Genomic DNA, 57,671 nt, shown 5'->3' with positions numbered 1-57,671 from the left:
CGCCACGCCCATCAGTTCGTCGCCTTGAACTGCGGCGGCCTGCCGGAGAATCTGTTCGAGAGCGAGATCTTCGGCCACGAAGCCAACGCCTTTACCGGCGCCGGCAAGCGACGCATCGGCAAGATCGAACACGCTCACGAAGGCACGTTGTTCCTCGACGAAGTGGAAAGCATGCCGATCAACCTGCAAATCAAATTGCTGCGAGTGCTTCAAGAGCGCACCTTGGAACGCCTCGGTTCAAACCAGAGCGTGGCGGTGGATTGCCGCGTAATCGCCGCCACCAAGTCCGACCTCGACGAGCTGAGCCGCGCCAGCCAGTTTCGCAGCGACCTGTACTACCGCCTCAACGTGGTCACCCTGGAACTGCCGCCCCTGCGCGAACGCCGTGAAGACATCCTGCAACTGTTCGAACACTTCCTGCAGCAATCGTCCCTGCGTTTTGACCGCACGCCGCCGACACTGGATAACCAGACGGTTTCCAGCCTGATGAGCCACGACTGGCCCGGCAACGTGCGTGAACTGCGTAACGTCGCCGAACGTTTCGCCCTCGGCCTGCCCGCCTTCAAAAAAAGCGGCGCCGGCAGCGGCAACCATGGCCTGGCCTTCACCGAAGCGGTGGAAGCCTTTGAACGCAACCTGCTCAGCGATGCCCTGCAACGCAGCGGTGGCAACCTGACCCAGGCCAGCCAGGAACTGGGCATGGCCAAGACCACGCTGTTCGACAAGGTCAAGAAATATGGCCTGAACCACTAAGGAGCACGATGTGGACCTGGTATTGAAGGCCGCCCTCGGGGCGGCGGTGGTACTGATTCTGGCGGCCTTGGCCAAGACCAGAAACTATTACATCGCGGGGCTGGTGCCACTGTTTCCGACCTTTGCCCTGATCGCCCACTACATCGTCGGCAAGGGCCGTTCGGTGGACGACCTGAAGACCACGATCCTGTTCGGGATGTGGTCGATCATTCCGTACTTTGTGTACTTGGCGACGTTGTATGTGCTGGTGGATCGGATGCGCCTGGAAGCGTCACTCGCCGTGGCGGCGGTGGCGTGGCTGATGGCGGCGACGGTGCTTGTCAGCATCTGGGTACGCCTCCACACCTGACACCGCTCGATCAAACCCGTGGGAACTGCGAATCAGCGGACTATCTTGTCGACCTGGATACCCAGCTTCTTCAAGCGATACCAGAAACTGCGCTCAGAGATCCCGATCTTCGCCGCCGCCGTGGCCTGCACCCCATGACTCTCTTGCAGCGCCGCCAGAATGTAGGCTTTCTCCACCTCAGCCAACGCCGCATCCAGGTCCCGGGGAATGCCCGGCCCATCGCTGAGGAGGGCCGCTACACCGCCCTCGCTCGGCTTGGAAGCAAACAGATAACCGGGCAAGTCGATATCCTCGATCACAGGCGTTGCCGCCACGATGGTCGCGCGCTCCACGCAGTTTTGCAGCTCGCGGATATTGCCCGGCCAGTGATACGCCGCCATGGCCTGCAAGGCTTCCGGGCTGAAACCGGTGATGCGTTTGCCGGCGGTGGCGCTGAGGGTCTGGGCAAAATGGCGGGCCAGGGGCGCAATGTCTTCCCTGCGCTCACGCAGGGCCGGCAACGGAATCGGGAACACGTTGAGGCGGTAATACAGGTCTTCGCGAAACTCCTTGTTGGCCACCGCGTCCAGCAGGTTCTTGTTGGTGGCGGCGATCACCCGCACGTCCACTCTGCGCTCACGGGGGTCGCCCACCGGCTCGATCACCCGTTCCTGCAAGGCGCGCAGAATCTTGGCCTGCAGGGCCAGCGGCATATCGCCCACTTCGTCGAGAAACAGCGTGCCCTTGTCGGCCTGCATGAAGCGCCCTACCCGGTCGGCCACGGCGCCGGTAAACGCGCCCTTGCGATGGCCGAACATTTCGCTTTCGAGCAGCCCTTCCGGGATTGCCGCGCAGTTGACCGCCACAAAGGGTTTGTCGGCACGGCTGCCATGCTTGTGGATGGCGCGGGCGACCATTTCCTTGCCGGTACCGCTTTCGCCGGTCAGCAGGATAGTCGCACTGCTGTCACGCACTGAATCGATAGCTTGCAGCACCTTGCGAAAGGCCGGGCTATCGCCCACCAGGCTGTCGAACTGCGCATGCTCATCCAACTCGGCGCGCAGGCGAGCGTTATCACGCAGGATGTCGCGGAACTGCAGGGCCTTGGCCACGGTGATGTCCAGCTCGTCGATATCGAACGGCTTGGCGATATAGTCGTAGGCGCCATTGCGCATCGACTGCACGGCATTCTTCACCGTGCTGTAGGCGGTCATCACGATCACCGGCACGTGCGGGTAACGCAGCTTGATCTCGGCCAACAAGGCTGGCCCGTCCATGCCCGGCATGCGCCAGTCGCTGATCACCAGGTCGATGTCTTCCCCTTCCAACACCTTGAGCGCGTGCAGGCCGTTGCCGGCAATGAACACCTGCACGTTGTTCTGGCCCAAGGCCGACGCCAGCAGGTCACACAGCTTGGGTTCATCGTCGACTACCAGAATGTTATGCGTCATGACTGTCCTCGTCGTCTTCACCCATCGCCGGAATGTACAGGCTGAAGGTGGCGCCGGCATCTTTTTCGCTGGCGCATTCGATGCTGCCGTCATGACTTTCCATGATCGAATAGACTTTGGCCAGGCCCAGCCCGGTGCCTGAGGCCTTGGTGGTGACGAATGGCGTAAAGATACGCTCGATCATTTCTGTCGGGATGCCCTGGCCCGTGTCGGCAATGCTGATGACCGTGTTGCCGTCGAGCATGCGAATCCCCAGGGTCAGGCGCCCGCCTTCCGGCATCGCGTCGATGGCGTTGAGAATCAGGTTGAGGCAGGCCTGCTTGATTTGCTTGGTGTCCGCGTAAATCATCGCCCCCGGCGCCTGGTCATCGATGTGCGCATCGATGCGATGGGTGGCCAGCTCCGGCGCGCAGAAACCGAGGATTTCCTCCACCAGCGCAAGCGCCGGCTGCAGCACGCGCAACGGCGGGTTGGGTTTGGCGAAGTCGAGAAACTCGGTGATCAGGTCGTTGATGCGGCTGACTTCGCTGATCACGTATTCCAAGTGGCGCTTATCGGTATCCGGCAGATCGCTGCGGCGATGCAACAACTGGGTGGCGGTCTTGATGATGCCCAGCGGGTTGCGGATCTCGTGGGCCAGGCCCATGGCGACTTCGCCCAGGGCGTGCAGGCGATCACGCCGACGCAGTTGGGCTTCGAGATGATGCAACTCGCCCAACCGCTCGGTCATATGGTTGAAGGTGCTGCTCAACTGCGCCAGTTCGTCGCCGCCGCTGACCTCCACGCGATGCGCATAGTCGCCCGAAATCACCGCCCCCACGCCCTGGGACAAGTCCCGCAAAGGCTTGGTCAAGCGCCGCGACACCAGCACCCCCGCCGCCAGCGACAAGGCCGAACTGAGCAAAAATATCAGCACGAACAAATTGCTCTGGTTGACCAACCCCACCAGGCTGGTGTGGCGCAGCAGGCCGCTGAAGATCACGCCCTGCAAGTCGCCGGCATCGTTGAAGATCGGCCAGTACAAACCGCTGTAGTTATTGGTGAACTGCTCGCTGGGCTGCTTGGTGCTGCGCATCGCGGTTTCGACATCCTTGGGAATACGCGAGGGGTGATCCTCAAAGCGCTGGGTCGAAAATATCTCGGAAAAGCCGTCGGGGTTGGCCAGGTACAGGCGCAGGTCGAGGGAATGCACATCGGCCACACTGGTGAGGAAACTGCTGTCCAGGTAAGTCCCGACCAGCAGCAGATAATCGACGCCCTCCTGGGTGGTCTCGAAGGTCGAGGCCACGATACCCGTGAATACCCCGCCCACCTTGACCGTCTGCAACGCGGTGGTATTGGCCAGGTTGATCTGTTTGACGATGTCATCGGCGACGGTATTGAACACCACCTTGTGGTCACTGGTTCGGATCAGTGCTACCACGTCGATGTCGGTGGCTTCGGCGATGTCGGCCATCAGCCGATCGTGTTTGGCAGCGCGCTTGTTCTCGGGCGGGCTGGTGTAGCGCAGGAACACCTTGGCCATGCGCGCGTTGTCGTGAAGGATATCGCCGATCTCGTCCTTGACGATCTTGGTCGACTCCTGCAGCCAGATACGCACGTTGCTGTCGAAAATCTGCGACAGGGTGGTAGCGGCCAGCTCCGCCGCGATCATGGTAGGGATGACACTGACCAGCCAGAAAGCCAGCACCAGCTTGCGCTGGACGCTCCAGCGCGAAATGGCAAAGGGGCGGGCTTTCTGGCGGGTCCTGGTGATCATCGGGTTTCGCTTATCGCAGCAGCCATGGCGGGGTCGGAACGATCCGGTCGAATAAACAGTTTTACTAGCTTGAGCAGGCCGTTGACCAGCCGGTTGCGGTGCCGAAAAAATACACTGTTGCCGTGGAACTCGCAGCCCAGGCGTAGCTTACTGGCATATCCGGCCTGCCCGCACTCATATAGCGCGATATTGTGCTGGATACAGTAGTCGACATTGGTCAGCCAACTGCGGAAATACAGGTTGTAGTCGCGGGTGAAGTTCACGTCATGCCCGAAAAACTTGTCTACCAGCCGATGTTCGTCCACCAGCATCAGGTTGAAGGCCACCAGTTGCTCATCCACCCAGTAAAGCGCACACACCGCGCGCCCTTCAAGACGCTCGAGCACGCCCGTGAAATAGCCGGCGGGCAGGCGCTCGAACTGCAACTCGGCCCGCGTGAGCGTGGCTTCATACAGGCGCATGACCTCGGGCAGGACATCATCGATGGTGTACCGCCACTCTACTCGTGGCCCCGGCGCGCGCAATTTGCGACGCAGGTCTTTGCGCGTGGATTTACCCAGCGAGCCCAGGTAAGCGTCCACCGAGCCATAGGGCAACGGCAGCACGCCGGTGGGCAAGCTTGGCATGCTTTGGAAACCCGCGGCGCGACAACTCTCGAGCCAATGCGGGTCCCGGGAGGGCGCATCCTTGACGGCCAGCAGGCCGATGCCGAACTCATCAGCGTCCTGGCGCGCGGCTTTTAACAGCTGCTCAAGCAACAGCGGGCGCCGCGCCTCGGGCACGTTACTGGCAAACCCGGCGTCGCAGCGCTCGGCCACCGGCGAGCCGATGGCATACAACCCCAGTTGCAAAACACCCGGCCACAGTCGCTCCAGGCGTTCGGTCAAACGCTTGCCGGCACCCGACACGGTGGTGTCGAGGCGGTAATGGGTGATGAACGCGGCGGCCACGGCCACCACTGTTCCGTTCTCATAAACGGCCAGGTAACGCCACTGAAAATCCTCGATGGCAGCGCTTTCCACGGCGACGTAATAGTCCCAGCTCTCCAGGGCACCGGGAAAGCAGTCGTTCCAGGCGCTACGTTGGATGGCCCGGATGGTCGGGAAGGCTTGAGTGGTGATCACAGGTTTCCCTTATTTCTGTGGTGAGCGCCGATCAAATGTGGGAGCTGTCGAGCCCCGGCGCGGCTGCGATGGCATCACCTCGGTGCATCTGAAAGACCGAGGCGCCCGCATCGTCCTGCATGGGTTTTAAGCTCGCGTGCTGCTCGACAAACTCCGCACTCAACTCAATCACCCGGCGGTATTGCAGGTCGACGGTGATCATGTGGTAGCAGTTGTCCAACAGGATCTTGGTCACCGGCCCGCCGAGGTGGCGCTCGACATAGTCGGCGTTCCAGCGGCTGGTGATGTCGTCCTCGATGGAGTGCAACACCAGGGCCGGTACCTTGATCGACGGCATGCGTTTCTTGACCACCGCGTTCATCCAGTGCAACTCGCGCACCGTCACGCCCTCCATGGTCAGCAAGCCCGCTTCGCTGCTCTCACCTTCTTTCATCTGTCGTTCAACGATGGCGCGCAGGCGTTCGTTCTTGATGCCGTAGGGCGGTTTTTCGGTAAATCGAAACAGCCGCACGCCAAACGGAATGCGGATGAGCAGCGGCGTGATGAACGCCATTTTGTTGATGCTCCAACCGTCGTACTTGAGCGTGGTGGAGTACATCAGCAGCCCGGCGACCTGGCCCGGATGCTCCGACGCCAGGTACATCGACATCACCGCGCCCATGGACAAGCCGCCGACAAACACCTGCGCATGCCGCTGCCGAACCTGCACGAAGGTCTTGCGCACCCCTTCGTACCAGTCGCGCCAGCCGGTGGCCTGCAGGTCGCTGTTATCGCCACAGTGTCCCGCCAGGGTCGGCACATACACGCTGCAATTGCCGGCCTTGGCCAGGCCCTTGGCGACCTGGCGCAATTCTGTCGGGGTGCCGGTCAGGCCGTGGATCAACAGGATCCCGACCGGACCATCACCGAGAACGAAGCCGGCATCACCTTCACCGAGGTCGATCTCTGCCGGCTTCACCGTTTGGTCGCCCGCACCAGCAGTTGCTCGAGCAATTTCAGGCCCAGTTCGATTTCCGGGTAGCTGATTTCCAGGGACGGTGCCAGGGTGATCACGTTTTTGTAGTAACCGCCCACGTCGAGGATCAGCCCCAGCTTCTGGCCATCCACCACCATGTCACCCTTCATGCCTTCCTCGACCATGTAGTCCAGGGTTGCCTTGTCTGGCGTGAAGCCGTCCGGGCCGCAGATTTCGCAGCGCAGGGCCAGGCCCAGGCCGTCGACATCGCCGATGATCGGGAAACGTTTTTGCAGGTCCTGCAAGCCTTCGAGGAAGAACTTGCCCTTGGCCATCACCATCGCGCCGTAATCGACTTCGTTGGTCATCTTGAACATTTCCAGGCCCACCGCCGTGCCCAACGGGTTGGAGGCGAAGGTGGAGTGGGTCGAACCTGGCGGGAAGATCTTCGGGTTGATCAACTCTTCACGGGCCCAGATGCCGCCCAGCGGGTTGAGGCCGTTGGTCAGCGCCTTGCCGAACACGATCACGTCCGGTTGTACGTCGAAGTGTTCGATCGACCACAGCTTGCCGGTGCGATAGAAGCCCATCTGGATTTCGTCGGACACCATCAGGATGCCGTGCTGGTCGAGCACGTGCTTGAGTTCACGGTAGAAGTTCATCGGCGGGATCACGTAGCCGCCGGTGCCCTGGATCGGCTCGACATAAAACGCGGCGTACTCGCTCTGGCCGACCTTCGGGTCCCACACGCCGTTGTATTCGGTCTCGAACAACCGGGCAAATTGCTGCACGCAGTGGCTGCCGTATTCTTCCTTGGTCATGCCTTTAGGCCCACGGAAGTGATACGGGAACGGAATGAACTGCGCGCGCTCGCCAAAGTGGCCGTAGCGGCGACGATAGCGGTAGCTGGAGGTGATCGACGAGGCACCCAGCGTGCGCCCGTGGTAGCCGCCTTCAAAGGCGAACATCAGGCTCTTGCCGTTGGTGGCGTTGCGCACGACCTTCAGGGAGTCTTCGATGGACTGCGAACCGCCAACGTTGAAGTGCACGCGACCGTCGAGGCCGAATTTCTTCTTGGCGTCCACCGCGATCATTTCCGACAGCTCGATCTTGCCTTTGTGCAGGTACTGGCTGGCGATTTGCGGCAGGGTGTCGATCTGCTGTTTCAGCGCGTTGTTCAAGCGCGGGTTGGCGTAGCCGAAGTTGACCGCCGAGTACCACATTTGCAGGTCGAGGTAGGCCTGGTCTTCGGTGTCCCACACATAGGAGCCTTCGCAACGGCTGAAAATACGCGGCGGTTCGATGTAGTGAACAGTGTCGCCGTAGGAGCAGTACTTGGCTTCTTTATCCAGAAGGATCTGGTCTTCGGCGGTAGCGATGCGGATATCAGACATGGTGGAAGAGTTCCTGATTTTCGGTAGACAGGTCGCCGGCAAAAGCGCTGGCGTTGGCGGCGATGCCCTGAGGTAGCAGCGCCAGCAATGCAGTCACTTCGGCAAAGGTGTCGAAGCGTGCGTGAGGAATGTTGTTGGCCTCGCAGTAGCGGGCGAGGCTGCCTTTGGCGAAGACGAAATCGGCGGTGGAGGCCACGCACATGTCGGACTTGCCGTCGCCGATCACCAGCACGCGCTTGTTGCGCGGCGTGGATTTGCACTTGCAGTTGCCGGACGCAGCGCGGCAGGCGTCGCTTGAGTACGGGAAGTCGATGCGCCAGCTGGTCTGGTCGACCTGGCGCAGGCGGTTGGCGAGGATCGGCAGCAGGCTCACGTAGTTGCGCGACAGGATGCGCGCGATGCCTTGCTCGATGCCGTCGCTGACCACTTCGATGAACGCGCCCAGGCCGATGACGTGATCGACGAAATCCGGAAAGTCCGGGTCGATCTCGACGCTGTCGAAGTACGCCAGCAGTTCGGCGGGGGTGGCCTTGATCAGCGCCAGTTGGCGGCTCAGGCATTCGCGCGAACCGATATGCCCGTCCAGCCATTGCTGTTCGATGGTTTCCCACTCGGGGCCGGCGAAGCGTTGGAGGACGTTGTCGATGACATCGGTGGGGGTAATGGTCCCATCGAAGTCACACACGATATGCCAGTCAATCATCTGCGTTTACCTGGAAGAGGGCGCGCTGCATGCGCTTGCCACAGGGGTAGAGCAGGGACTGTGCCAATTGGCGATAACCCAGCGGGGCCGGGGTTTTCCCGCTATTCGCAGGTGATTTGTGTCAGGGGCAGCTACAATTTTTGTAGCTTGCTACAAACAAGATGAGTGCTTGCACAGGCGCCGCGCTTTGCGCGTTCATGCGCGTGTGTTCAATCAAGGAACCATGACCATGTTGAGGATCACATGCGCCGCACTGGCGGGTTTGCTTGGCCTGTGGAGTGTTTCCGATACGGCATTGGCTGAAGGTATCTCCGGCGACGTCGGTGCAGGCCTCAGCTACCAACCCCATGACCCGACCGGTAGCCGCTACGAAACCCGGCCCGTGCCCTACCTCGACCTGGACTGGGGCGACGTGAGCCTGGACACCGATGACGGCTTGACCTGGAGTGCCCTGAAAACCCAAGGCTTCAGCGCCGGCCCGTACATCAATTACCTGCCGGGGCGCACCGCCAACGGTTCGCTGCAGGGCCTGCGCACGGTGGCGGACATGGCCGAAGTCGGGGGGTTTATCCAGTACGCGCCGGCCGACTTCTGGCGCGTCTACGCTCAGCTGGGCCAGGCCGTCGGCGGCGGCCATGCGCAGAGCGGCGCACTCGGCAAGGTCGGCGGCGAACTGGGCTACCCACTGGGTGGCGGGATCATCGGCAGCAGCGACCTGGTGGCGCACTTCGCCGATGCGCGCCAGACCCAGGCGTATTTCAGCGTGGATGATAACGAGGCCGCAGCCACCGGTTTTCAGGCATACAAGGCCAGCGGCGGTCTCCAGAACGTCACTGTGAGCCAGAGTTTTCAGTTCCCGCTGGCGGCCAACTGGTCACTGCTGACCAGCGCCAGTTGGGTACACCTGGTGGGCTCGGCGGCGGACAGCAGCATCGTCAAGCAGGTCGGCGAGGTGAACCAGCGCCAGGTGCAGACGGCGGTCAGCTATACCTTCAATTGATTTCCCCCGAACCAAATAGGGGAGCGGGCTCGCCGCTCCCGCATGGGGGCCCTGTTTCATCGCGGCATGTTCAGTTCTCTTCGCCCTCGGCCAGCAGGGCGATGCCGGCGATGATCACCGCCACCCCCACCCAGTGCAGCGGGCTGATGTGTTCCCCCAGCCCCAGCCACGAACCGAGCAGCACCGCCACGAACACCAGCGAACTCAACGGGAACGCCAGGGACAGGCTGCTGCGCCGCAGGATCAGCATCCACACGAAGAATGCCCCGATGTAGCAGGCAATCGCCGCCAGGATCGCCGGGTTACGCGCCACATCGGCCAGCCATGACCAGCCGAAATTCATCTGCCCCAACTGGTCACCGGCGACTTTGGTAAACAACTGCCCGGCACTCTCGGTGCAAATCAACAGGGCCCACAACACCACGGTGCCCAGGCGCTCATGCAACCAACCCGCATTGATCGTTTGCGTCTTCATGCCTGACTCCCTGCAATTGCCACCAACATCACGCCAAAGGTAATCACCAACGTGCCCAGCCAGCGACGCCGGCTGACGGTTTCGCCCAGCACCACCTTGCCCACCAGCACCACCCCGCAATACGCCAGCGCCGCCGCCGGAAACAACAGGCTCAGCGGCGCGCGGGACAAGGCTTCGAGCCAGACGAAAAACTCAATGACATAGGCGCCGATCCCGGCCCACAACAACGGCGCATTGAACACCTGGCCCCAGAACGCCTTCAGGCGAAAGCCGCCGGCCAGTTCAGGCAAACGGTCCAGGCCGAGCTTGAAACACAACTGGCCGATCACATCGAGGACGATGGAAAACGCCACCAGCAACACCACGGTCAAAGTCACGGGAACAGCTCCTCAAACAGCTCGATCAAGGCTTCATTGGTCACGGCGTTGCGCTGCAAGTCTTGGGCGCTCCAGCGCGCAGGCGACGGCTGATCGGACTTGGCCTCCCAGCGCTTGAATGCGTTGCTGAATGCTGGCGTGGCGAACTCGCCGCACACGTCGATGCCAATAATGCGTTTACGCGCGGCCAACGCGCGCAGGGCTTGCAACAGATGCGTCAGGCGCATGCCGCCCTGGTCCCAGTTGGTGGCGGCGTCTTCATTGGCAAGCACGTCCTTGTCGATGGTGATCCAGATCGCCTCGGTGGGCAGGCTGGTGATCATCTGCTCAAGAAACGCCGCCCAATCCAACTCCGCCAGGTTGCGCCAGTGCAGGTAGTTTTCCTGCTGCTGGTGACCGGCGCCATCCCCTACCCGGCCCCATACTTTCGAGGGCGGGTGCTGCCAGGGAAACAGCTGCAATTGCCCACGCGTGAGGGCGCCGAGGTTGCCGCCGCGCAGTTGCGGGTTGTGCAGGTCGTCGCTGCACGGGCCGAGGGTGACGATGCGTTGGATCGCCGGCATTTTCAACGCGCGGTTGACCCACGAACCACAGTGGCGCTTGGGCGCAAATCGCACCCAGTCGGGGTGGTTGTCGAAGTGGATCAGGCTGATCGGTTCTTTGAGGTCGGCGAGAAATGCCGGCGTAAGGTGGTGATAATCGCCGGAGCCGACAAACAGGATTTCCGGGCGCGCGTCCGTGGGCCGGGGCCGTTTGGCCAGGCGTTCGACGAAGCACTTCCAGGTTTTTTCGGTGGACCACAGGCGCAGTTTGGGGCCCAGGTCCAGCAGATCGATGCGGGTAGCACGGCCACTGGCCAAACGCCGCGCAATCGGCGCCTGGCCCGTCAGGCTGTGGTCGAGGTCAAGAATATTCAAGGTAATGTTTCACCCCTAATGGCAGTGCCCATGCGCAGACCGGATGGGCTTTAGGGGGACAATGCAAGGGGCGGGCCAGGGGTCAGGCAAGCCACCCGCCACATGAGAACGCTGTCAGGAGCGCGATTCGTTGATGATCTGACGAATCGCGCCGACAAAGGCTTCGGCCGGCTGGCCGCCGCTGACGGCGTACTGGTCGTTGAACACAATGGTCGGCACCGAGCTCACGCCACGGGACACCCACAGTTGTTCTTGCTCACGTACCTCGGCGGCATATTCATCGCTGGCGAGGATCTCGGCGGCGCGCGCAAGGTCCAGGCCGACGCTCTCGGCGATAATCGCCAGGGTGGCGTGATCGGAGGGGTCCTGGCCATCGGTGAAGTAGGCCTTGAACAGCGCTTCCTTGAGGTTGTACTGCAAGCCTTCCAACCCGGCCCAATGCAGCAGGCGATGAGCGTCGAAGGTGTTGTAGATGCGGCTCTGGCCGTCGGTGCGAAAGGCAAAGCCCAACGCGGCGCCCATGTCGCGGATGCGCGCGCGGTTGGCCTGGGACTCTTCGGCGCTCGATCCGTATTTTTCGGTGATGTGCTCGACAATGTTCTGCCCTTCGGCGGGCATGTTCGGGTTCAGCTCGAAGGGTTGGAAGTGGATCTCGGCCTGCACTTCGGCGCCCAGTTGGTCAAGGGCTTCGGTCAGGCCGCGCAGGCCGATGATGCACCAGGGGCAGGACACATCGCTGACGAAATCGATTTTCAGGGGAGTACTCATGGCAGGCAACCTCGTTGGCATTCTTGCGCCGTAAAAGTCGCACCATACACCACCTCACAACAGCTTCGCAGGCGCCACCGGATCAATCTGCGCCCAGTGGGCAGTATCTTCACGATGGGCTTGCAGGTACGGCAATACCGCCGTCAGCAGCGGTGCCTTGAAGGCTTCCTGAAACCGATGGGCCATGCCGGGAATCAGCTTCAATTGGCTGCCCTGGATATGCGCGGCCAAGTGCACGCCGTGCATCACCGGCAACAATGGGTCGGCGGTGCCGTGCACCACCAGGGTCGGTACGCGCAGCTGGTTGAGCAGCGGCACGCGGCTGGGCTCGGCGAGGATCGCCATGATCTGGCGCTTCACGCCGTCCGGGTTGAAGGCACGGTCGTAGGACAGCGCCGCCTGGTGCAGCAATGCCTGGCGATCATCCTTTACATTCGGGCTGCCCAGCGCCGCCAACAGGTCGGCCTGTTGCTCAAGGGCCACTTCACGGTTGGGCGCGCCGCGCCGTGACAGCAACTGCACCAGCGCCGCACTTGGCGCCGGCAGGCCTTCGGCGCCGGAGCTGGTCATGATCAGGGTGAGGCTCTCGACCCGCTGCGGTGCCATGGCCGCCAGGTGCTGGGCGATCATCCCGCCCATGCTCGCGCCGAGTACGTGGAATTGCTGGATCTGCAACGCATCCATCAGCCCCAGGGCGTCGTCGGCCATGTCGGTCAGGGTGTACGGCGCCGCCACCGGCAGGCCGAGTTTGTAGCGCAGCACTTCAAAGGTGAGGTTGGCGCTGGCCGGGGCCTGGCGCCAGGTGGACAGGCCGACGTCGCGGTTGTCGTAGCGGATCACCCGAAAGCCTTGTTGGCACAGGGCGACGACCACTTCGTCCGGCCAGTGGATCAACTGGCCGCCCAGGCCCATCACCAGCAGCAAGGCCGGGTCGGAGGCACGACCGATACTCTGGTAGGCAATGCTGACCTGAGCCAGGTCGACCGTTTGGGTCGGGACATTGACGTCACATCGAGAAGCCGCAAAAGACGGCAGGCCGAATAAGAAAGCGGCCAGTAAAAGCAACACACGCATGAAAAACACCGAAACGCAGAACCCCAGTAGAGCGCGAGTCTGATGAAGTTTGTTCAAGCGCGCTGCCACACTTCCATGACAGTTTGATGAAGAGTGCCCGATGGTCGTGGTCGACAGGCCTCGCAACATGAGACAGACTCACGCAATCCAACTTGATCACAAATTATCTTCATGGAGAGCCCGTGCTCGAGATCCGTCACCTCAAGACCCTGCACGCCCTGCGCGAAGCCGACAGCCTGGTGGAAGCCGCCGAGCGCCTGCACCTGACGCAATCGGCGCTGTCCCATCAGTTCAAGGAGCTGGAAGAGCGCCTGGGCATGCAGCTGTTCGTGCGCAAGACCAAACCGCTGCGCTTCACCAGCGCCGGCCTGCGCCTGCTGCAACTGGCCGACGCCACCCTGCCCCTGCTGCGCGGCGCCGAGCGCGATATTGCGCGCCTGGCCGGTGGTACTGCCGGGCGCTTGCACATGGCGATCGAATGCCACAGCTGCTTCCAATGGCTGATGCCGACCATCGATCAGTTCCGCGATGCCTGGCCGGAAGTCGAACTGGACCTGGCGTCCGGGTTTGCCTTTGCGCCGCTGCCGGCCCTGGCCCGTGGCGACCTGGACCTGGTGGTCACCTCCGACCCGCTGGAGCTGCCGGGCATCACCTACGTGCCACTGTTTACCTACGAAGCGATGCTGGCCGTGGCCAACCAGCATGCGCTGGCGCACAAGTCGTACATCGTGCCCGAGGACCTGCTGAGCGAAACCCTGATTACCTACCCGGTGGAGCGCGACCGCCTGGACATCTTCACTCGCTTCCTGGAACCGGCCGATGTGGAGCCGGCGCAAGTACGCACGTCGGAATTGACGGTGATGATGATGCAACTGGTGGCCAGCGGTCGCGGCGTGTGCGGCATGCCGCATTGGGCGCTGCATGAATACAGCTCGCGCGGCTATGTGAAGGCCAAGCGCCTGGGCGAGAAAGGACTGTTTGCGACGTTGTACGCAGGCATTCGCGCCGACATGCTGGACGCGCCGTATATGCGCGACTTTCTGCTGACGGCCAAGGACACCTCGTTTTCGACGCTGGATGGGGTGAGTGCGGTGCGGTGAGCAGCCCCAATTTGAATTCTCAGTGCCCCGCCCCAGAATAAGCCCCTCTCACAACAGCAAGCCCCCCACATCGACCAAGTTGCAACGTGCACGCTCAGTCAATCTTGAGTTCGCGCCACAGGTGGAGCTTGTCGAAGTATTCCATGCCCACCCGCACCGCCAGCGGCTCCAGGCCGTACTGGATAAAGCCGCAGCGCCGGTAGAGCGCAAGCGCTGCGTCGTTGCTGGCGGTGACGGTCAGTTGAATGACCTTGAGGCGTGCATGTTGGCGCGCTTCGGCAAACGCCGCCTTCATCAGTTTAAGGCCCAGGCCTTGCCGCTGATACGCGGCGTTCACGTACATGCCGAACAATGTCACCTTGTGCCGCGCCTTTTCCCGAGGTTCGAACGCAAGACCCACAATGCCCACCAGCCGATCCGCGTCAAACCCGCCGAGCAGCCGATCCAGCGGGTTGTCCAGGCGCTTTTCCCACCAACTCAATGGCATCAACGCGCGCTCGGCCACGCTGGAGGTAAACGCTTGGGGGTACTCGCCGTACGCCTCCAGCATCAATGCCCGGTAGGCCTCGGCATCCTTGGCCCCCAGCCCCCGGATCATCATGCGCGTCAGGCCGGCGTGTTCAGTGACGCGCGATAGAACGGCAGGATCTGGTCACGGGTCAAGGGCGCCAACACCAGGCCGCCGTCACCGGCGGGGTCGATCCAGCGCACCTCTTCGATTTCGGCGGCCGGGGTGACCGCCACGTCGATCCGCACCTGGAACAGCTCGGCTTGCACGGTGAACCCCGGCTCATTGGCGGCAGGCGCCGAAAACGTCCCGAGGTAGACCGCGTCGCTTGGAGCAATACGCAGGTTCAGCTCTTCGTGCAGCTCACGGGCCAGGGCTTGGGCGGCGTGTTCGCCGGCGTCGATCTTGCCGCCGGGTTGCATGAAGGCCTGGGTGCCGCGCTTGCGCACCAGCAGGGTTTGACCGTTGCCACCGATCAGCAGGGCAGCGGCGATACGAATAGTCATGGGCATAACAGTGAAAGCCTTGAATTCAAAAGATGGACAGTGATGGAGCCCGGTTCAAGCCTCGTCCGGTTCCTTGATAAATACGCTGTACTTGGCGCCTTCCATGGCCTCGAACGCAATCAGCTTGTCCACCAGCGGCAGGTTCAGCACCTTGCCGGCGTTGAGCAGCAACATGCCGTTATCGGCGTTGAGGTTGCGCGCCAGGACCATGCCGTCTTCCAGTTCACGGGTGGTCAACACCTTGACGTTCGGGTCGCCCAGGGTCACATCGCTGAGAAACGCGGCACAGGCCAGCACAAAGTCCTCGATCAACTCGGGATCGTAAAGGCGCCCGGCGTATTTGCGGATGTACAACAACGCCTCATCGCTGTTCATCTGCCGCTCAAGGATCAGGCCTTTCTGCAACTCGATGAAATCCACCGCCAGTTTCAGCAGGCGCGATCCGAATGGAATGGCCTCGCCCTTGAGGTGGTCGGGAAAACCGCTGCCATCCCAGCGCTCCTGGTGGTGCCGAATCAGACGCGCCGCATCCTTCATCGGCTCCAGGGTCATCAGCAGCGATTCGCTCTGGGTCGGATAGCTGCGGTAGCGTTCGCGGTCGGTGCTGTGCAGCCGGTCGGCCGGCTCGATCAGCATGCTGTCGCTCCAGCTCAGCTTACCGATGTTGTACAGCGCGGCGGCCATCGCCAGGTCGCGCGAGCTGGCTTCATCGATGCACTGGGCGGCGCAATACACGCGTACCAGTTCGATCAGCGCGCGGTTGGTCTGTTTGTTCTTGGGCAGGCGCAGGTTGGCCAACAGCGAAAACACCTCGGTGCCGGTCACGTAGCTGCGCTTGAGCTCTTCGTAGGCCAGGTCGAGCATGTCGGCGGTCTGCTGCAATTCGCTGGTGCGCGCCTCGACGCGCTTTTCCAGGGTGGCGTTCAACTGTTTGAGCTGGTCGTTCTGCTCATGGGTCAGGCGCTCCAGGCGCTGATGCGCCAGGGCCTGCTGCAGGATCAGCTTGAGTTCGTCGTCGTTCCAGGGTTTGCCGATATACCGGTGGATCTGGCCTTCGTTGATCGCCTTGATGATCGTCGGCAGGTCGGCGTACCCGGTCAGCAGGATGCGGCTGGTACCGGGGTAGAGCCGATGGACTTCGGCCAGCAACTGCGCACCGTCCATACCGGGCATGCGCGCATCGCTCATGACCAGGTCGATGGGCTGCGCCGCCATGATCTCCAGGGCCTGGGCACCGCCGCCGGCCAGCACGACCTCAAAAGGCTGGCCGCGCAACAGGCGACGCAGGCTGTTGAGGATCGACTCTTCGTCGTCGACCAGCAAAATAGTGGGTTTCGTAGCGAGTTGTTCATCCATGCCTACTGCGCCTTCAAATTAAACTGAATTGAGCTAAATTGAGCCTGCGTGCCAAGTCGTCTTCCGTCGCGTAAGGCGCGGAGTTGATTTGACGCCAACTGGCCGTCGAATTCAAGGGAGCTGGACTATGCTGTGATAGCCCGTCAGCGTTCCGCTCAAAGGTAAACCCAGGGAAGGAACAACCGCTATGCCCTCGAACCTTTCACCGTTGCGCCGTGCGCCATGACCCCGGACTCCGTGCGGGCCAACCGGCGTATTCTGATCGTCGACGACACCGCGTCGATCCATGAGGACTTTCGCAAGATCCTGTGTGCCGACGCCAGCAGCGAACAGTCGCTGGACAGCCTTGAAGAAACCCTGTTCGGCGCCACGACCACCGTGCGCCAGGCCTTCGTGCTGGACTCCGCCTACCAGGGCCAGGAAGCCTTGGCGCTGGTAAACCGCGCCCTGGCGGACGACGCCCCGTATGCCATGGTGTTTATCGACATGCGCATGCCGCCTGGCTGGGATGGGCTGCAAACCATCGAACAGCTATGGAACGTCGATCCCAACCTGCAGATCGCCCTGTGCACCGCGTATTCCGACTATTCCTTCGAAGCGATCGAAGCGCGGTTGAAATACAACGACCAACTGCTGATCCTGAAAAAGCCCTTCGACCACCTGGAAATCCGCCAGATGGCCAGCGCCCTGACCTGGAAATGGCAACTTGCCCAGGACATCGCGCTCAAGGTGACGGGGCTGGAACGCACCATCGAAGAGCGCGTACAGGAACTGTTGAAGGTCTCGCACCTGTTGCACTACGACGTGCTCACGGAGTTGCCCAACAGCACGCTGCTGGGCGACCGCCTGACACAGGCCATTGCCCTGGGCCGGCGACATGACACGCAGCTGGCGGTGATGTTCATCGGTCTCGACCGCTTCAAGCGCATCAACAACGCCTTGGGCTACCCGGTGGGTGATGAGGTGCTCCAGCAGGTCAGCCACGACCTGGTAGCGGCAGTACGCGAGTCGGACTCGGTGTTTCGCTATGGCTCCGACGAATTCGTGATCCTGCTCAACGACGTGCTACACCCCCAGCAAACCCGGCACATCGCGCAAAAAGTACTTAAGGCCATCAGCGCGACCCGGCATGTCGCGGGGCATGACCTGAGCGTTACCGCCAGCCTGGGCATCGGTATTTACCCCAATGACAGCGGCAATGCCGTGGAACTGCTCAAGCACGCCGAAACCGCCATGCACACCAGCAAGGAGCGCGGCGCGGACGACTTCAGCTTTTACACCGAAGACATGAACCTGCGCGCCCAGCGCCAACAGCTCCTGGAAAGCGCGATTCGCCATGCGCTGGAGCACGACGAGTTTGCCGTGCACTACCAGCCCAAGCTGGATCTGAAATCCGGGCGCATCGTCGGTGCGGAGGCGTTGATCCGTTGGTTCCAGCCGCGCACGGGTTGGGTCAACCCGGCCGATTTCATCCCCGTGGCCGAAGACAGCGGGCTGATCGTCCCCCTGACCCAGTGGGTGTTGCGCCACGCCTGCGAACAGGTACAAGCCTGGCGAACCATGGGCCTGGCCTCGCTGCGTATCTCGGTGAACATCTCGGCCATCGACTTGCGCCAGCATGACTTTGTCGACAAGCTGGCAGCGATCCTGAACGAAACCGGACTGCCCGCGACCTTGCTGGAACTGGAAATCACCGAAAGAGTGCTGATGCAGAATGTCGATGATACGGTCCAGATGCTGAACAGGATCAAGGCCATGGGCGTGCGCCTGGCCCTGGATGACTTCGGCACGGGCTACTCCAGCCTCAGCTACCTGCGACGCTTTCCTATTGATGTATTGAAAATCGACCAGTCATTCGTGCAGGGGCTGCACGAAAACAGCCAGGACGCGCAGTTGATCAGCGCTATCATCGGCATGGGCAGGAGCCTGGAGCTGAGCATCATTGCCGAAGGAGTGGAGACCGTCGAACAGTTGAACTTCCTGAAAACCCTGCAGTGTGAAGAGGGCCAGGGTTTTCTGTTCAGCAAGGCAGTCACGGCGAAGGATTTTGCCCAACTGCTGCAAGTGGATAGCCCCCTGCTGATGCCCGGCCCATAGCCCCATGCCTGCAAGGAGTGCTCGCTTGAGCGAAGTCTCGATTTACCGTTTCGGCCTTGTATTCATGCTGTGCGCGGGCACGGCCCCCCCGCTGATGGCGGCGCCACTCGATGAGGCGCTCAAGCCGTTGCCGGCGGTTCCCGCGCTGGACCCGGCCAAAGTCGAGCTGGGGCGCCAGTTGTTCAATGAACCGCGCCTGTCGGTCAATAACACGTTGTCCTGTGCCAGCTGCCATCGCCTCGAGTCCGGCGGCGCCGACAACAAAGCGTTCTCCATCGGCTTCGACGGCAAGCCCGTGGAGCTCAACACCCCTTCCGTGTTCAATGCCAGCCTGAGTTTCAAGCAGTTCTGGAACGGCCGCGTCGATACGCTGGAAGCACAGGTGGAACAGGTGGTCATCAGCCCGGTGGAAATGGGCAGCGACTGGAAAACCGTGGTACAGAACCTCTCCGCCCTGCCCGCCTACCAGGCGGCGTTCCAGCAGGCCTACCCCGACGGTGTCACCGCCGCCAATGTGCAAAACGCCCTGGCCACCTATGAACGCACATTGCTGACGCCCGACTCGCGGTTTGACCAATACCTGCTGGGCAACACCGACGTGCTGACGCGCCAGGAAAAGTACGGCTACCAGCGTTTCAAGGACTACGGCTGCATTGCCTGTCACCAGGGCGTGAACATCGGCGGCAACATGTTCCAGAAGTTCGGCGTGATGAGGGACTACTTCAAGACGCGCGGCAACCCCGTCGAATCAGACCTGGGGCGCTACCTGCTGACCAAGGATGAAGAAGATCGTTACGTGTTCAAGGTGCCGAGCCTGCGCAACGTTGCGGTCACCGCGCCGTATTTCCACAACGCCTCGGCCAAGACCCTGGAAGAAGCGGTGAGCGTGATGTTCACGTTCCAACTGGGGCGCATCCCCTCACCGGAGGATAAGGACCTGATTGTCCAGTTTCTCAAAACCCTGACCGGTAAATGGTCGGGCAAGCCTCTATGAGCGTACCGCCATGACGTTGTCCCATCGCCGCTCCACCCAAGTAATGCTTGGCCTGATCAGCGTGTTGCTGGCCTCGATGCTGGTGTATCTGTACCTCAAGTCGTCCCGCGACCAGACCGCCAGCTACACCCAGTCGCGGGACTTGATCCGCCAGTTGCAGCAACTCAATGCCCAATGGGACAGCGAGGTACTCAAGGCACGGGTCGCCATCACCCATAATTACGACCCCCTGGTCAGACCGCTCGTGGAGATGACCCAACTCTGGGGCCAACTGGAAAGCCGTGATATCTACCACAACCCCCAGGACCTGAACCGCTGGCAGGCCAGCAGAGAGGCGTACCAGGCCTCGATTCAGGAAAAGGCGCGGTTGGTGGAGCAATTCAAATCGCACAACGCGGTACTGCGCAACTCACTGGCGTTTTTGCCGACCGCCGAGGACGACATCCAGGCCCAGTTCAACCGTTTTAACGATGAAGACCGCCTGCAATTGCAAAGTGTGGTCATCGACACCTACGACCTGTTGCTCAGCAGCCTGGAGTTCGCTCAAGTCACCAGCGAAGAGCGAGCTGCCGATATTGTGGTGGGCCTGGGCAAACTGGCGATCAACAAGGAACGGCTGCCGAATGAATTCCAGGCGCCGGTGGACATCCTCAGTAACCACATTGCGCTGATCCTGCGTGAACAGCCGGTGGTCAACAGCCTGCTCGAACGAATTGCCGCCGTCCCCGTGGCCGAGCATCTGGACAACCTGACCACCCACCTCAATCAGGATCAACAGGCGGCTGACCTTATCGATCATAAGTACCACCGTTATCTGCTGATTTTCTCGACCCTACTGGTGGTGCTGTTGCTTTACCTGGCTATTCACCTGCTGCGCAGCTTCGCCGAGATCAACCGGGTCAACCGCGCCTTGCACGCCGCCAACGAAACGCTGGAACAGCGTGTAGAGCGGCGCACGCAACAGCTCAAGAATGCTCAAACCGAGCTGATGGACAGCGCTCGCCAGGCCGGCATGGCGGAGATCGCCACCAACGTGCTGCACAACGTCGGCAACGTGCTCAACAGCGTAAATATCTCCGCCGACCTGGTCACCCGCAAACTGCGCAGCAGCAAGGCGCTGGGCCTGGGCAAAGCCATGCAGTTGATCAACGAGCACCCGGGCGACCTGGGTACATTCCTGACCGAGGATGAAAAAGGCAAGCTGCTGCCCGGTTACCTGAACCAGTTGGTGGAGGCCATTGCCGTCGAACAGCAAGGCATGACCGATGAGCTGGCGCAACTGAGCAAGAGCGTCGACCACATCAAGGACATCGTTTCCACCCAACAGTCCTATGCGGGCGCCGCCACCCTCAAGGAGCCGGTACAGATCAGCACCCTGATGGAAGACGCCCTGCGCATGAACGCGGGCGCGCTGAGCCGCCACAATGTGACGGTGGTCAAGCACTATGGGCAGGTGCCGGAAATCCTCGCGGACAAACACCGCTTGCTGTTGATCATGGTCAACCTGATCAGCAACGCCAAGTACGCCATGTCCAACCTCACCGACCGGCCACGGCAAATGACGCTGTCGGTGCAGCCAGGGGAAGACAACACCCTGCAAATCAGCGTCAAGGACGACGGCGAAGGCATCCCCGCCGAGAATATGGCCCGGATCTTTACCCACGGTTTTACCACCCGTAAAGAAGGCCACGGTTTCGGCCTGCACAGCTGTGCCCTGGCGGCGATTGAAATGAATGGCCAACTCGTCGCCCACAGTGACGGGCCTGGCCACGGCGCAGTCTTTACCTTGACGATCCCTCTTACCCCTGCCGGAAGCCCCGCATGAACCAGCCCCCCAATCGGCGCATCCTGCTGATCGATGACACACCGTCGATTCACGACGATTTTCGCAAGATCCTCATGCCCGCCATCGAAGCGAACCAGGTTCTGGATGACATGGAGTCGGCGCTGTTCGGCGAAACCAGCAAGCCCGCCGCCAAGACCTTCGACTTGCACTCGGCATACGGTGGCGAAGAGGGCTTGCAATTGCTCACCTGCGCGATGGAGGAAAAAACCCCTTACGCACTGGCGTTTGTCGACATGCGCATGCCCCAGGGCTGGGACGGCGCCAAGACCATCGAAGAATTATGGAAAGTCGACCCCGGCCTGCAAGTGGTGGTGTGCACGGCCTATACCGATTACTCCTGGGATGAGCTGCTGTTCCGCCTCAACGGCCATGACCGTTTGCTGATCCTGAAAAAGCCCTTCGACAACATCGAAGTCCAACAGATGGCCAATACCCTGTCCAGTAAATGGGACATGGCGCGCCGCGCCTCGCTGCAAACCAGCCACCTGGAACAATTGGTGGTGCAGCGCACCCAAGCGCTGACCCAGGCCAGCGAGGCGCTGCAACTGGAGATCGACGAACGCAAGCAACTGGAAAGCCAACTGGTGCAGTCGGAAAAACTCGCCTCGCTGGGCCAACTGGCGGCGGGCGTGGCGCACGAGATCAATAACCCGGTGGGCTTCATCTCATCCAACCTGAGCACCCTCGACGGCTACTTCAGCCAGTTGCAACAGATGCTGCAGGCTTACCAACAAGCCGAAGAACACCTTGCGCCCGCCGAACAACGCGAGCAGCTCAAGCGCCTGCGCAACGAGCTGGAGCTGGATTACCTCAAGGAAGACATCCCCATCCTGATCAAGGAATCCAAGGAAGGCATTGGCCGCGTGGAACAGATCGTCAAGGACCTGAAGAACTTCTCGCGCGTCGACAACGACCAGACCTGGCAATGGGCCAACCTGCAACAAGGCATCGACTCGACGCTCAATATCGTGGCCAGCGAACTCAAGTACAAGGCCGATGTGATCAAGCATTACACGCCGCTGCCGGAAATCGAATGCCTGGCCTCGCAGCTCAATCAAGTGGTGATGAACCTGGTGATCAATGCCGCCCAAGCCATGGGGCCGGAGCGCGGCACCATCACCATCAGCAATGGCGTGGAAGGCGAGAACGTATGGCTGGAAGTGGCGGACAATGGTTGCGGGATTGCACCGCAGACCCTGCAGAAAATCTTCGATCCGTTCTTCACCACCAAGCCGGTGGGCGAAGGCACGGGGCTGGGGTTGTCACTCTCCTACGGCATCGTCAAGAAACACCATGGCGACATCTCCGTGCGTAGCGAGCAGGGCAAAGGCACCACGTTCAGGGTGGTGTTGCCGATTCGGCAGACGGCGGCGTAGGGCATGCCTGACGCTTGCTGGAAGCGCACCTGCACGGCACCTGGCGACCCTACCGTTTATCTAAAATGCGCCGCACCCTGTCAGTTCTGACAGTAGACGCTGTTGTCCGCGTAACAAACACTCAATGACAAACACATCGCCCATGGAAGGCCCTTATGTTTGTTCGTTTGGCATTGGTGTTGTTTATCAGCTTGCCGTTGCTGGCTATTGCGCAAGACGATCGGGTGGAACAACTGCTGGCACACATGACACTGGAAGAAAAAGTCGGCCAGCTCAGCCAACTCGGTGTCCAGGACACCCCGACCGGCCCCACAATCGATAGAGGCGAGCTTGATCAAATGCCCATCGCGTTGGTCGGCTCGGTCCTCGGCGCATACGGGGTCGAACAGACCCGCCAGTTGCAGGCGCAGGTCGTGAACGGCTCGCGCCTGCATATCCCGCTGTTGTTCGCCTTCGATGTCATTCATGGCTTTCGCACCGTGTTTCCGGTGCCGCTGGCAGAAGCCGCGGCCTGGAACCCTGAGCTGGCGCAACGCACCGCGCGCGCGGCAGCCGTCGAAGCCACTGCCAGTGGCGTGCATTGGACCTTTGCCCCCATGGTCGATATTGCCCGTGATCCACGCTGGGGACGCGTGGTGGAAGGCGCCGGTGAAGATCCGTTCCTGGGCTCCGTCCTGGCGAGTGCGCGGGTACGCGGATTTCATGGCGCTGGGGCACCTGACACGTCGTCGATGATCGCGACGGCAAAACATTTTGTCGCCTACGGCGCGGCAGAGAGCGGGCGCGACTACAACCTGGCCGATCTATCGGAGCGCACCCTGAGGGAAGTCTATTTGCCGCCCTTCCAGGCGGCAGTGGCGGCAGGTGTCGATGCAATCATGCCCTCGTTCAATGAGCTGGCCGGCGTTCCAATGCACAGCCATACCGCCCTGCTCACCCATCTGCTACGCCATCAGTGGGGGTTCACCGGCCTGATCGTCAGTGACTTCAACGCCGTGTGGGAACTGATCCCACAAGGCATCGCAGGGAGCCCGACCGACGCGGCTCGGCTGGCGTTCAATGCCGGCGTGGACATAGAAATGGCCAGCCAGACCTACCGCCAACACCTGCCCACCCTGGTGCGCAACGGCCAGGTTCCGCTGGCGGCGGTGGATGAGGCTGTGCGCCGCATACTGAAGATCAAAGAGCGCCTGGGACTGTTTGACGACCCCTACCGCTACAGTGACGCGACCAGGGAGCGCGCCAGCGTCATGACCCCGCAACATCGCGCCCTCGCCCGCGAGGCGGCTCAACAGTCGATTGTCCTGTTGAAAAACGCCGGCGCGTTGCTGCCGCTGTCCAAACATCCACGCAAGTTGCTGGTGGTGGGCAGCCTGGCCAACGACGCCGACGCTACGCTCGGGCCATGGGCTTTAGCCGGCCGCCCTGGCGACTCGATCACCGTATTAAAAGGTATTCAAAAGGCCGTGGCCCCCGGCACCGACGTGGTCTATCAACCCGGCGCTTCCCCGCTCAGCCCGGATATTCAGCACATCCCGGCGGCGCAGCGGGCCGCACGCGACGCTGACGTCGTGATTGCCGTGCTCGGCGAGACCGCTGACCAAAGCGGCGAAAACCGCAGTCGCACCGAACTGGGCCTGCCCGGCGCCCAGGAGGCTCTGTTGCAGGCGCTTGTGCAAACCGGCAAACCGGTGGTGATTGTCTTGATGAATGGCCGCCCGCTGGTGCTCTCGAAGACGGTGCAACAGGCGCCCGCCCTGCTTGAAACCTGGCTGCTGGGCAGCGAAATGGGCCACGCGGTGGCGGATGTGCTGTTCGGCGATGTGAACCCCAGTGGCAAACTGCCGATCACCTTCCCCCGCAGCGTGGGGCAGATCCCCCTGTATTACGCACACAAGAACACCGGACGACCACCCACCGACGATGGCGCTTTCGCGTCCGCCTACATCGATATGCCCTGGACCCCGCTGTATCCCTTCGGCTTCGGCTTGAGCTACACCTCGTTCAGCTACTCGGCGCCGCGGCTCAGCGCCCAACGGCTGGCATCGACCCAAACGTTGACCGTCACCGTGACTGTCACCAATACCGGCGCGCGCCCAGGTGATGAAATCGTGCAGTTGTACCTGCGCGATGATGTGGCCAGCGTGACCCGCCCAGTCCGCCAATTACGCGGCTTTCGCAAAGTGCACTTGGCGCCCGGCGAGGCGCGACATGTGACCTTCACCCTGGACCAACAGGACTTTGCCTTACTGGGAACCGATTTTTCGCCGCAGGTAGAAGCCGGTACTTTCACCGTGTTCATCGGTCCAGACTCGACCACCGATAACCAGGCCCGTTTCGACGTCACCGACAGCCGCAAGCTGTCTGTACCGCACCTGTCCGCTCCACCGATAAACGTGGACTGAGTAGTCCGACAGGTTGTCCCGGCTTTCCCGACAGGCGCAGAATGCCGGATCGACCTGAAGAGTCCGAACCCAAGGAAACCGTATGAGCCTGTCCTTGCTAAGCCGTTACGCCTTCTTTGCCGTGTGCGTTATTTTCACCCTCGCCAGCCTCCCTTTCATCCACCACGAATGGCTATGGCCCATCACCCTGGTCACCGCCGTGTTGAGCCTGATCGGTCTTGGCGACCTGCTGCAACGCCCCCACGCGGTACGCCGCAATTATCCGATCCTGGGCAATATCCGTTACCTGGTGGAGGCCATCCGCCCGGAGATCCGCCAATATTTGCTGGAGTCCGACAGCGACGCCCTGCCCTTTTCCCGTGCGCAACGCTCGCTGGTCTACTCACGCGCCAAGAACGAAACCGCCGACAAACCCTTCGGCACCCTGATCGACGTGTACCAGTCGGGCTTCGAATTTATCGGCCATTCCATGCGCCCCGCGCCGCTGAGCGACCCCAGCGCGTTTCGCGTGATGGTCGGCGGCCCGCAGTGCACCCAGCCGTATTCGGCGTCGGTATTCAATATCTCGGCGATGAGCTTCGGTTCGCTGAGCGCCAACGCGATTCGCGCGCTCAACCAGGGCGCCAAGCTCGGTAACTTCACCCATGACACCGGCGAAGGCAGCATCAGCCCCTACCACCGCGAAAATGGCGGCGACCTGACCTGGGAACTGGGCAGCGGCTACTTCGGCTGCCGCACCAGCGACGGCCGTTTCGACCCGGAGCGCTTTGCCGCGCAGGCGCAAAACCCGCAAGTGCGCATGATCGAGATCAAGATGAGCCAGGGCGCCAAGCCGGGGCATGGCGGGATCCTGCCCAAGCACAAAGTCACCCGGGAAATTGCCGAGACACGCGGCATCCTGATGGGCGAAGACTGCGTTTCGCCGTCGCGCCACAGTGCGTTTTCCACCCCCATCGAACTGATGCACTTCATCGCCCAGTTGCGCGAGCTGTCCGGCGGCAAACCGGTGGGTTTCAAGTTCTGCCTGGGCCACCCGTGGGAATTCATGGGCATCGCCAAGGCCATGCTCGAAACCGGCATCCTGCCGGACTTTATCGTGGTCGACGGCAAGGAAGGTGGCACCGGCGCCGCGCCCGTGGAGTTTACCGACCATATCGGCGTGCCGCTGCGTGAGGGCCTGTTGTTCGTGCACAACACCCTGGTGGGCCTGAACCTGCGCGACAAGATCAAGCTCGGCGCCAGCGGCAAGATCGTCAGCGCCTTCGATATCGCCAGCGTACTGGCCATCGGCGCCGACTGGGCCAACTCGGCCCGCGGTTTCATGTTCGCCATCGGCTGCATTCAGTCGCAAAGCTGCCACACCAACAAATGCCCGACCGGCGTCGCCACCCAGGACCCGTTGCGCCAACGCGCCCTGGTGGTGCCGGACAAAGCCCAGCGCGTGTTCAACTTCCACCGCAACACCCTCAAGGCCCTGGCCGAGATGCTCGCGGCCGCCGGCCTGGATCATCCGTCACAACTGTCGGCCAAGCACCTGGTGCGGCGCATGTCAGCGACCGAGATCAAGCTGTTCTCGCAGTTACATGTGTTCCTCAAGCCTGGGGAGTTGCTCACGGGTGAGGTGAACGGCGAGTTTTACTCGCGCATGTGGCAGATGGCGCGGGCGGATAGTTTTGAGCCACGTGAAGTCGTTGCCGCATAAAGGAGCGATCCCATGCTGACAGTCATCAAGCCTGAACACCCGGACAATAGGTCGGGTGGGAGAAAACCGTCAGGAACCGCAGTGCATCATCCACGATCTGTTTGTCGATAAAAATGGCCCAGGGCGAGCGCGATTATTGACATGTCGCTTATCGCCCTCACCTACACTCTGAAAGCTCCCGAGTCTGCGAGGAACAGATCACATAGAGGTTAAGTACGTTATCTCCCCCTGCCTCGTGTCGAATAAGCCGCCACATACCTGGGATCTTTATGAGGTTATCTCGAAGCTGGTCCGTGTAGGGTAACAACCATACCCGATGGCTCTCAGTTTTAAGTTCGTCAAGATCACCGATATAGGTGTCATTTGAATACCTCAACATCGGCGCAAAAAAATCATTATCTTTCGAAGGTCCCAAAGCCCCGTCTTTTGGGGCCGGCAGGTACAAAACAATTTTCCGATATTTAGTATCGTAATACTTAGCAGCGTAAAATATATAAACATCTCCAACCACCAAAACATCTCCTTCGATCGAAACCGCATCGAAATAAGACATCAGCCGAGACAATTGATTATCAGCAACGCGATAGGGGTTATTCAGTGTATGGTTTTGTCTATAAATATTAGTCATCCCACCCACTTCTATAGCCAGCACTAAAAACACCACGCTAACAAACCATACAGTGCTTCGCACTCTCTCCAAGGCGAGTGCCAAAACCATGGGCAACATGAGCGCCGAGAAAAACAAATAGCGCTCGACAAAAACCGGTACAGCCAAAGAGCTTAGTGCAGCAGCGAGCATCGTTAAAAGAGCGCATACAACAACCAGAACATTGAACCTATACTTATCGCCCTTCAGCATAAAAACTGATACGGCGACAATCCAATACACTAACGGCACTAACCAGAAAGTAACTCCACCCTGCGCATGCCCGTCATTGGCGGTTAAAAACTTCCATATTGCTGACGGTAAACTGTCGAGTGAAAGCGGCAAAATCCAACCAGTCCCAAATTTGGAAAACTGCTTGAGCATCGATGGCAACCAAGGAATGTAAAGAACAGCCATCATCACATTAGTCAGCCACCATCCTGGGTATTCGATATGTCGGTGGCTACCGAATCGTGGGAGCCGAATCAGCAATAAATATAACCAGTGCGAGCCGACAGCAAAAATTGAAAAGTAGTGTGTGTAGAATCCAGCCACCATCAAGAAGGCATAGGCGACAAGGTATCGCGTCTTCGACGGGTACATCACCCAATAAACAAACGCAATAGTTGCCCCAAGCAATAAAGCACCCAGCATAGAGTACATTCGCACATCCTGACTGTACCGAACTGCGATAGGCAGCACGGCCAACAACAATCCCGCAACACTGGCTGCACGCCTTGTTGAAATCAACAACATCAGCCATATTCCAAAGCTAACAGTCAGTACACCAAAAATGACGCTCAACCCCCGAACCCATACCAAGCTATTACTGCCAACCAAGCCCACCCACGCTTTTAAAATAAAGTAATGAAGCGGAGGATGAACATCTTGCCCACTCAGTATCCAAATAGTACGAAACGGATAGGTGATCATTTCCAAGCTGAACGCTTCATCTGACCAGATGGATGCATCGGTCAGTTTATACATGCGTAAGAATAACGACAGAACAATGATTGCGACGATCCACCACCACTGGGTAAACCCTGGCGTTGCACTACGCCCAGCCATGTTTTTGCTATTTTCAGCGCTTGTTATTTTTTTCAACACTGACAACCTCCCTGATCACATACCTCGGCCGATGCTTCGCCTCCATATAAATCCGCCCCACATACTCCCCCAATATCCCGATGCCGATCAGTTGCACCCCACCCAAGAACAAAATCGCCGTCATCACCGATGGATACCCCGGCACTGCATTGCCGAACAGCACTTTGTCCAGCACCAGAAACCCGGCATACACCAAGGCCAGTAACGAAATGCACCCACCGATATAACTCCACAAACGCAACGGCAAGGTGCTGAACGAGGTGATCCCGTCCAGTGCCAGGTTCCACAGTTTCCAGGCGTTGAATTTGCTCTGGCCGGCGGCGCGGGGGGCGCGGTCGTATTCGACGATCGCCACGTTGAACCCGGCCCAGGACAGCACGCCTTTCATGAACAATTGCTGCTCGGGCAAGGCCTTGATCACGTCCACCACCTTGCGGTCCATCAAGCGGAAATCGCCGACGTTTTCTTCGATGTGGGTGTAGGCGATACGGTTGAGCAGGTGATAGAACAGCGACGCACTGTGGCGTTTGAGGTAGCCGTCGCTGGAGCGGTCGCGGCGTTTGGCCAGTACCACGTCGGCACCGTTGCGCCATTCCTGGATCAGGCGAGGGATTACGTTTATCGGGTCTTGCAGGTCGACATCCAGGGGCACCACGGCGTCGCCGCTGGCGTATTCCAGGCCGGCGAACAGTGCGGCCTCCTTGCCGAAGTTACGCGAAAAGTTGATCAGCACCACGTCGTCGTCGGCCAGCGCAATCGCCCGTGCATGCTCGGCGGTACGATCGGTACTGCCATCGTTGATCAACACGATCTCGAGCGTATATTCGTGCAATAAGGGCTCATCTCGCACGGCGCGGTAAAACACACCCACCGCCTGCTCCTCGTTGTACAGCGGCACCACCAGTGAGACCTTCATTGCCCGCGCTCGCGGAATACCACCCACTTGGACAGCAGAAAGCCGCACAGCAGGCTGATCAACGAAAATGCCACCACGGTCACCAGGCCCGGTAATCGCCAGTGATCCGCCAGCCAGCCGACGATCAAGCTCAACCCCCCCATGCAAAGCATGAACAGCAGATAACGCGGCAATGAGGTTGGTGCGGCGAAGGTGTAGAGCGCATTGGCGTAAAAGGAAAACGACGCGGCCACACAGAACGCAAAAAAATTGCTGGCCGCCTGACTCAGCTCAAACGCCGCCCTGAGCACGAAAAACAGCTGCCAGTGGATCACCGTATTGGCGATGCCAACCACTGTGTAGCTTGAGAATCCCTTCCACAGCCTGGCCATACCGTCATCTTCCCGTTGCGGTGGGTGATTAGTAGGCCACCAGGCTCAGGAAAGCGTCTACTGTCAGAATTAACAGGTACCTGGCGCGTACGGGTGAGACATTCGGTAATACCCATATTTTGCAATTACTTACAAATACCGCCAACCTGCCCCCGCCCGACGTGCGGCGTACGACACCCCGCACATTCGCCGGTCATTACTAAACCTTTTGTTCAAGAGCCCGCTGCCATGCTGAACGGACGCGACCCACGCATCGATTTTTTTCGGGGCCTGGCGTTGATCTTCATCTTCTGGGATCACGTGCCCCACAACCCACTCGGCCAGATCACCCTGCGCAATTTCGGTTTCAGCGATGCAGCGGAAGTGTTTGTATTCCTGGCCGGCTACGCGGCGATTCTGGCCTACGGCAAGATCCTGCAACGCGAAGGGTATTGGATTACCTGCGTGAAGATCCTGCGCCGCGCCTGGGTGCTGTACGTGGTGCACATCTTCCTGCTGGCGATGCTGATGGGCATCGTGTTCTACGCCAATAACCATGTCGAAACCCGCGACCTGGTCCAGGAAATGGGCCTGACGCACTTCATTACCCACCCTCAACAAGCCCTGACGGACGAGTTGCTGCTGCGCTTCAAGCCCAACCTGATGGACCCGCTGCCTTTGTATATCGTGCTGCTGGCCGGCTTGCCGCTGGTGTTGCCGTTGCTGGTGCGCAAGACCTGGGCGGTGGTGGCCGTCTCACTGACGGTCTACCTGCTGGCACCGAAACTTGGCTGGAACCTGCGGGCGATTGCCGATGGCGTGTGGTACTTCAACCCGATCACCTGGCAATTGCTCTTTATACTCGGCGGTGCAGCGGCGCTGCACCGCCAGCGGCCCCAGGCCGCACAACACCGCCCGCTGTCACGCCAGCCCCTGCTCATCGCTGCCGCCGGCTACACCCTGGCGGCCGGCATCCTTACCGTGTCCTGGCGCTGGCCCGAGATTCACGATGCGCTGATGCCTGCGCGGCTCAGTGAGTTGCTGTACCCGATCAGCAAGACCGACCTGTCGCCCGTGCGGCTGTTGCACTTCCTGGCCCTGGCCTATGTCACCGCCAAGCTGCTGCCCGGCCGCGAATGGACGCAAAACTGGCTGGCCCAGCAAACCTGCCGCATGGGGCGCTACTCGCTTGAGGTGTTCTGCCTGGGCGTGCTGCTGGCACCCTTGGCGGATATGGTCAATGCCATGGCCGGCGATGCCTTCGCCATGCAGGTGTGCACCGCCCTGGTGGGCGCCGGGTTGATGGCGTTGCTGGGCGCCTGGCTGGAGTTCAACAAGCACCTCGGCCAACCGGCGCGCACGGCCAACACCTGAACAGCAAAAAGCCCCGATCACGGGGCTTTTTGTCGAGCAGAGGGTGGTCAGGCGTCGGCGCGCACCGCAGCCTCGGTGGGCTGCAAGTTGAACACGTAGAACAGCACGGTCAGCAGCACCAGGAATACCGGGCCCACATACAACGCAATGCGCGTGTCGGGGAAGTACGCCATCAGGCCCACCACCAGCACCAGGAATGCCAGCGCCAGGTATGAGCTGACCGGGTACAGCCACATGCGGTATTTCAGGGCTTTCTGCTCGGCCGGGCTCAGGCTTTTACGGAACTTGAGTTGCGCCAGCAGGATCATCACCCAGGTCCAGATCGCGCCAAAGGTGGCGATGGACGTGACCCACACAAACACCTTTTCCGGCACCAGGTAGTTGAGCAGCACGCCCAGCAGCAAGGCGCCGATCGACAGCAGCAGTGCGCGGCGCGGTACGCCATTGCTGGAGGTGCTGGCGAATGTCGCCGGGGCCTGGCCGTTCTGCGCCAGGCTGTAGAGCATGCGCCCGGTGCTGAAGATGCCGCCGTTGCACGACGACAGCGCCGCGGTGATCACCACGAAGTTGATGATGCCGGCGGCGGTCTTGATGCCCAGGCGCTCGAAAGTCATCACGAACGGGCTGCCCTGAGTGCCGATTTCATTCCATGGGTAGATCGACAGGATCACGAACAGCGCCCCCACGTAGAACAGCAGGATCCGCCAGAACACCGAGCCGATGGCATTGGGAATGGTCTTGTGCGGGTTCTTCGCTTCACCGGCGGTGAGGCCGATCATCTCCACGCCCAGGTAGGCGAACATCACCATTTGCAGGGACATCAGCACGCCAGTCACGCCGTTGGGCATGAAGCCATCGTGGGCCCACAGGTTGGAAATGCCCAGCGCCACGCCGTCGTTGCCAAAGCCGAAGGCAATGATGCCGACGCCGCCCAGCACCATGGCGATGATGGTGACGATCTTGATCAGGGCAAACCAGAACTCGAACTCACCAAAGGCCTTGACCGCAATCAGGTTGATACTGCCCATGCTGATCAGCGCCGCCAGGGCCCAGATCCAGCGTGGCACGTCGGGAAACCAGACGCCCATGTACACCGCCACGGCGGTGATCTCCGCAACGCATGTCACCAGCCACAGGAACCAGTAGTTCCAGCCGGTCAGAAAGCCGGCCAGCGGGCCCAGGTAGTCCTGGGCATAACGCCCGAACGAACCGGCGACGGGATTGTGCACGGCCATCTCGCCGAGGGCGCGCATGATCACCAGGATCGCCAGGCCGCCGAGAATATACGCGAGCATGATCGCCGGGCCGGCCATTTCGATAGCCTTGGCCGAACCGAGGAACAGGCCCACGCCGATACAGGCGCCAAGGGCCATCAGGCGAATGTGGCGTTCGCCCAATTCGCGTTTGAGTGGGCCGCTTTGGGCGTCCCGGTCACGGGGCAGTGGAGTGCCAACTGGCATAGGAATACAACCTCATTTTGTTATTGATATAACCACCGAGCCTCGGGCATATCAGCAGATGGGCTCATATGCCGGCTGGACCGACCTGCCTCGTGGGCAGACTCGCCTGGCAATCGTCAGCCAGGTCAGCGGGGCGTGCAGTATAAAAAGCTAGCGACAGGGCTTTTCACTCAATAAACAGCAAAATTTGGCGATAAGCCCCGCTGCAACGCCGTTCGGCGGTGAGTGCCGCAACCGTCTAAACCGGCCTTTGCGGCGAAAAACGGCGCGAAGTATTACATAACCTGCGCAATGAGGTGCCTGCCCGGCGACAAACCTCGTGACGGCGGTCATCTGCGTCTACGCTTCAGACAAGTCCGATCAATCTGTAGGATGGATCAATCGACTATGGGCGCTCTGTGGCAAAAAGATTCCGCCAAGGCTGACGTCAGCGACAACCTGCCGCCCGCGCCTTTGCCGAAAAAAACCAGAGCCTCGCGGCCATGGCGGCGCCTTGCCTGGCTGATTGTGCTGATGGCCCTGCTCGGCCTGGGCTATGCCGCGCTGCGCGAAATGCACAGCGCCCGCTGGCAAGCCCGTGAACTCAGTCAACTGGCCGCCCGCCTCACCTACCGCGTGGAGCCCGGTGCCAGCGATGCCATCGTCTACCCCGGCGCCGGACCGTTTGACCAGCGCCTGGGCTACAGCGCCCTTGGCGAGTTCCTGCCACGCCTGCTCAAGCGGCATTACCTGATCGAGTCCCAGGCGCGTTTTTCCGCGGCGCTGATGGATTACAGCCGCCACGGCCTGTTCATCCCCTACGCCGAAAAGAGCCAGGCCGGGCTGACCATCACCGACTGCCGCGCGGCGCCGTTGTACCAGTTCAACTACCCGCCGCAGTTGTATGCGCGCTTTCGCGACGTACCGCCCCTGATGGTCGACAGCCTGCTGTTTATCGAAAACCGTGACCTGCTCGACCCCACCCAACCCCAAGCCAACCCCGCCGTGGACTGGCCGCGCTTTGCCAGGGCCGCATGGTCGCAAGTCGCCCGCCAGTTGCACTTGCCGGGGCAGACCGCCGGCGGCAGTACCCTGGCCACGCAGTTGGAGAAATACCGCCACTCGCCGGAGGGCCGCACCCTCTCGGGCGGTGAAAAGCTGCGGCAGATGTTCTCCGCCAGTGTGCGTGCCTACCAGCATGGCCCCGACACTCTGGTGGCACGGCAGAACGTGGTCCGCGATTACCTCAACAGCGTGCCGCTGTCGGCGGTGCCCGGGCATGGCGAGGTGCACGGCATGGCCGAGGGGTTGCGCGTGTGGTACGGCGCGGACTTTGACCAGGTCAACCGGGCCCTGGCCGACACCGCGTCCGCCCCGGCCAGCATCGCGGCGCGCGGCCTGGCGTTGCGCCAGGTGCTGTCGCTGATGATTGCCCAGCGCCGCCCTTCTTACTACCTGGCCAAGGGCCGCGACGAGCTGGCGCAATTGACCGACAGCCACCTGCGCCTGCTCGCGCAGAACGGCATTGTCGATGCCACAACCGCCAAAGCCGCGCTCGCCGTCAGCCTGACCTACCGCGACTGGCAGTTGCAGCCCACCCTGCAACGGGTCGAGAGCAACAAAGGCATCAGCGTGGCCCGCAGCCAATTGGGCAACCTGCTCAACCGCCCGCTATACGACCTGGACCGCCTCGACCTGGCCGCCACCAGCACCTTGCAGAGTGACTTGCAGGCCCAACTCACCACGTACCTCAAGCAACTGGCCGACCCCGCGTTCGCCGCCCAGGTCGGGCTGCTCGGCGAACGCTTGCTCACCCCCGGCACCACCGCACAAGTGCGCTACAGCTTTACCCTGTTCGAACGCACCGCCGACGGTTCACGGGTACGGGTACAAACCGACAACACCGACCAACCCTTCGACATCAACGAAGGCAGCAAGCTGGAGCTGGGCTCCACCGCCAAGCTGAGGGTACTCACCACCTACCTGCAAATCGTCGCCGAACTGCACCAGCGCTATGGGCAACTGACGCCGGCCGCGCTGCGCAACGTAGACGTCGCCGAGCAGGACCGCCTCAGTCGTTGGGCCGTCGACTACCTGCTGCAGGCCCGCGACAAGCGCCTGGCAACCATGCTCGGCGCCGCCCTCGACCGAACCTATTCGGCCAGCCCCGGCGAAAGCTTTTTCACCGGCGGTGGCGTGCACCGCTTCCATAACTTCCGCAGCCAGGACAATGGCCGCAATCCGACCCTGCGCGATGCGTTGCGCGAATCGATCAACCTGCCGTTCATTCGCCTGATGCGCGACCTGGTGCGCTACAGCACCTACGCCGGCCCCGACAACAGCGCGCAACTGCTCAAGGACGACAGTGACCCGCGTCGCCAGGAATACCTGGCCGCATTCGCCGACCGCGAAGGCAGCACCTTCCTGCGCAAGTTCTGGAAGAAATACCAGAAGAAAGACACCCAGGCGCGCCTTGAAACCTTTCTCGACAGCCTGCGCCCCACCCCGATTCGCCTGGCCGCGGTGCATCGCTACCTGTTCCCCGATGCCGACCCGGCCACCTTCAATCACTTCGTGCGCTCGCACCTTACATCCGCCAAGAGCCAGGAAAAACTGAGCGACACACGCCTGGCGAAACTCTACGACAGCTATGGCCCCGGTCGCTTCGACTTGCCCGATCAGGGCTACATCGCCAAGGTCCACCCCCTGGACCTGTGGCTGCTGGGCTACCTGCTGCAACATCCCGACGCCAGCTTCAGCCAGATCGTCGAGGCCAGCCGCTTCGAACGCCAGGAAGTCTATGGCTGGTTGTTCAAGAGCCGGCACCAGAGCGCCCGCGACAGCCGCATCCGTACCTTGCTGGAGGTCGAGGCGTTCCTGGATATTCATCGGCGCTGGCAAGCAGTGGGCTATCCCTTTGACCACCTGGTGCCCTCGCTGGCGACCGCCATCGGCAGCTCGGGCGACCGGCCGGCGGCATTGGCCGAGCTGATGGGCATCATCCTCAACGACGGGGTGCGCTTGCCGGTATTGCGCATCGACAGCCTGCACTTTGCCGCCGGCACCCCGTACGACACCCGGCTGATCCCCGAGCCGAACCGCGCCCGCCGGGTCATGCCCAGCGAAGTTGCGGCCGCGCTGCGCGAGGCGCTGTCGCAAGTGGTGGACGCCGGCACGGCAAAACGTGTTGCCGGCAGCTTCAAACTGGCCGACGGCACCCCCTTGGCCATGGGCGGCAAGACCGGCACCGGCGACAACCGCATCGAAGCCGTGGGCGCCGGTGGGCGGGTCCTCAGTTCCAAGTCGATCAACCGCACCGCGACCTTCGTGTTCTACATCGGCGAGCATCACTTCGGCACGCTCACCGCCTTTGTGCCAGGCAGCTCCGCACAGCACTTCACCTTCACCTCGGCCTTGCCGGTGCAAGTGCTCAAAGGCATGGCGCCGCTGATCACGCCCTACCTGCAACGGGAGGGGCACAGCCTGTGCCAGGCCCCCGACACCCCGTGATAAGGCGGGTGTCAGTTATGTAGCGCAAGCATCCGGATATTCGCCCAATATCACTACTTACCCCTTGAAAACCTTAAGTTTTTGAGCTTTTTTCACGGCATTGCTGGCTAGGCTAAAGCGCTTGTTCACTCGCCCTGGCCCTGCCCATGCCCGACCTTCAGATACCCGCTCGCCTTGCCACTCCCCTGCGCGCCGCCACCGACGGCGACTCGCCGCTGCCAGGCCCGCACCATGCACTGATCCAACAGCGAATCCCCGCGTGGCTGGCCAGCGCGCTGCCCCATCGGGTGCAAGCCCTGAATGCTGTCACGCCGATGTTTCCCGCCTGGTACGTCGACGCCGGCCAGGCCCGGCACACGGCACTCAAGGCCGATAACGCCGAGAGCTGGCGCAGCCAGAACGCGGTGGACCGGCAACTGGGCGCGCTCAAGGATGTGTACGCCTTCGCCCTGCCACTGTTGAAACGCGCCATCAAGGACCAATACCAACTCGACCTGAACGTGCAGGCCACCTTTCTGCGCCTGTACCTGCCCAGGCAATTGCCGTGGTACAGCAAGGACTTTTCCCACGGCGTGACCACGCGCACGCTGTCACTGCTGGATGCGGCGTTGCACAACTTTGCCGCCGGCGAGGTGTTTGTAACGCCCTCCAGCTACATCAGCCAGCCTGACCATCGCGGCCACTTCGAAGTGCTTGAGTTGCACCGGCGCATGTCCATCGAGCAGTTCAAGCGCCTGTGCCGCGAACTGGACCTGGGCAAACGCTACCAGCAACACCTGACCCACACCCTGCTGGCCGACGACCTGAACGCGCGGCTCAACCTGAAGCAGCAGGTAATCGCCAGCCAAAAGGCCGCGCTCAAGGCCGCCGCGCAATTGGCCGTGATCAAGACCGACGCCGCTGGCGCCCCGGACCTCAGCCCCGCGGCCCATCACGTCCTGCTACGCGCCCTGCGCGGCGAGCCCGGGCTGATGCAGTTCTACCAACTGAGCATCCTGGATGCGCGGTTGACCGGCATCCTGCTGATCGCCGCCGACCTGGAGCAGACCAGCAGCGTATCCAGGCTGATCGCCTATATCCCCCACGACCCGCAAAGCCCGGTGAAGGAGTACGCGTCGAGCCTCGACTTCATGCGCGACCTGACGCGTAAATTGCAGGCCAATGCCGAACTGCCCTCCAGCGCACGCATGCCCAGGCAAACCTACCGGCAGTTCTTCAGCCAGTTTGTCGACCACGCCCAGCGCGGCTATTTTTTTGCCGGCCTGGAGCAGCGACTGTGCAAAGTGCAATGGCATGCCCGGCAACCGCTCGACCCGCGCCCCAGCTGGCGCGACACCCCGGTCGAGCAACCGCGCCTGCAATTCGAGGCGCAGAAGATCAACGGCGACGCCTGGGAGCACGGTTATCAGCGCGCCCTCGACAAAATCCTCAATGACGCGCGGCACATCGCCGTGCCCACGGCCGATGCCGACAGCCAGGCACGCCAGGCCTGGTGGGATAACGTCACGCGCATCCTGGGGGATATTTTCAATGCCGCACTGATGGTCGCCGCACCGTTTTTACCGCTGGTGGGCGAGCTGATGCTGGCCTATACCGCCTATCAACTGGCCGACGACGTACTCGAAGGTATCGTCGACCTGAGCCAGGGCCAGGCCGGGGAAGCGGCGCAGCACGTGATCGCGGTGTTGACCGATCTGGTCCAGCTCGGCGCGCAGGCGGTTGGCGGCGAGATTGCCAGACAACTGCTCTACCCGCGCTCGCCTTTCGTCGACGGGCTGCGGGCGGTGCGGGTCAATGGCGAACCGCGCCTGTGGAACCCGGACCTTGCGCCCTACGCCCTGGCGCAGTCGTCGCTGCCGGTCGATTCACGCCCCGACAGGCTCGGGCTGCATACCCACGAAGACCGACACCTATTGCCCCTGGCCAAACAGCTTTACCGCATCGACCACAACAGCACGCCCCACACCCATCGCATCACCCACCCGACACGCGCCGACGCCTATTCACCACGGATCGAACACAACGGCCAGGGCGTCTGGGTGCATGAAGGCGAAAATCCCAGGACCTGGGACGGCGCCACCCTGCGCAGCCGCCTGGGGCACAGCAGCGACGGTCTCAGCGCCGAGCAGGTGCAACAGGCCTGCGAGATCAGCGGCACCGATGACGGCACGTTGCGCAAACTGTTTACCCGCCTGGGGCCCATCCCGCCGCTGTTGGCCGACAGCCTCCAGCGCCTGCAACTCAAGCGCGAAGTGCAGGCGTGGCCGGAGCGCCTGCGCCGTGGCGAGCCCATGGGGACCTCCTATGACTGGTCGGCGCAACTGGCGAGCGAGCTGCCCGGTTGGCCGGCGGACAAAGCCATCCACGTGTACGACAGCAGCACGCTGAGCGGTCGCCACCGCGCGTACGGTGCAGATGCGGCCAGCGCGGCCAACAGCCTCAAGATCAGCCGCCAGCACCTGGCCGACGGCGAGCTGGCGCCGAGCATCATCGACTTTCTCGACGACGCCGAACTCCAGGCCCTGCTCCCCGCCCCACTGCCGCCGCTGCGCACCGCGCGGGTCGAAGCAGTGCGTGAACAGATCGCCGCGTCCCTCACACCACAACTGCCGGTGGTGTTCGAACAGCTCTACGATGCGACGCAATTGCCCGGCAGCGCACCGGGTCAGCGGCTGCGCGAGCATTTCCCGCAGTTGCCCGGAGCGCTCGTGGAGCACCTGCTCAGCCGCGCATTACCAGAGGAGCAGGCACGGCTGGACACGCAGGCACCGGTGCCGTTGCGCCTGAGCAACCTGGCCCGCGCGCTGCAGCACGAAACCCTCGCCAGCCGCGCTTACGAAGGCCTCTACGGCGATGCCTTGCCCACGCCGGACAGCGAGCGGATGGTGCTCAATACCCTGCGCCTGTACAGCGACGCCCTGGGGGATCTGCGCATCAGCGTGCGCGACCAGGCGCCACACGGTGCGCTGCGCTGCGAGGTCGGCGCACAGGACGCCAGCGAACAGGTCCTGCTGCTGCGCGACGATGACGGCCGCTACAGGCGCCACGACGCGAACCTGGCGCCGCAGGATTTTTTCGAGGCGCTGCTGCAAGTCATCGCCCCCGGCAAACTGGCGTTCCAACCCGGCCAGGGCCCGGCGTTCAGGAAGTGGATCAAGGCACACCTGCAAGCGCCCGAGGAGCGCCGCCAGGTCCTGCCACCGGCGCCCCTGCGCCAGGCCGACGAACAAACTACCGAGGCGCTGTTGCAACGCCCGATGTTCGGCAGCTTTTGTCGCTTGATGGAAGGGTTCGCGCTCTCACTCGAAGACCGGGTGCGCGACCTCTACCCGCAAATGAGCCGAGAACACGTCGAAGCCTATGTGCGTAACCTCGATTCAACCGAAGGCGACCAGATTATCAGCGACCTTGAAGTGGAAAAACGTAACCTGCTGCAAGACCTGCAAAGCTGGCGCGAAAAGCCCACCCTCGCCGCCGCCAACAGCCAGGCCGCCGGCGACGAGCGCGTGTTGCGCGGCTATATCATCGGCCTGCTGATCGAGTGCTGGGAAACCCGCTCGCGGTCTTCGCTGATATCCCATGGCCTGCGCCTGCAAGGCGAACTGCTGAGCCTCGGCGGCCTCGACCTGGGGCGCTACCTGCCTGGCCTGGGCCCGCTGCGCGGCGATTTCGGGCACGTCTCGCGCCTGGACCTGCGCAATACCCACTTCACCGCGCAGGTCCTGCCGTTCCTCGACAACTTCCCCAACCTGTACGCGCTGGACCTGTCGGCCAATAGCCTGGAGCACGTGCCCCAATCGCTGACGCAGATGCCGCGCCTGGCGCTGCTGGACCTGGAGCACAACCCGATTGCCTGGACCGCCGAGGATTATCAGCGACTGGCGCAGTGCTCGCGGTTGCGCTCGTTGAACCTCTGCCGCCACCCCCAATTGCTCACAGCCCCCGACCTCACCCCGTGGCCCCAACTGCGCCACCTGCAATTGCGCAGGACCGGCATCAGCGCCTGGCCAGCCGGGCTCGACAGCCCGCGCGCGCACCTGCCCGAACTGGACCTGACCCAAACCCTGGTCAACAGCGTGCCCGCCGTTGCCGAGGACTCCCAAGCCGCACGCATCATTGCCCGCAGCTGGCTGGACCGTAACCACCTGCCCGCCGAGGACGAACAGCGCCTGGTCGGCTACCGTCGCGCAGCAGGCCTGGACCCCTATCGCACCGCACCCGTGCGCGGCTCGGCGGACAGCGCCTACTGGCTGGAGGGCCTGAGCGAGGAGACCCGCAACAACGCACAACTGATCTGGAACGACCTGGAAAGCGAACCGGGCTCCGAGGGCTTTTTCAACATGATCAGGCTGCTGCAACCCCAAGGTTTCCAAACGGTGCAAGACCATGCGTTGTACGTACGCGGCCGCGACGACCTGCGCAAACGCGTGTGGGACGTGTTGATCGCCGCCGACCGCGATCCACGGTTTCGCGAGCGCGTCTTCAGCCTGGCGGGAGCACCCGTCAATTGTGCGGATGCCGGCGCCAACACCTTCAACCGCATTGGCGTGGAAACCCTGCTGGAAAATATCCTGCGCGACCATAGCCTCGAAGGCCTGGCCCGGCGGGAAAGCCTGCTGATAAGCCTGGCCCGGCAAACCTGGCGCCTGGAGCGGGTCAAGGAGATTGCCCGTGAAGATATCCGCCACCGTACCGCGCCGGTCAGCGAAGGTGGTTTGGGCCAGGCCTTTGGCAGCGAGGCCAACCAGGTGGACGACGTGGAGGTCTACCTGGCCTACCAGACCGGGCTCAAACGCCGCCTCGACCTGCCGTGGCTGTCCGAGCACATGAGCTATCGCAGCGTGGCCGGCGTCAGCGCGCAACAGCTGAAAACCGCCTACACCACCGTGGCCGAACTGGAAGCCGGTGCCGGTCTGGTCAACGGTCTGCTGGAACAGCCGTTCTGGACCGAGTACCTGGAGGAGGCCCATGCGTGCGCGTTCAAAGCCCAACGCGAACAGCGCGAGCAGGCCACCAGCCACTTGGAGGACCTGCGCGAAGCCCACGAGCAATGGCGCAGCCCCGAGGTCACCGCCAAGCGCAAGGCTCACCTGCAGCAACAACTCACGCGCCTGGCCGCCGCACTGGACACTGCCGTTGAAGACATCCTGATGGAGCAAGCGCTGTCGGATACCCTGCTCAAACAGCTCTACGAAAAGGTCCAGGATACATACACCGCCCTGCCCCTTCGACTCACGCGCCGGGCCTTGGAAAAAGCCGGGCTTGGCCCGCTGCCGACCTGGGAGGAAAGCGCAACGTCGAGCGTGCGTTAGTTATCTATGACTTGTATTCAAATAACTGAAATCGTTGACTAATTACGTCTTTAAGCGCTGTGAATTTTGAACTTTTGTTCTGCTGTTTCAGGCATAGGCTAGTGCATTAAATCCAGCCACAAAGCCAACGCCCATGTCTGAACTTCCACGATTAACCACGGTTTCCGCTGCACGCTTGCAATCGCTTGATCCCGCCACGCCCCTCGCAGAGAAAGGCCCGCATTACACGTGGATCAAAGACCAGGCACCGGACTGGCTGACGCAAGCCAGTCTGCAACGCCTGCACCCACTCAATGACCTGACTGTGCAACGGCCGACCTGGTATGCCGCGGCCGGCGCGCTTGAACACCACACCTTAAAACAACTCAATGCCGAGGCCTGGCGCCTGCAAAACGCGGTGGATGCCAAGCTGGGACCGGTGCAGGATGTGTATGCCTTCGCCGAGCCGTTGCTCAAACGCGCCATCAACGACAGGTACGGTCTGGACCTGGATGTCAAAACCACCTTCCTGCGCATTTACACGCCCAAGCAGTTGCCATGGTACGCCCTCGATTTGTCCAACGGCGTGACCTCACGCTCGGTGTCGTTGCTCGACGCCGCGCTGCATAACTTTGCCAGCGGGGAACGTTTCGAACAGCACTCTTGCTACATTTCCAAACCCGACTATCGCGGTCACTTCCAGATTCTGCGTCACGATCGGCGCATGAGCCTTGAACAGTTCAAAACCTTGTGCCGCGAACTGGACCTGGGCAGCCTTTATCAGCGTCATCTCAACGATTGCCTGGCAACGACCGAACCGGTCGCCCAGGCGCTATTCAAACCTCAGGTTATTGCCAGCCAAAAGGCCGCACTCAAGGCCGCCGCGTTCATGGCGTTGACAGAGGAGAAGCTGGGCGCCGGGGCCTATGCCGTGATAACCGGCGTACTCGACGGTACGGAAAAACGCGCGCACTTCTACCAACTGAACCTGCTTGATACCCCCCTGAACGGCATTTTGCTGATCGCCAGGGACCTGGAGCATATCTCCAGCGTTTCGAAGCTGATCGCCTACATCCCCCACGACCCGGAAACCCCGGTGAAGGAATATGACTCCAGCACCGCGTTCATGCAGGACCTCACGCGTAAGCTGCAACTCAACCGACTTCTGCCGTCCAGCAAACAGGTGTCGCCCACCACCTACCAGCAGTTTTTCAGCCAGTTCGTTCCGCACGCCCGACGCGGTGTGTTTTTCGCCGAGCTGACCGAGCGCCTGTACCGGGTGCAATGGCATGAACGCGACACTCAGGACCCGGCGCCCGCCTGGTGCGAAGAAGCGGTCAACACGCCCAAGCTGCAATTCAAAGGGGTGCCCATCGTCGGCGAGCTGTGGGAACAGCTGTACCAGTCGGCCTTGAACAAAATTCTCAACGACGGGCGCAACCTGGTCGTTTCCACCGCGCAGGCCGACAACGACGAGCGCTGGGCCTGGTGGGAAAACGTGCTGAAAATCGGCGCAGACCTGCTCAACGTCGCCCTGCTGGTAGTGACGCCGTTCGTGCCCTTGCTGGGTGAGCTGATGCTGGCCTACACCGCCTATCAACTGGCCGACGATGTGTTCGAAGGCATTGTCGACTTCAGCGAAGGCCAGGCCCTGGAAGCCACCCAACATGTGATCGCCGTGGTCACCGACGTGCTGCAACTGTCCGCGATGGCGGGCGGTGGCATTTTGGCCAAGGAGCTGCTGTTCAAACCGTCACCCTTCGTCAATCGCCTCAAGCCCGTGCAGGTCGGGGACAAGACCCGCCTATGGAACCCGGAGCTGGCGCCTTACGCACGCAACGACCTGGCACTGCCGGCGGAAGCGAAACCCGACAAATCGGGCCTGTACGATCATCAAGGGCAAAAGGTGGTGCGCCTTGACGACCAGCACTTTGTGGTCGAGCACGACGCCGAGCGCAACACCCACCGGGTCACGCATCCCACTCGCCCCGCAGCCTACTCACCAGCTATCGAAGCCAACGGCAGCGGTGCCTGGGTGCACGAAGGCGAAGACCCCTGGACCTGGGACGACGCTCAACTGCGCAAGCGCCTGGGGCACGCCACCGCGGGGTTGAGCGCCGATGAAGTGGCCCAGGCCTGCGACATCAGCGACACCCAACCCGGCGCTCTGCGCAAGATGTACCTGAACCTTGAACCCACCCCGCCGTTGCTGGAGGACAGCCTCAGCCGCCTGAGGTCCGCCAATGAGGCGCGCAAACTGCCGGAACAGGTGCGCGGCGGTGCCCCCACCGGGGACTGGTTTACCTGGGCGGCGCAAATGACCACCGAACGTCCTGGCTGGCCTTCCGATAAAGCCATCAGGGTGTTCAACAACGCCGAATTGACCGGGAACCATTTGAGCTATGGCAGCAGGCGCGGCGATGCCCAGACGCTGGACATCAGCCATCAGGACGTGAGCGCCGGCCAGTTGGCGCCAAGGCTCAACGACTTTCTGCCGCCCGTGCAGCTCGAAGCCTTGCTACCCGAGCCCTTGCCCGACACCGCCGAGGCGCGTATCCAGGCGCTGCGCGACCAGATGGCCGATGACCTGGACCGCAACAGGATCGCCACCTTCAACCACCTCTACAGGGGTCAGCACGTGCTCGACAGTGCCCCCGCCAGGTTGCTGCAACAGCAGTTCCCGCAGTTACCCGCCGAACTGGTGCAGCGCCTGATGCAGCGTTCCTATCCCAAGGAAATCGCGGCGATGACCGACGAGCAGCGCATCCCCCTGCGGGTAAAAAACCTGGCCTGGGAACTGCAAAACGAAGCCACTGCCAGCCATGCCTTCGAAGGTTTTTACAACGACGATTTGCTGAGCGCCGACACCGAGCGCATGGCCCTCAATACCTTGCGTCAGCACAGCGATGCCTTGGGTGAACGGCGTATCACCGTGCGCGATCAACGGCCCGATGGCGCCATCCGCAGCCAGGCCGGGCCGCAGGACGCCGCCGAAAAAACCCTGCTGCGCCTGGATAACGGGCGCTACGCCATTGACGAACCGGGCAGCCAGAGCGTCGCTCTCCATTACGACTTTTTTGAAGCCTTGCTGCGCGTACTGCCTGAGGGCAAGACCGACTACGTACCCGGCCAGGGTCGGCTGTTCAAGGGTTGGCTCAAGGACCGGTTGCTCTCATCGGCCGCACGCCGCCACGTGCTGGAACCCGTCACCTTGCGCCAGGTCGACAGGCACGAAACCCAAACACTGCTGCAAAAACCGATGTTCAATGCCCTGCGCAGCTTGCTGGGCGGCAACGCTTCTACGCCGCAGGCCCTGGAAACCCGGATGCGCCGGCTCTGCCCGTTGATGAGCGATACACAGGCGCAAAGTGTCCTGCTGGAACTGCAGAGCGAGTCGGGACAACACCGCTTGAGGCAGCTGGAGAGCGAAAAAAGTGCTTGAGCAGCACTTGAACGCCTGGAAGAAAAAACCCCTCTTCGACCGCGACAACGAACCCTATTACCGCAACTACATCAGTGACCAACTGCGCAGTAATTGGGAGTCGACCTGCCCCGGGCGGATCACCGAGTCGGCGGCCAACCCGGACTGTTCCTCGCTGGACCTGAGCTTCAGCGTGCTGACCGTATACATCCGCAGCCTGGAGCTGCCACCGGGGTACTTCGAGCACATCACCGAACTGGACCTAAGCACCACCCGCCCGCTGCATCGTGACCTGGAGTTCTTGAAAAATTTCCCCAACGTGCGTGAGTTGAACCTGTCGGAGAACGAACTGGATGAGGTGCCCACCCAACTGCGCAACCTGCGCCACCTGACGAACCTGGACTTGAGCGCGAACCCGGGCATTCGTTGGGACGCCGCGGACATACAGGACTTGTACGCCTGTTCGATGCTGGAAAACCTCAACCTGCAAGGCAATACCGAGCTGCGCGCGCAGCTCAATCTCAATCGGCTGCCACGCCTGCGCAGGTTGAACCTGCGCCGGACCAGTATCGAGCAATGGCCCTCCGGGCTGAACACACCGCGCGACAGCCTGATGGAAATGGACCTGCTTGATACCGCTGTCAATACCGTCCCCGAGTACCCCGACGAGGCACCGGCGACGCGAATCATTGCCAACAGTTGGCTGGACCGCACCACCCTGGAACCCGAGGACCAACAGCGGTTCACCCGTTACCGCCTGGCCAATGGCATAGACCCTGATCGCACCCTGCCCACGCGCGACCCGCAGGACCAGGCGTTCTGGGTGCGCGGCCGCCCGCTCAACGAACGCAGCGAGGCAGAAACGATCTGGAACGAGCTGGAAGCGGTACCAAATGCCGAGGGTTTTTTCAGGATCCTCAAGATGCTCAGGCCGCCGGAAGAATTTCACGACGCCGCCGAAAGAAGCCGCTTTGAACAAGGGCGCAAAGAGCTGATCGGCCGCGCCTGGGAGTTGATGATCGCGTTGCACGGCGATGCCGAGTTACGCGAGCGACTGTTCCACGAAGCCAGCGCCCCAACCAATTGCGCGGACGCCAGCGCGACGATTTTCAATAGCATGGGGGTGGAGTTGTTGAAGAAAAAGATCCTCAGCGATACGTCGCCCCAAGGACTGGAAACACGCACCCGCCAGTTGGTCAAACTGGCCAGGCAGAAATGGCGTCTGGATGAGGTGGGTAAAATCGCCCGTGGCGATATTGCCTACCGAACAAATCCTGTCAGTGAGGGCGGCCTGGGCCAGGCATTCGGCAGCAACCCCGACCAGGTCGACGAGGTGGAGGTCTACCTGGCATTTCAAACCGGGCTCAAGAGGCGCCTCGACCTGCCATGGGTGTCAGAGCACATGGTTTATCGCCATTTGTCCGGTGTCACCGATGCCCAGCTCGACGCAGCGTTTGAACTGATCAAGAGCAAGGAGTCAGGCAACACCCTGCTCGACGGCCTGCTCGATCAAGCGTTCTGGAACGACCTGGTGGAACAGGACCGCGAGGTGACGCGCGCGCGGGAACAGTTTCAGGCGGCCTTTACCCTGTTGTACGAAGAATTGCAGCCCAAGCAACTGGAGTGGAGCAACGCCAGCTCGGTGGAGCGCAAGGCGGAACTGGAAACGGAACTGATCAAACTGCTCGCCGAATTGAACCGGCCGGACGGGGCAAAGCTGGGTATCGCGGCGAAAGACGTATTGATCGAAACCCCGCTGCCGGAGGCGACATTGAACAGCTTCTACCGACTGGCGGAGTTTCCCTACCGGGAGCTGAAACGCACCTTCACGCAAAAAGCCCTGGACAGCGTCCAAGACTGAATCAACACCACGCCGGGTGAGCGTTGGGGTGAGCGGGCTTGCCCAGGGCAAACCCGCTCACCTCAGAGAGAAGCGCCAATTTCCAACGGTTGTGTCGACAAGGGGCGACTAGACTTCCGAATCCCACACCACGGTCGCCGTACCCGAATAGGTACTGCCCGATGCATTGAGCATCTGGGCCACATCGTCCTTGCCCACCTCGAAATGCAGCGTGCCCGGTCGGTTGTCGACGTACTGCACCGGTTGGAACAGTTCACTGCCCACGCCATCCAGGCGCAGCGGGAGCTTATTGACGGCCTGGTCGTACTGATCGCGCAGGCCGAAAGGCAGGCTGACCGCAATCTGCATCGGCACCTCATCCCCATCGCTGTTGCGCAAACCGCAGGTATTGCCGATCACCAGGCCACACTCCAGGCTCATCTTGAAGCGTGAGCTGGCGGCGATGATGAAGGTCTGGTCGCGGGACAATCGCACCGGCTGGCGCCCCCGATTGAGCCAGGCCTGCCAGCCTCCCTGAGGCAATAACTCGACGCGAGTTCCGCCCGGCGGGATATCAACCTTGAGCACGTGTTGTACGTCCAGCGTAAAGTTCAGGGTCAGCGCCGAGTCATCGGGCAACATCACATCGCCCATGTCGAAATCCTGGTTGGGCCCGATGCTGTAGGTCAATACACCGGTATACACACCTGAAGACATACCCAGAGGGTTGGGCGTACGCAATTCATAGGCGATATCCAGATACTCATAGTGCAGAGACGGAATTTCATATTGGGCAGTTCTTATACAATTGCCCTCCTCTGGCGTCCTCCAGAAGAATTGGACGTAGGTCCCGCCGAAACTACTCGAATTGGTGGACTGACAGGGCAGTTGCGCAAACCCCCAGTAGCCTTCGCGCCATAACCTGCTGTGCGCCTCAAATAACCCCCCAGACCCGGGCGCCAGTTCCTCAGGCCGTCGGTCCAGGACGTATTTTGAGCCAATACCACTGATGCGTACTTCCACGGTTTCCTGTTCGCCGTATGAATTGACCACCGTCAACGGGCGCCATTGTACAGGTACTGTCCACAAGGCAGACTGGCGCGGATCGCTGGGAGCAGCAGCCAACGGGGCACTGGACTCGAACACGATCGGCAAGCGAATACTGAAAATGTTCAAGTATTCGCACGTGTGCGGGGACTCGGCACAATACCCACTCACCGGCGTGGTGTTGGTGAAGCGGTTCACGTTCGGGTTGGAGGGGTCGGGACGGAAATCGGCGGATATATCCTGAACGATTGCCATGGCAGGAGTGGCCCAGAACAATCCTGCGAGCCCCAAACAGGCCATCTTTGCTCTACTTTTACTCATAACTCGCTCAAGGTTATCCGTCGTTAGGGCACCGAGGTGCCATTGCCGTGTTGACCCCGTCAGCAGGTGCTCGGCAAGGCACGCCCAACGCAGCATCAGACCTCCGAATCCCAGATCACCGTCGCCGTGCCGCGGTAAGTGCTGCCGGGTTTTTTGAGCATTTCGCCAACGTCATCCCTGGCCACTTCAAAGTGCAAGCTGCCGGGTCGCTGGTTCACGTAGTGCCTGGCCTGGATCAATTCGGTGCCTGAACCGTCCAGGCGCAAGGGGCGTTTGTTCAGTGCCTGGTCATACTGATCGTTCAGGCCAAATGGCAGGGTGACGGCGATCTGCAACGGCACGCTGTCGCCCTCGCTGTTTTGCAGGCCGCAGGTGTTGCCGATGACCAGGCCGCACTCAAGCATCATCTTGAAGCGACCGCTGGCGGCAATGGTGAACGTCTGGTCGCGGTACAGCCGCGTCGGTCGGCGCCCCTGGTTGAGCCAGGATTGCCAGCCCCCCTGGGGCAACAGTTCGATACGGCTGCCCCCAGGCGGCAGCTCGACCTTGAGGATGTGCTCCACGCTCAGATCGAAGTTAAAGGTCAACTGATTGTCGTTAGGAATGATCACATCGCCAAAATCGAAGTCCATGCCGGGCCCGATGGTGTAGGTCAGGCTCCCGGTGTACTGCCCCGGCGACATGCCCAGCGGGTTGGGGGTTTTCAGGGCATAGGCGAATTCGAAGGTGCTGAGCCGGAAGTCCGTGATTGTTTGCCCGGGTTTCACGCTGCACACGCCGGCACCTTCCGGCACCAGCCAAAAGAACAAGGCAAAGCTGGCGTTGCCGGTGAGGAATTGGGAGCTCTCACAGGGGGCGGGGGCGTAATACCATTTCCAGACCCAATTCTGCCCCGGTTCCTCCCAGGCCATGTTGTTGGGCTGTGTGTCGAAACGGTGGCCGATACCGGCGATTCGTACCTGCACGGTCTCAACCTGCCCCGTCCCTGTATGGGTAACCTGCACATCGCGCCAGGACGATGGCACCTGCCACATCGCCCCTTTGCGCTCGTCTTCGTGATTGGCTTCAATGCGCGTCGACGCGGTGGAGAAGCTGTCCGTGCGAATACTGAAGATGCCCAATTGCTCGCAGCGCCCAGGCATATGCCAGGCGCACACCCCGGAGAGCGGCGTGGTATTGCGGAACTCGTTCCTCATGGGGTTGCTCGGGTCAGGATTGAACACCGCCGTGATGTCCTGAGTCATCGCTCGGGCAGGCGCAGCAACGCCTCCCCCGATCAGGCCCGCCAGCAGCAGCGCGCCACAGTGTCTTATACGTCGAACTTTCATCCGTAAACCTGCCGTTTTAGATCTGAACGAGGAAGGGGTGCAGCCTAGGGCGCGAGAAAATCAAAAACGATATGCACGGTGCCGTAGTACTCGCCGCCCTGATAACCGCCTTCGGGCTCGATGGCAGCGATATCCAGCAAGGCGCGCCGGCCCAGCCGGGCCTCGTCGGCGTTGACCACTTCGGTGGCGTCCAGGGTCAGCGGCACGCGGTTGAACAGCACCTGCAAGTCGATGCGGTCGCGGCCGCTGAACAGGTACGGCTCGGCCCCCAGGCGCGCAGCGACGCCGCCACTGAGGTTCTTCACGTCGAAGTTCTTGCGCAGGCTGCCCAGTTGCGCCGTCGCCAGGTTCCAGGCCAGTTGCTGCTCCTGGCCCATCCAGTCGGTTTCGGACGGCAGCACATAGGCCTCATGCACTGGAATCGTCACCGACACTTCGAAGCTATGGCGTTCCTGGAAACTCCAGGCATGGGTGGCGGTGAGTGTCAGCACCGCCAGCCCGGCCAGTCGTGTCAGTTGCTTGAACATCGTCATCACCCGTTGCTGTTGACCGTCATCAGTTTTTTGTCGCGGCCTTCAATCATCTGGAAGCTGTATTGACGGTCGGCTTTTATCTCGAATTTCAGCTCACGCCCCGGCAGGATGTGATGCTTGGTGGTGGGCTCGCAGTCGGTGGCGTTGCCCTTGGCACAATTGCGGAACTCATCGAGCACCACCACGCTGTTGCCGGCATTGCGCAGCCGGTACTGCTCGGTGCTCTCGGTGACCTGCGTGTCGAAACGGGTGTCTTTGGGCCGCACGAAAAACACCGTGCCATACCCGGCCAACACGTTGACCCCGGCCGCCAGGCCTTGCTTGTAATCGGCGCGTTCCTGGTCGGTGACGGCGAAGTCGTCTTCCTTCTCCGGTACGACGGGGATAAAACGCACGCGGAAATAACGCTCTTTGTCGCGCTGCCCCATGTACAGCAAGCGCGTACCCTGGCGCCCGTTCGCCGGCACGATCATCCGCGCCGGGCTGGCCATCAGGCCGTCGCGGCTGGTGGTGGCGCCCTGGCTGTCGGTCAGCGAGGGCACCGGCACTTCACGGGAGGTGCCGTCTTCGTTGTAGAGAATCTCCAGCACGTTGACCTTGATGAACGCGGTGGTGGTGCCGCCATTGAAGACGCGCTTGAGGTAGGAACTGCGGTCTCCCTCCAGGTAGTCGTACACCACGCCGACATTGATCGCCGGCGCGGCCTGGGCGGTGAGGGAGTAGAGGAACAGCCCGATCCATAACACTGCATGTTTCATTGTTGATTACGCCTCATTGATTGAACGCGCGCCGCGGGCATGCCCACGGCAGCACTAGACTTCCGAATCCCAGACCACTGTCGCCGAGCCCCGGTAGGTGCTGCCGGGCTTTTCAAGCATGTCGGCCACGTCGTCCCTGGCCACTTCAAAGTGCAAGGTGCCGGGCCGCTGGTTCACGTAATGCGTGGCCTGAATAAACTCGGTGCCCGAGCCGTCCAGGCGCAGCGGACGTTGTTTAAGTGCCTGGTCGTACTGGTCGGTCAGGCCGAATGGCAGGGTGGTCGATATCTGCACAGGGACCTGGTCGCCGTCACTGTTTTGCAGGCCGCAGGTGTTGCCGATGACCAGCCCGCACTCGAGCATCATCTTGAATCGATGGCTGGCGGCGATGGTGAACGTCTGGTCGCGGTACAACCGCGTCGGGCGACGCCCCTGGTTGAGCCAGGCTTGCCAGCCTTCCTGGGGCAACAATTCAATACGGTTGCCGCCCGGCGGCAGGTCAACCTTGAGGACATGCTCCACCGACAACGTGAAATTGAAGGTCAGCACCTCGTCGTTCGGCACGTAGATATCGCCGAAATCGAAGTCCTTGTAAGGCCCGATGGTGTACGACATCGACCCGGTGTACTGCCCCGCCTGCATGCCCAGGGGGTTGGGTGTGCGCAACTCATAGGCATACTCGAGCATGCTGAAATTGGAGGTGGGGACCCGCTCCGGCGTCACCATGCTGCAAGCCCCCGCACCTTCCGGGACAATCCAGAACCACAGCCGAAGGGTATTTCCCGCCGCCCACATGCCAGTGTATTGGCAGGGCGGTGGCGGCAACGTCCAGTTAACCGGCAGCGGGCTCCAGATATGCACACCGGGCGGGTTGGTCGTATTGAAACGGCTGCCAATACCGGAAATACGCATCTCCACCACCTCGCGATCACCCTGGTCGGACACCACTTCAAAACTGCGCCACTCGGACGGCACCTTGAATGTCAGGCCCTGCCGGGGATCGGCGTGGTAGGGCTCGATCGGGGCGGTAGCGGCAAAGGTGATATCCGTGGTGCGGATGCTGAATATCCCCAGTGCCTCGCACCTGGCCGGCATATGCCCAGGGCATACCCCGCTTTGCGGGGTGGTGTTGGTGAACTTGTTGACCATCGGGTTGGTAGGATCCGGGCGAAACTCCGCCGTGATGTCTTGCACAGCGGCCGAGGCGAAGTGTGTCGCCAGGCACAAGGGCACGCCTGATAACGCCGCTCGCCAACCCGTGCCTGTGGTTCGAGTGTTCATACACATAATTCCGTTTTAGCGTCTTGCCCTGACATTCAGCCAGCCGCCTTGGGTACAGGAGTGAGTTCAGCCAGGGTGTCCGGCGTGCAGCGCAAGTCACCGATCATCAGCACATCCCTTTCCTCGACGACCTTGGACGAGTCCAGACGGAACTGGCAGAGCAACTGGTTCTGGTAGCGCACTTCCAGGGTCGGCGAGCTGGCGCTCATTTCCATGGAGAAGAACCCGTCGACCTCGCTGACGCCACGGCTGGCGTGGTTGATCACGTGGTGCCCCTTGAGCGGCGCGCCCTGGTTGTCGAGCAGGCGACCGAGCACGGTGACGGTTTTCATCACGGTGATCTTGCGGTAGTCCACCCCGCCCTTGTTCAGGTGGTAGGTGGAACGCCCCGGTTGGATGTTGGCGGCCGGTGGGTAGTTGCCGTCGAAGTCAAACGCCACGGTGCTGCTCTTGTAGGCCGACACCGGCACATAGTTGCGGCCCGGACGCAGCACGCTGCTGCCACCGCTCAAGTCGTCGGCGCGCAGGGCGATCTCGTCGATGTCGGTTTCCACGTCGATGATCATGCCGGCACCGTCACCTTGGTACTGGCTGCTCAGCAACATCTTGCCGGCGCCCACCACCAGGGTGCTGTTGAGGTTCAGGCCACCGGTGAGGTCGTTGTTGTAGGAGCTGCGCTGCACAAAGCCGTCGCCGCTGACCGCGTCGGTATTGAAGCTGGCCATGCCCGACAAGCCCACGCCATAGGTGTCGGTGATCGCCGTGGCCGAGACGCTTTGCAGTACGTGGTCCTGCAGGTCCTGGCGATAGGTGACCGACGCATTGTTGTCGCGCCCGCCCTCACGGGCCGTGCGGCTGCCGATGCTGCCGGAAATCTGCCGGCCGTCGGTGCCCAGCGCCAGGCTGAGGGTTACATCCACGCCACGGTTGCGCTGATCGTTGGTACCACTGGTGCCGGGACGGTCGAACAGCGAGAAACGCCAGTTGGCATCGCTGCCCATCAGCGTATCGCGACGGCTCCAGCCCAGGTCGACACCGGCGCCTTCGACATTGCCTTGGCTGTGGGACAGGCGCAGGTTCCAGGAATTTTTCGCATCGACCCGGTGGTTGACCGACAGCGCGGTATTGCTGCTCTGGCCGACAAAGGTATTGCGGCGCAGACGGGTGCCGTCCGGCAGGGTTTCGTAGGTGTCGCGGGTGTCGAGCCAACTGCGGTTGTGGCTGAACACCAGGTTGGTGGCGCCGAAGGTATAGAGCCCCTGCACATCCATGCCGGTGCCGTGATCCTGGGTCTGGAACACGTTGGCGTACAGGCTGGTGTTGTTGGCCACGGTCCAGTCGACCGAGCCGCCATATTGCAGTTGCTCGCGCACTTCACGGGCCGACAGGCCGAGGATGACACGCGGGTGCAGCAGGTAGTTGAGCGACGCACCGGCCGTCATCGAGCCCGAGGCTTGTTCTTCCCAGTTGCTGAACAGCTTGGTCTCGCGCCCGGCAAAGACGTTGTAGCGCCAGCGATCGTCGACGTTGCGCCAGTTATTGGGCTTGTACACCAGCTCCTGGGTGGTGCTGACCGTCATGCCGTCTTCAATCAGGCGCACTTCCACTTCATAAATACCGCCGGGCAACGTGCGGGTATCGAGGGTCTGCAAGCCGGCCGGTACGGCCTGGGTGTTGATCAGCAAGCCATTGCGGTAGATCTCCACGGCGGCCTGGCGGTTGGCGGTCACGTAGATCGGATACACACTGGGCTTGGGGTTGTTGATGGCCAGGTTGTCGGAGCTGCCGTACATCACGCCGAGTGCGGTGTCGGGGCTGGCGCCGAAGCTGCGCAGTTGGCGGGTCAGGCCATCGGAATTGGGGGTGAAATGGCCCAGCCGGAAAAACCGGCCTTCCAGTTCACGCTGGGTATACAGCTCATGGATCGCGTGGCGCATCGGCTCGTCGTCGCCGCTCTGGCGCGCCAGTTGCAGGTTGAACACCTGGCTCCAGTTGCCCACGCTGGAACTGGCTTGCAGGCCGTAGCGCCCGCCCAGGTCCTGGTTGTCACCACCATTGAGGTTCAACTGGTTATTGACGATCAACCCCAGGCTGCCGCCTTCGGGTTGCTCATAGAACCGCGGAGTTTCATCGGCAAGTTCTACGTTCTGGGTGATCAACGACAGCTGCGAGCCTTCCAGGTTATAGAACGCGGACACCAACTGCTGGGGACAAGACTGGGTGCAGGGGCCCAGGGCCACGCCTTCCTCCAGGATCGCCTGCCAGGTATCGCGCGTTGCCGCGGAAACCTTGCTGTCGCCGGTGTCGGTAAATTCGAGCAGGGTGACCCGATCATCTCGGGACAACACGATCAGCGCCTCACCCAGCAACTGCTGATCGAGGTCCACACGTACAGCCAGCGGCACGTCGAAGAAATGGTCGGAAAACCCGGCGGGCAAACCTTGGGACTGCGCCAGCAGACTGCCGGGCGTCGACGCAGCAGACGCCGGAGCCGCCAGGGCACTCGTACAAATCAACAGCGCAAGCGCAGCCGCGATGGGGGTCATCGGGAACATGAACGGATACTCTGAATGCCAAGATGCAGGGTTGAAAACCAGGCCGACGAGGTGGGGGCCCCCGCCGACCTGCAAACAGCTACCCGTGAGCGCAACGGCTCAGCAGGCATTCATCAACATCAAGGCCCTACAGGCAGTACCGCGTCGAAGACCAACGGCATCACGGTGGTGTAGGAACCACGCTGGGTCGCGCTCGGCTTGGCGGCGGCGATGCGCAGTTCGGCACCGATACCTGGGGTGGAGTCAGCATCGTTCACGACTTCCTGAGGGGTACCGCTGAGGGTGACGCCGTTCAGGGTGGTGGTCAGCGCGATGTTCTGAGAGGCATCACCGTTGAACAGTACCGCCGGGCCACCTTCGATGTAGGCGTGGATCGAACCGTTGGTGTTGCGCATGTCGTAGATAGCACTCAGTGGCGCCAGCTCACCGCTCACCAGGTTGTAGCTCATGGTCTCGTCACGGCCCCAGTTAGGATCGCGTGGCTGCACATGAAACACGGTGGTCGGAATGTTCGCCTTGAGATTGACGGTGTGGCTGGCTTCACCGGCAGCGAACGCCACCTGCGAACTCAGCGCAATAACAGCCAATGGAGCAGCAATCGCAAACTTCTTGAACATGGTCAATACCTGTAAGTTTTCAGCATTAATTGGCTCGCTGTTAAGTTGAATTAAAAGCCGTGGGCTTTAGGTGACTTACAACGAAATACGCTGCCAGCAAGTTGAACCACTGCAACGCCGGGCAATGATCCACCAACTGAAAAATCAGGTATGCAGGCTCGTTCCTACTGGCCGGTAGCCTAAGGAAACTGGGCTTGAGGGAAAAAGATGGCATTCTGCCAAAACTTATAAAGTATCCGTAAGAACTGGACTACATACAGAAAAGTTAGTGTAGCGAAGGGAAGAAACTGTCAGAACAATACCACAAACAACTCGTTAACTAAGCAGGTACAGATAATAACAATCGATTGGAGCTTTAACTCTAATTATTACTTATAGACCTCTCTTTATAGGTACGTCTACGATTTTTTGCGCTGCTATGGCTCGCCTGGCCTGTCAATGCGGGCGCTGACCGTTGGTCGCAACCCTCTACCCATGAAATAAGATATATCTTAAGTTATGTCTAAATCTTTCACAGAGGCACGAAGATGCGCGACCATCCTCATCACCACGGCCCTGGCAACGACCCTGACGGTTTCGACAAACGCCCCGGCCGCGAACGCGGTGGGCGTGGCCCTCGGGTGTTCGCGCCGGGGGACCTGAAACTGCTGTTGCCGGCACTGATCGCCGAACACCCCTGCCATGGCTACGACCTGATCCGCCGTATCGAAAGCCTGTTCGACGGCGCCTACACCCCGAGCCCCGGCGTGATCTATCCGACGCTGACCTTCCTGGAAGAAAGCGAATTGATCAGCGGCGACGCCGAAGGCGGAAAAAAACGCTACACAATCACCGACGCCGGACGTCTCTTTCTAGGTGAGCAAGCGATCGCGCTGGACGGTGTGCGCATGCGCATCCAACTGAGCAAACGCTCGCTGCGCGGGCATGACCGCCCGCCGCAAATTCACGAGGCGGTGCACAACCTGCGCCATGCCTTGCATGCGCACCACGGGCGCTGGAGCCCGGAAGAGATCGAACGTGTCGCGGCGCTGCTCAACAGCACTGCCCAATCCATCGCCGACGGGAAAGCCCAATGAATACGCAAGCCATCCACCGCGTGACCCACGAGATCAAGCTCCGCCGCCTCGACGTATTGCGTGTGGTCGATATCACCCCGCGCATGCGCCGCATTACCTTGGGCGGGCCTGAGCTGACAGGGTTCGTCAGCCTGGGCAGCGACGACCACATCAAGCTGCTGTTCCCGCAGAACGCCGCCGAGCAGGCGGCGCTGGAAAGTCCGACGTTCACCATCAAGGGCGACGGCCCACAGCCGGCCATGCGCGACTACACGCCGCGCCGCTATGACCTGGAGATTGGCGAGCTGGACATCGATTTCGTGTTGCACGGTGACGGCCCCGCCGCCACCTGGGCCGAGCAGGCCAAGCCCGGGCAGCACCTGTATATCGGTGGGCCACGCGGCTCAATGATCGTGCCGGATATCTTCGACAGCTACTTGCTGATCGGCGACGAAACCGCACTGCCCGCCATAGGCCGTCGCCTGGAAGAACTGCCGGCCGGGCGCAAGGTGCTGGCGGTGATTGAAATCGCCGATGTGGCGGAACAGCAAACACTGCACAGCGCCGCTGACGTCGAGGTGGTGTGGGTGGTGCGCGGCAAGGATGACCTGTTGGAGGCCGTACAGAACCTCACGCTGCCAGGCGGCACGCTGTACAGCTTTGTCGCCACCGAATCCAAGTTGTCACGCCAGGTACGGCGCGTGCTGCTGGACACCCATAAGGTCAATGAGGCGTTTCTCAAGGCCGTGGGCTACTGGCGCGCCGAAGGTAGCGACGACGAGTAAAGCCCAACGCGATCGAGGTGGGGCTTGCCTGCCCCACTGTTTTTTACCGTTCGCGCTTTAGCGATTTATCCAGCCCGACAACGGCCAACGCAATCAGCACAAACCCCGCCAATAGCCCTCCGGCATTCACGAACACCTGTGGATAACCCAGGGTGAGCACATCGATGAACGGATACTGATACTGCCCGAGCAAATCACCGCGCAGCAGCGCATAGGCGAAGTACACCAGCGGGTAAATCACCCACAGGCCGATGTGCTTGACCCGCAAGCTACCCTTGGGCACACAGCGCCACCAATAAACCAGAAACAGCAGTGGCATCACGTCGTGCAGCAATTCGTCTGCGATAAATTGAAAGCCTTCGGGCTGCCACAAATGTCGCAATAACAGGCTGTAGGCCAAGCCCACCAGCAGAATGCTTACGGCGATGCCACTGCTGACCGTTGGAGCGAGAAAAAACCGCTTCGCCGCCGAATCCCGATTGACTACGGCATAGCTCAACACCACCACCGCCAGGGTGTTGGTGAGCAC

The 57,671-nt window shown here is 61.4% G+C and carries 43 protein-coding genes (2 of these 43 only partly in view); 17 read left to right on the top strand and 26 right to left on the bottom strand.

Annotation, left to right across the window (positions count from 1 at the left end):
* Together aauR and AB4O05_RS10365 are read left to right on the top strand one after the other, a co-directional pair.
* Positions 1–753 carry the 3' portion of a two-component response regulator AauR gene (gene aauR, locus AB4O05_RS10370; RefSeq protein ID WP_460164872.1) on the top strand. 597 nt of this gene lie to the left of the window's left edge, so the window shows 753 of its 1,350 coding nt (coding positions 598–1,350); its start codon lies beyond the left edge, outside the window; its stop codon occupies positions 751–753.
* A 10-nt stretch (positions 754–763) separates the two neighbouring features.
* A complete protein-coding gene (locus AB4O05_RS10365) occupies positions 764–1,102 on the top strand; it encodes a GlpM family protein (RefSeq protein ID WP_460131210.1) in 339 nt (112 codons plus the stop codon).
* Between the two features lie 32 nt (positions 1,103–1,134).
* Here the strand turns inward: AB4O05_RS10365 and AB4O05_RS10360 are convergent, their stop codons facing one another.
* Genes AB4O05_RS10360 through AB4O05_RS10335 form a run of 6 tightly spaced genes read right to left on the bottom strand, consistent with a single transcriptional unit; the run spans position 1,135 to position 8,467 of the window.
* Complete coding sequence (locus tag AB4O05_RS10360) at positions 1,135–2,532, bottom strand: sigma-54-dependent transcriptional regulator (RefSeq protein WP_460131211.1); 1,398 nt, start codon at positions 2,530–2,532, stop codon at positions 1,135–1,137.
* A complete protein-coding gene (locus tag AB4O05_RS10355; RefSeq protein ID WP_460131213.1) occupies positions 2,522–4,291 on the bottom strand; it encodes a sensor histidine kinase in 1,770 nt (589 codons plus the stop codon). The genes AB4O05_RS10360 and AB4O05_RS10355 overlap by 11 nt, the downstream gene beginning before the upstream one ends.
* Positions 4,288–5,415, bottom strand: a complete 1,128-nt coding sequence (locus AB4O05_RS10350; protein WP_460131214.1) for a GNAT family N-acetyltransferase — start codon at positions 5,413–5,415, stop codon at positions 4,288–4,290. The genes AB4O05_RS10355 and AB4O05_RS10350 overlap by 4 nt, the downstream gene beginning before the upstream one ends.
* A 31-nt stretch (positions 5,416–5,446) precedes the next feature.
* Complete coding sequence (locus tag AB4O05_RS10345) at positions 5,447–6,373, bottom strand: alpha/beta hydrolase (protein WP_460131215.1); 927 nt, start codon at positions 6,371–6,373, stop codon at positions 5,447–5,449.
* Positions 6,370–7,764, bottom strand: coding sequence for an aspartate aminotransferase family protein (locus AB4O05_RS10340; RefSeq protein WP_460131216.1), 1,395 nt, complete (start codon positions 7,762–7,764; stop codon positions 6,370–6,372). Before AB4O05_RS10340 ends, AB4O05_RS10345 begins: the two co-directional genes overlap by 4 nt.
* Complete coding sequence (locus AB4O05_RS10335; RefSeq protein WP_460131217.1) at positions 7,757–8,467, bottom strand: HAD-IB family phosphatase; 711 nt, start codon at positions 8,465–8,467, stop codon at positions 7,757–7,759. Before AB4O05_RS10335 ends, AB4O05_RS10340 begins: the two co-directional genes overlap by 8 nt.
* Before the next feature lie 229 nt (positions 8,468–8,696).
* Here AB4O05_RS10335 and AB4O05_RS10330 point away from each other — a divergent pair, with 229 nt between their 5' ends.
* Complete coding sequence (locus AB4O05_RS10330; RefSeq protein WP_460131219.1) at positions 8,697–9,467, top strand: MipA/OmpV family protein; 771 nt, start codon at positions 8,697–8,699, stop codon at positions 9,465–9,467.
* Between the two features lie 70 nt (positions 9,468–9,537).
* Here AB4O05_RS10330 and AB4O05_RS10325 read toward each other — a convergent pair whose 3' ends face one another.
* The 5 genes from AB4O05_RS10325 to AB4O05_RS10305 all read right to left on the bottom strand — a co-directional run bounded on the left by AB4O05_RS10325 (position 9,538) and on the right by AB4O05_RS10305 (position 13,078).
* On the bottom strand, positions 9,538–9,942 hold the full coding sequence (locus AB4O05_RS10325; protein WP_460131221.1) for a DMT family transporter: 405 nt from the start codon (positions 9,940–9,942) through the stop codon (positions 9,538–9,540).
* Positions 9,939–10,319, bottom strand: a complete 381-nt coding sequence (locus tag AB4O05_RS10320) for a DMT family transporter (RefSeq protein WP_460131223.1) — start codon at positions 10,317–10,319, stop codon at positions 9,939–9,941. The genes AB4O05_RS10325 and AB4O05_RS10320 overlap by 4 nt, the downstream gene beginning before the upstream one ends.
* Positions 10,316–11,236, bottom strand: a complete 921-nt coding sequence (locus AB4O05_RS10315; RefSeq protein WP_460131224.1) for an arginase family protein — start codon at positions 11,234–11,236, stop codon at positions 10,316–10,318. The genes AB4O05_RS10320 and AB4O05_RS10315 overlap by 4 nt, the downstream gene beginning before the upstream one ends.
* Before the next feature lie 114 nt (positions 11,237–11,350).
* A complete protein-coding gene (locus AB4O05_RS10310) occupies positions 11,351–12,004 on the bottom strand; it encodes a DsbA family oxidoreductase (RefSeq protein WP_460131225.1) in 654 nt (217 codons plus the stop codon).
* 54 nt (positions 12,005–12,058) lie between these two features.
* Positions 12,059–13,078: an alpha/beta fold hydrolase gene (locus AB4O05_RS10305; protein WP_460131226.1), complete on the bottom strand. Its 1,020-nt coding sequence runs from the start codon at positions 13,076–13,078 to the stop codon at positions 12,059–12,061.
* Between the two features lie 182 nt (positions 13,079–13,260).
* Here AB4O05_RS10305 and metR point away from each other — a divergent pair, with 182 nt between their 5' ends.
* Positions 13,261–14,178 (top strand): transcriptional regulator MetR, encoded by a 918-nt coding sequence (metR, locus tag AB4O05_RS10300; protein ID WP_460131228.1) that lies wholly within the window; start codon positions 13,261–13,263, stop codon positions 14,176–14,178.
* Positions 14,179–14,272: 94 nt separating this feature from the next.
* On the opposite strand, the gene AB4O05_RS10295 is transcribed toward metR, so the two are convergent.
* Genes AB4O05_RS10295 through AB4O05_RS10285 form a run of 3 tightly spaced genes read right to left on the bottom strand, consistent with a single transcriptional unit; the run spans position 14,273 to position 16,548 of the window.
* Positions 14,273–14,779 carry an N-acetyltransferase family protein gene (locus AB4O05_RS10295; protein ID WP_460131229.1) on the bottom strand — a complete coding sequence of 169 codons (507 nt, stop codon included), beginning with the start codon at positions 14,777–14,779 and terminating at the stop codon, positions 14,273–14,275.
* A gap of 5 nt (positions 14,780–14,784) precedes the next feature.
* Positions 14,785–15,198, bottom strand: coding sequence for an NUDIX hydrolase (locus AB4O05_RS10290; RefSeq protein ID WP_460131231.1), 414 nt, complete (start codon positions 15,196–15,198; stop codon positions 14,785–14,787).
* Positions 15,199–15,246: 48 nt separating this feature from the next.
* Complete coding sequence (locus AB4O05_RS10285; RefSeq protein ID WP_460131232.1) at positions 15,247–16,548, bottom strand: HD domain-containing phosphohydrolase; 1,302 nt, start codon at positions 16,546–16,548, stop codon at positions 15,247–15,249.
* Between the two features lie 222 nt (positions 16,549–16,770).
* On the opposite strand from AB4O05_RS10285, the gene AB4O05_RS10280 reads away from it, so the two are divergent.
* From AB4O05_RS10280 to AB4O05_RS10255, 6 genes are all read left to right on the top strand, one after another.
* Positions 16,771–18,645 carry a putative bifunctional diguanylate cyclase/phosphodiesterase gene (locus AB4O05_RS10280; RefSeq protein WP_460131234.1) on the top strand — a complete coding sequence of 625 codons (1,875 nt, stop codon included), beginning with the start codon at positions 16,771–16,773 and terminating at the stop codon, positions 18,643–18,645.
* Between the two features lie 64 nt (positions 18,646–18,709).
* A complete protein-coding gene (locus tag AB4O05_RS10275; protein WP_460164904.1) occupies positions 18,710–19,639 on the top strand; it encodes a cytochrome-c peroxidase in 930 nt (309 codons plus the stop codon).
* Between the two features lie 10 nt (positions 19,640–19,649).
* Positions 19,650–21,464: a DAHL domain-containing protein gene (locus tag AB4O05_RS10270; protein WP_460131235.1), complete on the top strand. Its 1,815-nt coding sequence runs from the start codon at positions 19,650–19,652 to the stop codon at positions 21,462–21,464.
* A complete protein-coding gene (locus AB4O05_RS10265; RefSeq protein WP_460131236.1) occupies positions 21,461–22,861 on the top strand; it encodes an ATP-binding protein in 1,401 nt (466 codons plus the stop codon). The genes AB4O05_RS10270 and AB4O05_RS10265 overlap by 4 nt, the downstream gene beginning before the upstream one ends.
* A 155-nt stretch (positions 22,862–23,016) precedes the next feature.
* Positions 23,017–25,266 carry a glycoside hydrolase family 3 N-terminal domain-containing protein gene (locus AB4O05_RS10260; RefSeq protein WP_460131237.1) on the top strand — a complete coding sequence of 750 codons (2,250 nt, stop codon included), beginning with the start codon at positions 23,017–23,019 and terminating at the stop codon, positions 25,264–25,266.
* An 82-nt stretch (positions 25,267–25,348) separates the two neighbouring features.
* The gene (locus tag AB4O05_RS10255) at positions 25,349–26,968 is read left to right on the top strand and encodes an FMN-binding glutamate synthase family protein (RefSeq protein ID WP_460131239.1); all 1,620 of its coding nucleotides are present in this window, start codon (positions 25,349–25,351) and stop codon (positions 26,966–26,968) included.
* Between the two features lie 157 nt (positions 26,969–27,125).
* Here AB4O05_RS10255 and AB4O05_RS10250 read toward each other — a convergent pair whose 3' ends face one another.
* The 3 genes from AB4O05_RS10250 to AB4O05_RS10240 are packed head-to-tail and all read right to left on the bottom strand — an operon-like array spanning position 27,126 to position 30,008.
* Entirely contained in the window at positions 27,126–28,721 is a 1,596-nt protein-coding gene (locus tag AB4O05_RS10250) for a glycosyltransferase family 39 protein (RefSeq protein WP_460131240.1), read from the bottom strand.
* A complete protein-coding gene (locus AB4O05_RS10245; RefSeq protein WP_460131241.1) occupies positions 28,696–29,637 on the bottom strand; it encodes a glycosyltransferase family 2 protein in 942 nt (313 codons plus the stop codon). The genes AB4O05_RS10250 and AB4O05_RS10245 overlap by 26 nt, the downstream gene beginning before the upstream one ends.
* Positions 29,634–30,008 carry a GtrA family protein gene (locus tag AB4O05_RS10240; RefSeq protein ID WP_460131243.1) on the bottom strand — a complete coding sequence of 125 codons (375 nt, stop codon included), beginning with the start codon at positions 30,006–30,008 and terminating at the stop codon, positions 29,634–29,636. Before AB4O05_RS10240 ends, AB4O05_RS10245 begins: the two co-directional genes overlap by 4 nt.
* A gap of 228 nt (positions 30,009–30,236) precedes the next feature.
* Between AB4O05_RS10240 and AB4O05_RS10235 the strand changes: the two genes are divergently transcribed.
* The gene (locus AB4O05_RS10235) at positions 30,237–31,361 is read left to right on the top strand and encodes an OpgC family protein (RefSeq protein ID WP_460131244.1); all 1,125 of its coding nucleotides are present in this window, start codon (positions 30,237–30,239) and stop codon (positions 31,359–31,361) included.
* Between the two features lie 47 nt (positions 31,362–31,408).
* Here AB4O05_RS10235 and AB4O05_RS10230 read toward each other — a convergent pair whose 3' ends face one another.
* The gene (locus AB4O05_RS10230; RefSeq protein ID WP_460131245.1) at positions 31,409–32,821 is read right to left on the bottom strand and encodes an amino acid permease; all 1,413 of its coding nucleotides are present in this window, start codon (positions 32,819–32,821) and stop codon (positions 31,409–31,411) included.
* A 387-nt stretch (positions 32,822–33,208) separates the two neighbouring features.
* Between AB4O05_RS10230 and AB4O05_RS10225 the strand changes: the two genes are divergently transcribed.
* From AB4O05_RS10225 to AB4O05_RS10210, 4 genes are all read left to right on the top strand, one after another.
* Positions 33,209–36,310: a transglycosylase domain-containing protein gene (locus AB4O05_RS10225; protein WP_460131247.1), complete on the top strand. Its 3,102-nt coding sequence runs from the start codon at positions 33,209–33,211 to the stop codon at positions 36,308–36,310.
* Between the two features lie 146 nt (positions 36,311–36,456).
* Positions 36,457–41,622 (top strand): NEL-type E3 ubiquitin ligase domain-containing protein, encoded by a 5,166-nt coding sequence (locus AB4O05_RS10220; protein WP_460131249.1) that lies wholly within the window; start codon positions 36,457–36,459, stop codon positions 41,620–41,622.
* A gap of 133 nt (positions 41,623–41,755) precedes the next feature.
* Positions 41,756–45,043 carry a dermonecrotic toxin domain-containing protein gene (locus AB4O05_RS10215; protein WP_460131250.1) on the top strand — a complete coding sequence of 1,096 codons (3,288 nt, stop codon included), beginning with the start codon at positions 41,756–41,758 and terminating at the stop codon, positions 45,041–45,043.
* A complete protein-coding gene (locus AB4O05_RS10210) occupies positions 45,036–46,883 on the top strand; it encodes an NEL-type E3 ubiquitin ligase domain-containing protein (protein WP_460164871.1) in 1,848 nt (615 codons plus the stop codon). The genes AB4O05_RS10215 and AB4O05_RS10210 overlap by 8 nt, the downstream gene beginning before the upstream one ends.
* A gap of 108 nt (positions 46,884–46,991) precedes the next feature.
* Here AB4O05_RS10210 and AB4O05_RS10205 read toward each other — a convergent pair whose 3' ends face one another.
* The 7 genes from AB4O05_RS10205 to AB4O05_RS10175 all read right to left on the bottom strand — a co-directional run bounded on the left by AB4O05_RS10205 (position 46,992) and on the right by AB4O05_RS10175 (position 55,302).
* On the bottom strand, positions 46,992–48,164 hold the full coding sequence (locus tag AB4O05_RS10205) for a hypothetical protein (RefSeq protein WP_460164870.1): 1,173 nt from the start codon (positions 48,162–48,164) through the stop codon (positions 46,992–46,994).
* A 161-nt stretch (positions 48,165–48,325) separates the two neighbouring features.
* Positions 48,326–49,558, bottom strand: a complete 1,233-nt coding sequence (locus AB4O05_RS10200; RefSeq protein WP_460164869.1) for a hypothetical protein — start codon at positions 49,556–49,558, stop codon at positions 48,326–48,328.
* Between the two features lie 44 nt (positions 49,559–49,602).
* Positions 49,603–50,085 (bottom strand): CS1 type fimbrial major subunit, encoded by a 483-nt coding sequence (locus tag AB4O05_RS10195; RefSeq protein ID WP_460131254.1) that lies wholly within the window; start codon positions 50,083–50,085, stop codon positions 49,603–49,605.
* 5 nt (positions 50,086–50,090) lie between these two features.
* Positions 50,091–50,849 (bottom strand): molecular chaperone, encoded by a 759-nt coding sequence (locus AB4O05_RS10190; protein WP_460131255.1) that lies wholly within the window; start codon positions 50,847–50,849, stop codon positions 50,091–50,093.
* A 54-nt stretch (positions 50,850–50,903) separates the two neighbouring features.
* Positions 50,904–52,130, bottom strand: coding sequence for a hypothetical protein (locus AB4O05_RS10185; RefSeq protein WP_460131256.1), 1,227 nt, complete (start codon positions 52,128–52,130; stop codon positions 50,904–50,906).
* Between the two features lie 35 nt (positions 52,131–52,165).
* Positions 52,166–54,685 (bottom strand): CS1-pili formation C-terminal domain-containing protein, encoded by a 2,520-nt coding sequence (locus AB4O05_RS10180; protein ID WP_460131257.1) that lies wholly within the window; start codon positions 54,683–54,685, stop codon positions 52,166–52,168.
* A gap of 119 nt (positions 54,686–54,804) precedes the next feature.
* Positions 54,805–55,302, bottom strand: coding sequence for a CS1 type fimbrial major subunit (locus AB4O05_RS10175; RefSeq protein ID WP_460131258.1), 498 nt, complete (start codon positions 55,300–55,302; stop codon positions 54,805–54,807).
* Between the two features lie 527 nt (positions 55,303–55,829).
* On the opposite strand from AB4O05_RS10175, the gene AB4O05_RS10170 reads away from it, so the two are divergent.
* Both AB4O05_RS10170 and AB4O05_RS10165 read left to right on the top strand, forming a co-directional pair.
* Complete coding sequence (locus tag AB4O05_RS10170) at positions 55,830–56,378, top strand: PadR family transcriptional regulator (protein ID WP_460131259.1); 549 nt, start codon at positions 55,830–55,832, stop codon at positions 56,376–56,378.
* The gene (locus AB4O05_RS10165) at positions 56,375–57,142 is read left to right on the top strand and encodes a siderophore-interacting protein (RefSeq protein ID WP_460131260.1); all 768 of its coding nucleotides are present in this window, start codon (positions 56,375–56,377) and stop codon (positions 57,140–57,142) included. The genes AB4O05_RS10170 and AB4O05_RS10165 overlap by 4 nt, the downstream gene beginning before the upstream one ends.
* A gap of 43 nt (positions 57,143–57,185) precedes the next feature.
* On the opposite strand, the gene AB4O05_RS10160 is transcribed toward AB4O05_RS10165, so the two are convergent.
* Positions 57,186–57,671, bottom strand: the 3' portion of a protein-coding gene (locus AB4O05_RS10160; RefSeq protein WP_460131261.1) for a Pr6Pr family membrane protein. 138 nt of this gene lie beyond the right edge of the window; 486 of the gene's 624 nt are visible here — the last part of the coding sequence; its start codon lies off the right edge, out of view; the stop codon is at positions 57,186–57,188.

This window comes from Pseudomonas sp. S1_G07 (assembly GCF_054668565.1).
Note: the sequence above shows the minus strand (reverse complement) of the source record. Positions and strands in the feature narration are given on the sequence as shown.

Excerpts from the sequence above, each read along its gene's own strand:
- AB4O05_RS10295 (WP_460131229.1), bottom strand. The coding sequence starts at position 14,779 with ATGATGATCCGGGGGCTGGGGGCCAAGGATGCCGAGGCCTACCGGGCA.
- AB4O05_RS10185 (WP_460131256.1), bottom strand. The coding sequence starts at position 52,130 with ATGAACACTCGAACCACAGGCACGGGTTGGCGAGCGGCGTTATCAGGC.
- AB4O05_RS10235 (WP_460131244.1), top strand. The coding sequence starts at position 30,237 with ATGCTGAACGGACGCGACCCACGCATCGATTTTTTTCGGGGCCTGGCG.
- AB4O05_RS10340 (WP_460131216.1), bottom strand. The coding sequence starts at position 7,764 with ATGTCTGATATCCGCATCGCTACCGCCGAAGACCAGATCCTTCTGGAT.
- AB4O05_RS10175 (WP_460131258.1), bottom strand. The coding sequence starts at position 55,302 with ATGTTCAAGAAGTTTGCGATTGCTGCTCCATTGGCTGTTATTGCGCTG.
- AB4O05_RS10215 (WP_460131250.1), top strand. The coding sequence starts at position 41,756 with ATGTCTGAACTTCCACGATTAACCACGGTTTCCGCTGCACGCTTGCAA.
- AB4O05_RS10355 (WP_460131213.1), bottom strand. The coding sequence starts at position 4,291 with ATGATCACCAGGACCCGCCAGAAAGCCCGCCCCTTTGCCATTTCGCGC.
- AB4O05_RS10195 (WP_460131254.1), bottom strand. The coding sequence starts at position 50,085 with ATGTTCAAGCAACTGACACGACTGGCCGGGCTGGCGGTGCTGACACTC.
- AB4O05_RS10305 (WP_460131226.1), bottom strand. The coding sequence starts at position 13,078 with ATGCGTGTGTTGCTTTTACTGGCCGCTTTCTTATTCGGCCTGCCGTCT.
- AB4O05_RS10180 (WP_460131257.1), bottom strand. The coding sequence starts at position 54,685 with ATGTTCCCGATGACCCCCATCGCGGCTGCGCTTGCGCTGTTGATTTGT.
- AB4O05_RS10225 (WP_460131247.1), top strand. The coding sequence starts at position 33,209 with ATGGGCGCTCTGTGGCAAAAAGATTCCGCCAAGGCTGACGTCAGCGAC.
- AB4O05_RS10280 (WP_460131234.1), top strand. The coding sequence starts at position 16,771 with ATGACCCCGGACTCCGTGCGGGCCAACCGGCGTATTCTGATCGTCGAC.
- AB4O05_RS10170 (WP_460131259.1), top strand. The coding sequence starts at position 55,830 with ATGCGCGACCATCCTCATCACCACGGCCCTGGCAACGACCCTGACGGT.
- AB4O05_RS10230 (WP_460131245.1), bottom strand. The coding sequence starts at position 32,821 with ATGCCAGTTGGCACTCCACTGCCCCGTGACCGGGACGCCCAAAGCGGC.
- AB4O05_RS10335 (WP_460131217.1), bottom strand. The coding sequence starts at position 8,467 with ATGATTGACTGGCATATCGTGTGTGACTTCGATGGGACCATTACCCCC.
- AB4O05_RS10360 (WP_460131211.1), bottom strand. The coding sequence starts at position 2,532 with ATGACGCATAACATTCTGGTAGTCGACGATGAACCCAAGCTGTGTGAC.
- AB4O05_RS10245 (WP_460131241.1), bottom strand. The coding sequence starts at position 29,637 with ATGAAGGTCTCACTGGTGGTGCCGCTGTACAACGAGGAGCAGGCGGTG.
- AB4O05_RS10240 (WP_460131243.1), bottom strand. The coding sequence starts at position 30,008 with ATGGCCAGGCTGTGGAAGGGATTCTCAAGCTACACAGTGGTTGGCATC.
- AB4O05_RS10165 (WP_460131260.1), top strand. The coding sequence starts at position 56,375 with ATGAATACGCAAGCCATCCACCGCGTGACCCACGAGATCAAGCTCCGC.
- AB4O05_RS10255 (WP_460131239.1), top strand. The coding sequence starts at position 25,349 with ATGAGCCTGTCCTTGCTAAGCCGTTACGCCTTCTTTGCCGTGTGCGTT.
- AB4O05_RS10285 (WP_460131232.1), bottom strand. The coding sequence starts at position 16,548 with ATGGATGAACAACTCGCTACGAAACCCACTATTTTGCTGGTCGACGAC.
- AB4O05_RS10270 (WP_460131235.1), top strand. The coding sequence starts at position 19,650 with ATGACGTTGTCCCATCGCCGCTCCACCCAAGTAATGCTTGGCCTGATC.
- AB4O05_RS10310 (WP_460131225.1), bottom strand. The coding sequence starts at position 12,004 with ATGAGTACTCCCCTGAAAATCGATTTCGTCAGCGATGTGTCCTGCCCC.
- AB4O05_RS10190 (WP_460131255.1), bottom strand. The coding sequence starts at position 50,849 with ATGAAACATGCAGTGTTATGGATCGGGCTGTTCCTCTACTCCCTCACC.
- AB4O05_RS10275 (WP_460164904.1), top strand. The coding sequence starts at position 18,710 with ATGCTGTGCGCGGGCACGGCCCCCCCGCTGATGGCGGCGCCACTCGAT.
- AB4O05_RS10200 (WP_460164869.1), bottom strand. The coding sequence starts at position 49,558 with ATGAAAGTTCGACGTATAAGACACTGTGGCGCGCTGCTGCTGGCGGGC.
- AB4O05_RS10260 (WP_460131237.1), top strand. The coding sequence starts at position 23,017 with ATGTTTGTTCGTTTGGCATTGGTGTTGTTTATCAGCTTGCCGTTGCTG.
- AB4O05_RS10330 (WP_460131219.1), top strand. The coding sequence starts at position 8,697 with ATGTTGAGGATCACATGCGCCGCACTGGCGGGTTTGCTTGGCCTGTGG.
- AB4O05_RS10205 (WP_460164870.1), bottom strand. The coding sequence starts at position 48,164 with ATGGCAATCGTTCAGGATATATCCGCCGATTTCCGTCCCGACCCCTCC.
- AB4O05_RS10265 (WP_460131236.1), top strand. The coding sequence starts at position 21,461 with ATGAACCAGCCCCCCAATCGGCGCATCCTGCTGATCGATGACACACCG.
- AB4O05_RS10220 (WP_460131249.1), top strand. The coding sequence starts at position 36,457 with ATGCCCGACCTTCAGATACCCGCTCGCCTTGCCACTCCCCTGCGCGCC.
- AB4O05_RS10325 (WP_460131221.1), bottom strand. The coding sequence starts at position 9,942 with ATGAAGACGCAAACGATCAATGCGGGTTGGTTGCATGAGCGCCTGGGC.
- AB4O05_RS10290 (WP_460131231.1), bottom strand. The coding sequence starts at position 15,198 with ATGCCCATGACTATTCGTATCGCCGCTGCCCTGCTGATCGGTGGCAAC.